The organism is Caballeronia sp. LZ024 (assembly GCF_031451455.1).
GTDB classification, from domain to species: Bacteria; Pseudomonadota; Gammaproteobacteria; order Burkholderiales; family Burkholderiaceae; genus Caballeronia; species Caballeronia telluris.
The window spans coordinates 503,105-560,237 of sequence record NZ_JARUXL010000003.1 but is presented as its reverse complement, the minus strand read 5'-3'; the positions used below and the strand labels follow the sequence as shown (position 1 = coordinate 560,237).

The window sequence follows — 57,133 nt, the reverse complement described above, 5'->3', positions numbered from 1 at the left end:
ATGACGTCCTACGCCAGGTCGCACAACTGATGGATCGGCAGCACCTGTCGCCTGCTCCACCAATCGCCGATGCCCGTCTCAAAGATGGCGACGAAGAATCGCGCGTGATCGTCCAGCGCTTGGGCGATAGCAGTCCGTCTCCTGTTGGCGTGGATGCCGGCGGACTACTACCTTTGCCCACTACGCTGGCTGATGGCCTGTATACGCTGGAGGTGAGCGGCGAGGCGTTCCGTGTGCTGGTCAAAACGACGGCCGCCGGCGAGCGCATTGTCGTGGCCCAGGAATCCGGCTTCCGCAACGAAATCGCCCGAGGCAGCGCGCTACGTACTGTGATGCCCTTTCTGGTTCTGGTGCCGGTTCTGCTACTGATCGTCGCCGACCTTGTTCGGAATATGTTCCGGCCGATTGCCACGCTTTCCCGGGAAATTGACCAGCGTGCCGAGCAGGAGCTGCATCCCGTCGATGAAAGGCACCTTCCCGTCGAGGTGCGTCCGTTTGTGGTGGCGATCAACCGCCTGCTTGCCCGCGTTGCGCAGGCGATGGACGGCCAACGCCGCTTTGTTGCGGACGCGGCGCACGAACTGCGTTCGCCGCTGACAGCCTTGTCGTTGCAAGCCGAACGACTGGCGGAAGCGCGGATGTCGGGCCAGGCGCGTGAGCGACTCATGACCCTGCGTCAAGGCATCGAGCGCGGCAGAAGCCTGCTGGATCAACTCCTGACGTTGGCCAGGGCGCAGTCGGCTGCGGAACCGCCAAACTCGCCTGTGTCTGTCCAGGGCATCTTTCGCCGCGTGCTGGAGGACCTCATACCACTGGCCGAGGCCAAGCGCATCGACATCGGGGTCGAGGGTTTACAAGACGCCCAGGTGTGGGTCAGTGAGCTGGACATGATCGCCATTGTCAAGAATCTGGTCGATAATGCCATTCGTTATACGCCAGAGGGGGGGCGGGTTGATCTTTCGGTGGGTATGGCGGAAGGGCGCGCCGTGCTGCGCATCGAAGACAACGGGCCAGGTATTCCGTTCACCGAACGGGACCGGGTTTTTGACCCCTTCTATCGCACGCCTGGCAGCGAGCGGATTGGCTCGGGCCTGGGTCTTTCCATCGTCCAGGCAATTGCCAGTCGCATCGGTGCTGAAATCCGCCTCGACTTCGCAAGCGAAGCGCGGCAAACCGGCCTGATCGTCACCGTCCAGTTATCAGTAATCGCTCCGTCCCAAGCGACCTGGTAGTCCAATCGATACCGAGATGTTTCGCCGGTAGAGGCAGCCATCACTCCAGCGCGATCGTTTGCAATACGTCTTGCTGAGACTATTTATTCGGTTTGGGGGCACGCACTTCCGCGCTGTCGTGACAAACGCTACAAGGCAACGTGATTCGGGGCGGCGCCGTATGGGCGAGAGCGGTCAACCATTCAGGCTCACCGGTGTCACAGCTCACGCATGCGCTGGACAGCAGACTCGCCCGTCTCGCGAAAAGCCGCGATCACCGCAATCACGACCGACAGCGCCGCCACGCCGGCGAGGAAAGCCAGAAAGAGCCAAGGCACAGTGAGGCGCTCGGGCGGAGGGTCGAAAGCACCGGTCAGCAGCTTGACCAGCATCCACGCCAGTGCAAAGCCCGTAAGTGTTCCGATGGCCGCTCCGCCCAACAGGAGCACGAGCGCCTCGCTCCACAGGAACGCGCCAAGCTGACGCTGCCTGGCACCGAGCGCGGTCAAAATCGCAAATGTGCGCCGCGCCGCCGATCGGCGAAACCCAGCGCAATAATGAATCCCGTTGCGCCGACGACCATGAAAGCCGCGGCCCCGAGTTCGAGTTGCGTGAGCCCGCGCAAATCGATGGCCGTGAGGCTCGAACTGATCACGCGCTGCGCCTGCCCGACGTCGGTGACCTTGACTGCCCCAAACGGCGCAACCGTGGCGCGCGCGGCCACGGCCACCTGCTCTGGCGGCGCCGTTGTCTTAAGCAACACGATTTCCGCCACGCTCGTGCCGGTTTGCCGCGCGATGTAGCCGGCATTCGCGACGAGGAATGAGTCGCGCGGCGCGGTCGGAAATTCGCGCACGACGCCAACAAAACGAAACGGCACTACATGATATTGATGGTCGTTTGCGTTCTGAAGGCGAAGGTTGATCTCGTCGCCGGGGTGCAGTTGGTAGTCCTTCACGGTCTCTTCGGACACTAGGATGCCATCCGGATATTGCGCGAGCACCTCGAGCGATCTTTGCGCATTGCCGCCTTCGAAATAAGCGTCTGCCATGCGCGTCGCCTGTCCGATGTGGCGGGCGTCGATGCCATACAGGTCTTGCAGGTCCGTACCCACGTAGGCGAAACGGTGCTGCATCTGCTGGGCGGCGCTGACTCCCGGCAACGCAGCAAGTTCGGCGAATCTGGCTGACGCGGGCGCCTGCGAAGTCCCGGTCGCCGTCACGTCGGCGCCGTTCGTGAGTTCCGCGTCCACTCGCGCCTGCGCGTTGTAGGTTGCGTTGAACACGGCCGTGGACGTCGCGAACGCGAACGCCAACGCGATCAGCGCGATGCCCTGCGCCATTCGAGCGCGCTGCCGGCTGATCGCCGCCGCAGCCACGCCGGCAAGCGAATGCGCAAGCGGACGAAGCCAGATGGCGAGCGCGCCGCGCCCGCGCCGTAATCCCGCGAGACCGAGCCTGATGGTCAACAGGCCGCATCCTGCCCAGGCAAGGACGGGTGCGAGAAAGGCGACGTAATCGATCGACGATGACGGCGTGCCTTCGGGAGCCAGCACGACCTGATACCCGGTGCTCCAGGTCCGCCAGAAGATGATGGCCGACAGTACAAGGAGGACGGAATCGAGGTAGACCCGTTGCCAGAGGCGCGGTCGAGCGGAGCCCGTCATCCTGCGGGCGCTCGTGACGGACGTCGTGCTTGCGCTGATCCATGCTGCCACGAGGATCGCCGCATTCGCCAGCACGACGCCCGCTATCGCCGCGCAGGCCACCCAGCCCATCGACGAAGCCTCAAAATAGCCCGTGCCGAGAAACAGACGCGACAAGAACGCGGCAAGGATCAGCCCAACAAGCGTACCGCCGACGCCAACGCACATCGCTTCGACCGCCGCCAGCTTCATGATCTGGGCGCGCGATGCGCCACGGATTCGCAGGAGTGCCTGGTCCCGGCGTCGCCGTCTGGAACCTGCTGCAACGACTCCGATCGTCAGGAACGCGCCGAGAAGCGCGCCGGGTGCGCCCAGGAACAGAAACAGGACCTTTGCGTAAAGTGCGTCGCTGCGGACGGCGTCGAGCCGCGCGGCAAGGTTGTCGGCAACGAGCGCATTGCCCGCCATGCGCGCCTCGAGATTTCTTGCGGCGCCCTGCACCTGCGCAGCGGCGGCTTCAGGATCCCCCGGAAGAAGGTCGTGCGCGAGTGCAACGTGAAGCTGCGTGCGCAGTCCTGGCGCTCCGGCTGCCGCCTCGGAGCCGAACAGGCGCTGCCAGGCGTCCATCGGAAGCAGCAGTACATTGTCCGGAGGTGCCTGCGGCGCTGCGCCTGGTGCTACGCCGATCGCCTGAAACATCGCATCAGCATTCGGCAGATCGACGATGCCGGCGATCCGCACATTGGCCGCGGCCACGCCTGGACCACGAATGCTCACCGTATCGCCGATGGTCACATGCAGGTTCGCGGCCGTCTGCTGCGCAATCAGAACGCCATCCAGACTGCCCAGCAGCAGCCGAACCTGAGCCGGAAAGTCTCGAAAGTACGTGCTTTCAAGACCGAGCACCTTGCCCTGGCCGGTTGTCTGTACGCCTTCGAAGCCATCGACATCGGCATAACCGACCGTTTGCTGTTTCGTCACGCGCGCGGCCTTTGCGACAGCTGCGGTCGCCTGCGGAATCGAAAGCCCGCCCGTCGTCGCCGGTCCTGGTTGCACCTGCCAATCCACGGGCAGGCTGGCGCTCGCGCGCTGTGTCATCGAAGCGGTGCTTTGCGCGATGAAAGCGCCGAGCGATGCGACCAGCGCGACTGTTACCGCGACGCCACCCGACATGCCCGCGAGCCGGCCCCCGCGTTGCCTGAGAAGTCCGATAAGCCAGAGGCCGTCATGGCTGTCTCGCTGTCGGCCCAGCTTCGGTGAGCACGCCGCGCTCCATGCGCCAGAGCGTGTTCATCCGTGCTGAAACAGCCGGATCATGAGTGGCGATGACGAGCGCCGTCGGCGTGTTGGCGACATGTGCGATGAGTGCATCGAGCAAGGCCTGACCGGTGGCCTGATCGAGCTGGCCCGTGGGTTCGTCAGCGAGAATGACGAGCGGTCGTCCGGCCGCAGCGCGCGCCATCGCCACGCGCTGCATCTGGCCGCCCGAGAGTTCCTCGGGCAATTTCTGCGCAAGCGCCTCGAGACCGAACCTGGCAAGGGCAGCGGACACCGCGCCCCCGACATCGCTTGCGCGAACGCCGGGAGCGGCGGCATCGGCCATCAGGAGCGGCAACGCAACATTTTCGCTCACCGTCAGCGGCTCAAGCAGGCTCGGCGTCTGGAACACCATCGAGATCTTTCCGGGCAGCAGCGTCTCGCGCGGACCGAGCGCGGGCCAATCGATCGTGCCGCTCGTCGGCATATCGAGCCCTGCCATCAAATGCAGCAAGGTGGTCTTGCCACTCCCCGAGCGGCCCCTCAGCGCGATGCGATCACCTCGACTAAGGACGAAGCTGGCTGCGGCGAGCGCCACGACTTGCGTCTCGCCGTGCCGGTAGGTGCGGTTGAGTGATTGGGCTTCGATGAGCACGTCACGCATCGACCAGCCTCCCATCGCGGATGACGAGCACGCGGTCGGCGCGCGCAGCCAGCGCATCGCTGTGCGTCGCGATCAGCGCCATGTCGCCGTTCCCGTGACATCGCTCGACCAGATGGCTCACGATCACGGTTTCGGTTGCCGCATCGACTTCGGCGGTGGGCTCGTCGGCAAGGAGCACCTTATGCCCGGCTGAGAGCGTCACCGCGAGCCCGGCACGCGCCGTTTCGCCGCCGGACAACTGCGACCGATACGCGCGGCGTCGCGCGGCCAGGCCTGTCACATCGAGCAGAGCATCGAGTTTGATGCGATCTTTCGTGCCAGCGAGCAACATTTGCAGGGTCACGTTGCCCTCGACGGTCAGATGCGCGAACAGGTTGGCCGACTGCATCAGCATGCCGATGTGGCGGGCCCGTAAGGCCGCACGCACGGCTTCCGGCCGGCGCGACAGGCGTTGACCCATCAGGTCGACATGGCCGCCGTCCGGTTCCTCAAGCCCCGCAAGACACGCGAGCAGCGTCGACTTGCCGCTGCCGGAGGGTCCCAGCAACGCCACGAATTCGCCTGCGCACAGTTGCAGTGAGACGCCCCTTAGCGCAGCGGTCTCGTCGTCTGCGCTGTGATAAAACCGGTAGAGTTCGAACGCTTCAAGCCGAGGCTGATCAGCGCCATTGGAACGAGTTAGCCATGAGGTTCCATTGATCGGCATTGTCGGCTCCAAGCGGTGCGGAGAGGTCGAGCGTAGCGAGTATGCCGCCGCGATGGATTAAATACCGGTGATGCTCGAGACGAAGTTGTTTGTTTGTGACGGGGTTCGGTTCGGAATTCGACGTTTAGGTAACCAGCACGGCTGCCCCGCTGCGCAGCCCTACGCTTTTTATGTCGCCGATCCTGATTGCATGACCAGTTCGGGCAAGTTCGGTGGCCTCGCGCGCAGTAACGGACGATACCGTCGGCGCGCTCGCAGCAGGTGCAACGCTGATCTCGACGACGTTGTACTTATCGGCAAAGCGCGTCCCGTCGCGCCGATCCCTGCGCGCCCAACCTTCAGGCACTTTGAGGGAAAAGCCTGCAGGGGACCGGTAGGTTATGAAGACCTGCGTGTCAGGAATGTCCCCCGGCGGATTCATTTCGGGCGTGGCAGCCTGCCGGGTTGGGGCTGGGGCGCTTTTGGCGGCTTGCAGCGTGCAGGGCGAGGCGGCGAACGCCAGCACAATCGCCGAGCTCTGCAGTAAGCGCTGAAACGTCAGGTGCGGTATCACGATCCCTCCCTCGTTCACATGCGTGCAGCGACACCTTTCCTGAAGGAACACTGGTCCGCATGCACCGAACTACCTACACGATAGTCGGCGAAACTGAGGAAACGCTTAGCCAGTTCCTCGGCTTCCGCTTGACCTGTGACGGGATCCTGCTATGTGCGTACGTTCACACGGCCCAGAGAAGCGAAAGCTTGGTTCAATCGCAACGGCACCTGGTATTCGGGGATGGAAGCGAAGGCGCACTTGCTCGCCAAGCTTCACTACCTTGAAAATCGCACCACCCTGACCAGCACTGAACAGTTCATTGAACTTGCCGCGCGCAAAAGCAGCGTCAGCGGCAAGCCGTACCTGGTACAGTGCGGCGAGACGGATCCATAGCGACTTTCTCATTGTCATGACGAGCGTCGCATCGCTTTTCGTGTCCGCTGCGCGCAAAACCAGCCGACGCGACCGCATGCCTGAATGTCCGCGTGTCCGACGACTACCAGGCCGCCTGACTGACAGTGCTGTGGTAGTTGACTGAGTGCTGGAGAGGCGTGCCGCCTACCCGAAAAGATGAACGCCCGCCCCTGACAGCCGCCATTAAGGTGCCAGGCGGTCGGGCGTCCGAAGCGGGGTCGCGAAGCGCCAAACGCCGTCAGTCAGGGAGCGCCAGATGCGGCCGCTTGCTTCGTGGGCGCGCCACGGTGGCAGTTTCGTTTCACGGTTGCCCGGGTGCTGCCGGCCTGGAAGCAGTATTCGGACTGCTTGCACGAGCCGCGCGCAGCGCTTGCAATTGAGTTGTCAGCCATAGCGCGCTCAGCTGGGCGGACGCGAGTTACCGGTTCGACACGGCGGACCGAAAAAAGAGTGCGCAGAAAGTGCATCGTTGGTCTCTGGTCTTATCTGTCTTAGTTCTTGTATAGCGAGCGGGAGGAAGCAAAGCGCAACGAACGAATCGTGGCTATGGGTCGCTCCAACGCTCAATATGCGCGACGCAAACGATTGGTGCGGTGGTGTCTTCCAAACGACAGCTCATGAAGACCATGAGCGAGTGAGCCTGGCAAGGATAGACAGCGCCGATCACGTTCACCGCTGAAGGCAGGTTACAAACCAAAGGGCGAATCAAAACGACTGCGCGCAACAAGCTTGCAGTGTCAGCGGAAGCACAAACAAGAGGCTACAGATACAAGCCCGATGAGGTGTGCAGGAAGTACACGGGATAGAGTTGTCCGCCCCAGTGCAGCTCATAGCAACATGCGTGGCCACGCGCGTGCGCTTGAAATACTGTTAGCGCAGCAGCGTCCGAGGTCGCCGCCACCAGCACCTTGTCGTGAGACGTTATATTTGGGCCGGTTCCTACGGTTGCGCTCCGATTGAGGTCGAAGAGGGCGAGATCATAGTAGTTGCTGACGGCAGGTTGAAGCACATCGCCAGATTGTGGGGACGACAACCGGCTCATGCCTCCCTCTGCTGCGAGCGCCAACGCGAGTACTTGCGTGGTGGGCTGCGATATGCGCTCACCTGCGACCGCCGACCGTACAAGGAGAAATCTGCGAACGGGAAAGTGGCTGAAAAAATAGCTTAAGAATCGCGCACAAATGCGCGGTTCGGTTGGCAAAGCAAGATTTGCAGCACCCATTCTCCGCTCCGTATTTTTTTCTTATCAATTGGCGGATTGTAATCAGCCGCTTACAACGCGCCCGCCAAAAAACATCCCTAAGCCGCCAGTTTTCGACGCAAACGTTTATTCGGCGCTTATTTGGCAATTGCGTAAATACCTATAGATTCGCTGGCCGCGCCGGCTGCCTTCAAGGACGTCAACGTCTCTGCAAGTGAAATGGATTCGATGCTTCTTCGCTGGAGGCGATGGGCCCAGATCGGCGTTCTGCACACAAGCAACATTTACGAGAAGTGATGCCCGGTAAGCCGCTCGTTTCGCTGCGCAATCGTTCTTCTATGCGTGTCGCGCCTGGGCGAACAACAGAACAGCATCTCGTGGGTTCGCGAGAGAATAGGCAACCAGCCAGAATGCACGGCTCGCGGCGAGCTTCGTATTGGCGAGCTCTATCCGTCGCCTGAGCTTACCAATGAAGACATACTTAAAACTTCAGTCGAACTGGATTGGTTCGCCCACTCGAACGCGAGCGGCACGAAGGCACCGCGCTGCGCGCCAGCATCGCACGGCCACTCGAAGCTTCTGGCTTTCCTGAATTTATGTGGGACGTACAACATAACGGTTACAAGTTATTACGCAAAATTCGTCCCGTCATACAAATAGAACAAGCGCCCAAAGGCAGTACCAAAGCGCCACGGGCATACGGGGAAGTCATGCAGCGGAAAAAAAACAATCAGCCCTTCAGAGGGCAGGCCATCGCAGTGTGCATCGCAGTATTGACCATCACGAGTGCATGGGCGCAGGACGCGGAGACGCCGCCAGCCATTCACGTCGATGCCGCCAACCAGGCTCAACCGCTCATCTCGCTGCCGAGCACGCCGACCCCGAGCCCGGTCAATAAGACCCGACCGCTGCCCGCCGCCAATGGCGCACCGCTCACGCCGCGCGGCACGGTGAACGCGGCGTCTTCGCTCGACAAGAGCGAAACGCTCGCCGGTACGCCGCGCGCCCGTGGCGCGGACGTCAACAACCAGCAGCCGCTCGACGCCACGCTGGGCGGTGTCGTCACCACGGACACCGTCACGCTCGCGGGCCAGGATTTCTATAACTGGTTCGCGCAGGCCTGGAGCGCGATTCCACTCTCGGAGCGCTACATCGTCTCGGTGCACGAGCGGCCTTCCGCGCGTTACGGCAGTCTGGTCTGGGTGGAATACGGCCAACGCCGCGTGTTTCAGGCGTTCCTGCCGATCGCCCGTTCCAATGTGCGGCCCGTCGCAGAAGGCGCGGCGCAGGTGGCGTTCCAGAACGTCATGCAGGCGGACCTGACGCGCCTGCTGTTCCGCGACGCCGACATGGCGACGGACGAACTCTAATAAAACGCAACACGGCCAGCTACGGGGAATCACGATGAAAACGAATGCGCTTGTCAAACGCGCGGCGCTCGCCTGCGCGCTCTCGATTCAAATTGTCGCCGCTCACGCCACTGCGCTCGTCTACGAGCCGATCAATCCGAACTTCGGCGGCAATCCGCTGAACGGGCCGAATCTGCTTAACGAAGCGAACGCGCAGAACAAGTACAGGGACCCGGCGACGAGCGATCTCGGCACGAGCGGCCAGTCCACGCTCGACCAGTTCAACACGCAATTGCAGCAGGCGATTCTCTCGCGCGTCGCGTCGTCGATTTCGAGCTCGATCGTCGGCACCGACGGCACGCTGCATCCGGGCACGATCAACACGGGCAACTTCTCGATTTCGATCACGCAGGTCTCCGGTAACAACCTGCAAGTGACGACGACCGACAAGACCACGGGCGCATCGACCACTTTCATCGTCGGCAACGGCCAGTAACGCGAGAGCAATACGAAATGAACAAGATTGCCGCAACAAGCACCGCCATGCGTACGACTCTGGCCGCAATGGTCTTCTCGACGATGCTGCTCACAGGTTGCGTGACCCAGCCGATGGCCTCGGCCGGCAACGCGACGCTCACACCGCCGACGCGCGTCACGCGCGACCTCACGCACCTGCCGCCGCCCAAGGGCAGGATCACCGCCGCCGTGTACGGCTTTCGGGACCTGACCGGCCAGTACAAGCCGTCGCCGGACAGTTCGTTCTCGTCGCAGGTGACGCAGGGCGGCGCCTCGTTCCTCGTCAAGGCGATGCGTGATTCCGGCTGGTTTACGCCGGTCGAGCGCGAGAACCTTCAGGACCTGCTGACCGAACGCAAGATCATGCGCGCGCTGGAGACGCCCGACGACAAGAATCGCGTGATCCCGCAGATCGGCGCGCTGGCGCCCGCGAGCATCGTGCTCGAAGGCGGCATCGTCGGGTACGACTCGAACATTCGCACGGGTGGAGCGGGCATCGCGTATCTGGGGATCTCGGCGTCGCAGCAGTATCGCGTCGATCAGGTGACGGTGAACCTGCGTGCCGTGGACATCCGCAACGGCACGATCCTCAACAGCGTCTCGACGACCAAGACCATCTATTCGATCCAGGTCGACACCGGCGTGTACCGCTTCATCGGCTTCAAGGATTTGCTGCAGGCCGAGATCGGGATGACGCGCAACGAACCGCAACAGTTGTGCGTGAACGAGGCGATCGAATCGGCGCTCGTGCACCTGATCGTGCAGGGTGTGGCGAACCAGACCTGGTCGCTCAAGGACATGAAGGACTGGTACGACCCGACGATGCAGCGCTATCTGCAGGAAAACCAGGGCTACGCACAGACGATGGAAGCGGTGAATCCGCCCTACGACCCGTCCAAGGTCGATCCGCCCAAGGCCGTCGGCAGCGGCGTGAGCGGCTGAGCCACTCGAACAGGAGGAGACCAGCATGAAAACTCCGCGTATCCCTAAGCTTGCGCTTGGCGCGGCGCTCGGCGCGGTCGTGAGCGTGTCGCTCGCGGTGTTCGCTGCGGACCTGTCGCCGGTTTCAGACTTCGGTCCGTCGGAGCCGGGCTTCGGCGGGGCGACGCAGGTCGGGAGAGTCACGCAGGCCGGCGCGGACAACCGCCTGACCGGCGTGCAATCCGGGCACAACGGGCTGATGGCGAATCAGGCGGGAGTCGCCAACGCGGCCGTGATGGCGCAGGCAGGAACGGACAACTGGATGGCGCTTTCGCAAAGCGGCAGCGGCAACCAGTACGGCGGCTACCAGGCGGGCACGAACAACCGCTCGGTCACCGTGCAGAGCGGCAGCGGCAACGCAGCAGCGGTCACGCAGATCGGTTCATCGATGTCGTCGCAGGTGACGCAGTTCGGTACCAACGACTCGGTCACCATCCTGCAGAGCCGCAACGGCGCCGGCCTGTCGGTCACGCAGACCGGCAACGGCGCGCGAGCTTCGGTATTGATGAAGTAGGTGGGAGGAGACCAGGGCAGCAAAGTTTCGAGACCGCAGGTGCGGGGCAGTTCGCAGTGGAGTGGGCCGGCATGGCAGCGGGGGCTGTCATCCGTGGGGGTAATTAATCGAAGTATTCCAATATCAAATCAACGAGGCATACAAAAATGAAAGTCAAGGCAATCATCATCGCTATGGGTCTGGCAGCACTGGCATCGACGTCGGCATTCGCAGCGGACAGCTACTCGGTGGGCGAGCGCGCGAGCGTCGCGCAGTTCGGCAACGGCAACACGGCGAAGGTCGACCAGCAAGCGTCCAGCTATGACGACGTGAAGGTGCAGCAAACGGCCAATGGCGCGACCGCCACGGTCACGTCGACGACCGGCGCGTTCAACAAGACCGACATCAAGCAGAACGGCGTCGGCAACAGTTCGAACCTGAACGCGACGGTGACGCAAGACGGCGCCTATGCCGAGCAAACCCGCATCTCGCAGTCGGGCAGCAATTCGACGGCCAGCGTGTCGCAAACCACATCCTCGTTCGACAACGACTCGATCAACCAGAACGGTTCGAACAGCAAGGCGAAGATCACCCAGACCGGCGCGTCGAGCAACATCGTCAACATCGACCAGGGCATGAACAAGGCCTACGGCAAGATCAACGGCGGCGACGCCACGGTGACGCAGACCAGCACGATCGGCAACAACGTGCAGATCTCGCAAGACCGCGGCAACGACAAGGCAGTCGTCAATACCAACGGCGGCGGCTTCAACAAGACGACCATCACGCAGACGGGCGGCGGCACGGACGCTTCGGTGCAGCAAAGCAGCGAACTCGCCGACACGGTGTCGATCAAGCAGGACGGCGCCGAAATCGCGAACGTCTCGTCGACCAACGGCGGCGGCAACCAGACGAGCATCGACCAGAGCGGCGCGAACCTGCCGAACCTCGTGAGCGTGCATCAGATCAACGCGCAAAACGAAACGACCAACGTCGTTCAGAGCGGTGCGGCGTTCAACAAGGTCTATGTCGACCAACTGTATGAAGCCAACGACCACACGACGGTGATCCAGAGCGGCAGCGAAAACACCGCATCGGTCGCGCAACGCTTCGGTGGCTACAACACCGTGAACGCACTGCAGATCGGCAACAACAACAACGCAGACCTGTCGCAACAGGCCGCAGTGGAGTCATCGCTGCTGTCGACGCAGATCGGCGACCTGAACTCGGTGAGCGCATCGCAGACGGGTTCGCGTGAAGAGCTGACGCTGGTTCAGGGCGGCCTCGGCAACATCGCCACCGCTTCGCAAAGCGGCGCGGGCAATGTCGGGCTGATCGCACAAGCCGGCCTCGGCAACAACGCATCGCTGACGCAAGCCGGCTACGGCAACTCGGCAGCCGTGACGCAAGTCGGCGTCGCGAACAAGGCAACAATCGCACAGCACTAACTTCGACGGCGCGACTGTCATAAGGGCGGTGAACGGTCTTTCAGGCCGCCCACCGCCCGTTTGCTCATCGTCAGTTGCGTCGAACGGTCTCTCTCGTAAGGCTGCGTTCACCATACCGTTTCTTCGGCTATGAGCGGTGACCCATCAACGCTGCCAAGCAAATCTCCGATTTCGGGCTTGACAAACAGAGTAAGTCCAGAAGGCACCATGCGAAGCACTTGGTTGAACCTTCTAGGATTGACTTACGGCTGCGCCGCCTCAACCGCCAGCCGATTCGCCATATTACGCCAGCGCTTAATTCAATGAGCGCTGACGCACATTATCTAAGCCTTTCGTTCCTTACGCTCGCGCTCATTACCACGGACACGAGGACAGCGAGTGCGTTCGTTCGACACTTTGACCTTTTGCAAGTCATGTCTTAGCCTTGCGGCCGCAGCTATCCTGGCACCGGGAGTCGCTGCCGACCTCTCTACCATTTCCGACTTTGGTCCGGGCGAACCAGGCTTGCACCCGAGCTACAGTCAGAGTGCCTACGTCTCGCAGATAGGCGAGGCCAACTCGCTTGATGCACGGCAAAGCGGGCGCGCCCGACTTCTCGTCGAACAGGCCGTCCGGAACAACGACGCCCAGATCCGCCAGGCCGGCGGGGCGAATCGCGTTCGGCTCCTTCAGATTGGTGACGGGAACCTGGCTAGTGTCGATCAACGCGGGACGGCGCAGAGCGCAAACATTACTCAGCGCGGCAACGCGAACGCCGCGAATGTCGTTCAAACGGGCAACGCGTCTGCCATCCAAATCATTCAAACCGGGAACGGTATGCGCGCGCTCGCCATCGCCCGCTGAGCGAATCGAGCACGCAAGCAGCGGTCTTTCCGGAGATTAGTTCAATAGGGTAGCGGGTTGGCTGTGCAATCGCATCGACACTTAAAACTACAGGACCATCAGACCATGAAGATCAAGATCATCGTTTCGGCATTGGGCTTTCTCGCGCTCGCATCGACCAGCGCGTTCGCCGGAAGCAACAACAGCGTAGACGTCAGCCAGACGGGCAGCACCAATACCGTGAATGTGGACCAAGCAGGTACGATCGCCGACGCGGTCACGATTAACCAATCCACGGGCGGAAACAGGGCGACGGTCACCGAGTTCACGTCGAACACCAACAAGGTCTACATCGAGCAGAAGTACAACGATCGTGCGACCGTCAGCACGACGGGCGGCGCGCTAAACGACACGACCATCAAGCAGTCTCCCATCGACGTCGGATCCGTCGCGACGGTGAATCAGACGGACGAAGTGCGCAACAAAGTGTCCATCTCCCAAGCGGGCGGTTGGGGCAACAGCTCGACTACGATCGACTCGAAAGCCGGCCACGGCAACACCACGACGATCTATCAGGAAGGTCCCAACACGATCTCCGTGATGCAGAACGTTGCGAGCGACAACACAACCTCGATCTACCAGGCGCGGTCTGGCACGCTCTTCAGCGCATCGGCGGATGTCGACCAAAATGGCTCCAACCGTAACACGCTGGATCTCACGCAGAAGTCCGACGGCTCGCGCGCGTACGTGACGCAGACGGGCTCGAACGACAACTTCACGACGATCGACCAGGCGGCTCAGGGCACGGCGACCGTTCTTCAAACGAACAGCGACCGCAACACGATAGATCTGCAGCAAAAGTTCGGCGCGCCGGGGCAGTCCGTCTCGGTCTCGCAGGTCGGATCGGCGGACAACACGACGAAAGTGCTTCAGAGTGCAGGGCTCGACAAGGCCACTGTGACGGCTTTCAACGCGCACAACGGTAAGGTCTCCATCCAGCAGTCCGGCGCTCAGACAACCGCGTCGGTTGCGCAGACGAACGAGACCAGCTCTACTGCGACTGTCTGGCAAGGTGGTGGATTCATAGGCAACGTCGCCACGCTTCGGCAAAGCAGCGGCTCGGCCAACTCGATCAATCTCACGCAGACCTTGGTCGGTTCGGGCAAGCAAAACCAGGCGAGCCTTACGCAAGAAGCTTCGGTAGGTTCGAAAATGGATGTGACGCAATCGGGCGCAAGCAGTCAGATCACGGCGTACCAAACTGGCGTTGAAGAAAGTCTGCTCGCGTCGCAGAACGACATCGGAAACACCTTGACCGCCTCGCAGTCGGGCTACCACAACTACGCTCAGTCGATGCAATACGGCAGCGCGAACGTGGCGACCATCACGCAGGCAGGCAGCAGCAACAGCGCCGTTGTCTACCAGAAGGGCAACGGCAACGTCGCTTCGATCGCGCAGCGCTAAACGCAGCGGTGCAAAGCAGAGAACCGGGCTACGAACCCGGTTTTCTGTTGGAGACCTCGAACACATCGCGTTCGATGACCCGGGCCGGGTCAGCGGGCGCTTGCCGGCCATGCAGATAGCCGCGCAAGTGCCGCGTAAGCGCCAGCAGAAAATCGCGGTATGCGTTCTGGTCGCCATCGAGTCCGGCGACGAAGAGCACTCTCAGTGCGGTTTTCCGCTTCGTGCAAGATGGTTCCCGTATTGGCGAGACGGCCGGACGGCGATTCATACACGGCGCCTGGCGTACGCGTACGGGGCGCAGACGCGTCGTGTGTCACATCGGGCGCTTCAGAAAGACGAAGCCGTGATGCGCCGCAATAGCGCTCACGAGGATCGAAAACGCGCCGTCGCGGTCCATCTGTTTCACTGCGCAAGCGTGTTGAAAGCCGTGCCAATCCGCATGACGAACTCCTTGCATGTGTTGTCAGCTAGTTCGTCTTTGCGCGTCGATTGGTTACACGACGGGAAACAGAAAAAGAAAACCCGTCTGTAACCGAACGCGGACTCGCGACGAATTCACCCGTATCCGACGCTTCATCACGGTGATCGACATGCAAACGACACTCACGCCGACGCGCGAAACTGCGCAACGCATTCCGCCCATCCATCCGATTTGGCTGCGCATCACGCATTGGCTCAACGCGTTTGCCGCGCTGATCATGATGCTTTCGGGCTGGCGCATCTACGACGCTTCGCTGGTGTTTCCAGGCATCGTCATTCCGACGTCGATCACGCTCGGCGGATGGCTGGGCGGGGCATTGCAATGGCATTTCGCCGCGATGTGGCTGCTGGTCTTCAACGGCATGTGTATCTCGCGCTCAATCTCGCGAGCGGCCGCTTTCTTGCAAAGTTCTTTTCGCTCTCGCCGCGCGCCGTCCTGCACGATCTGATCGCGGCGCTCACCGGCAAGCTTTCGCACGCGGACCCTCGTCAATACAACGCTGTGCAGAAGCTCGCTTATCTCTTCGTCGTGATCGATCTAATCGTGCTCGTCCTGTCCGGTCTCGCGATCTGGAAGTCGGTGCAGTTTCCGTTGCTGCGCGAAATGATGGGCGGTTATGACCGTGCGCGCGTCGTGCATTTCTGCGCGATGGCCTTGATAGCTGCGTTCGTGGTCGCGCATGTCGCGATGATCGCGCTCGTGCCGCGTTCGCTGCTCACCATGCTGCGCGGCCGCTGATCCGGAGACTCGCGATGAACACGAACGACAGAAAGATCATGAAGCTCGACCGCGCCTCGATACTCACGGCCGCGCGCCGCGAACTCGGCATGCCTTCGCGGCGTCTCTTCGGCAAGCGCATGCTGACGCTCGGCGGCCTGTCGCTGTTGACCGGCTGCTCGATCACCGATGAAGACTCGGTCAACAAATTCCTGACCGCCGTCTCGCGCCTGAACGATCGCGCGCAGGCGCTGCTGTTCGACCCGAAGCGTCTCGCGCCCACTTATACCGAAGCGCAGCTCACGCGACCGTTTCCGTTCAACGCGTATTACGGCATCGACGACGTGCCTCATGTCGATGGCGGCGACTATCGGCTGAAGGTGAGCGGCGTCTTCACGGGCCAGCGTGTGTGGACGTTGCCTGAGCTGTATGCGCTGCCTCACGCGGAGCAGATCACGCGGAGCAGATCACGCGGCACATCTGCGTCGAAGGCTGGAGCGCGATAGGGCGATGGGGCGGCACGCCGTTCTCCGAGTTTCTGCGTCGCGTGGGGGCGGACACGACCGCGACATACGTCGGCTTTCGCTGCGCGGATGACTACTACGAAAGCATCGACATGCCGACCGCGCTGCATCCGCAGACCTTGCTTACGTTCGAATACGACGGTGAGCGTCTGCCTGCGAAATACGGTTATCCGATGAAGCTGCGCATGCCGACCAAGCTCGGCTACAAGAACCCGAAGCACATCCTCGAGATGTTCGTCACCAATACGTATCCGGGCGGCTACTGGGTCGACCAGGGCTACAACTGGTTCGGCGGTTCCTGATCGCCGCACCGCATTTTGCTTTTCAACCCCACGAAGGAGATGCACCATGAAGCGACTGATGACCGCAGTGTTTGCAACCATGATGGCGCTCGGCGCTTCGTCCGCGTTCGCGCAGGCGAGCGGCGCGATGTCCAACGACGCCATGTCTCACGATGCCATGAGCAAGAACAGCATGTCTCACGACTCGATGAGCAAGGACGCGATGTCGCACGACTCGATGAAGAAGAGCGACAACATGAAGAAGAACAACTCGATGGGCATGGACCATCCTGCTTCGGGCGCGATGTCGCAGTAAAGACGAAGGCCGGGTGCGCGCCCGGCCTTGCTTACCGGCGTTAATCGTTGAGGAATTCCTTGATCGCCGCCGCGATCTGCGCCGCATGCGTTTCGAGCGCGAAGTGGCCCGTATCGAAGAAGCGTACGTCCGCATTCTGGATGTCGCGCTTGAATGCTTCCGCGCCCGGCGGCAGGAAGAACGGATCGTTCTTGCCCCACACCGCGAGAAACTTTGGCTGATGCTCGCGGAAGTACGCCTGAAACGCCGGATAAAGCGCGACGTTGCTGCGATAGTCGCCGAACAGATCGAGCTGCACTTCGTGCGCGCCGGGACGGTTCAGATAGTAGTCGTCGAGCGAGTAACCATCGGGCGAAACCGCCGACGCATCGGGCACGCCGTGCGTGTATTGCCACTTCGTCGTGTCCTTCGTGAGCATCGCGCGCAACGCATCGCGATTCGTCTGCGTCGGCGTCTGCCAGTACGCGCGGATCGGACTCCAGCCTTCGCTCAGTCCTTCCTCATAGGCATTGCCGTTCTGCGAAACGATCGCAGCGATGCGTTCCGGATGCTTCAGCGCGAGGCGGAAACCGGTCGGCGCACCGTAATCGAAGACGTAGACCGCATAGCGATCGAAGCCGACCCGTTCCGTAAAGCGGTCGATCACGCCGGCGATGTTATCGAACGTGTATGCGAAGCTGTCGCGGCTCGGCATGTCGGAGAGGCCGAAGCCGGGAAGATCGGGCGCGACGATATGAAAGCGGTCGGCCAGGAGCGGAATCAGGTCGCGAAACATGTGGCTGGAACTGGGAAAGCCGTGCAGCAAGAGCAGCTTCGGCGCGTCTGCCTGACCGGCTTCGCGATAGAACACGTTGAAACCGTCGACGTCGATATGGCGATGAGCAATGGTGGACATGGTTGTTTCTCCGCGAGTGAGGGCGTTCGTTCGTGTAACCGTTAAACGTCTTAGATGAAGGTTACTGATCAACTAAGTAACTTGTCAAGCGCGTTGTTAGCGGTTACGATGAAGTCATCGCAGAAACACCGCTGGATCGAAGAAATGGAATACCGCTCACTTCCCGCACTCTTCGTGGCTGACGCGCCCGGCCTCGACTTTCTCAACTCGGTTGCCACGCCGGTCGATGAACCCGTCGACTGGCTCGCCGACGGCGAAGGCCTTTTGTCATGGCTCGAACAGGCGAGCCTCGTGCCCGCGGACGTGCTTGCGCACATGCGTTCGCAAATCGCACCCGCCGAACTCGACGAGGTCGCGGCGAAGGCGCGCGGCTTGCGCGAATGGTTCAGATCGTTCGTGCAAAAGAACAAGGGGCGGCCGCTTGCGGCTAAAGACCTGCGCGAACTGGAAGCGCTGAACAGCGTGCTGAAGCGCGATGAACAACACGGCATGATCGTCGCGGATGCGAGCGCTCCGAGCGGGCTTGCATTCACGATACAGCGCCGCTATCCGACGGCAGAGTCGCTGCTGATGCCTATCGTCGAGGCGCTCGCGAAACTCGTCTGCGAAGAGGATTTCACCTACGTCAAAGCGTGCGAAGGTCCGACATGCACGCTGCTATTCGCCGATCACACGCGCGGTCACGCTCGCCGCTGGTGCAGCATGGCCAGCTGCGGGAATCGCGCGAAAGTCGCCGCGCATCGCGCGCGGCTCAGGGAAGGAAAGGGCGGTTGAGTTTTCATGGCGTGATGCGACATCGAAGGTCCGGCTCCCGCTCGAGGTTGCCGGACGCCCGGATCAGATCGCGCACTCAATATTCGCCGCAGATCTGGAAGTCTGGTGTTGCGTGCGCCCGCCGCCACGGTTCATTGGATCGGCGGCACCACGCCGAGCTTTTCGGCCAGCATTCTCTCGTAGACACCGAAGTGCAGATCGACCTCTTCCTGCGTGACCACCGTCACGGAAATATTGATCTGCGTGGGCTGCAGGCCGAGGACCGTCGCGATCGCCACCTCCAGTTGCGGCGCACATAATCGGTCGTCGGCGAACGTGGTGCCGACAGCAATCTCTTAAGTGGATTCCTGCTGGAATACGACTTCAACGAGCCGCGCACCCGCGCTCATGTTGCTGTCGATCGCCAGCCGGATGACCTCGACCGCGGTACGCATCGTCTCGGTCGGAAAACCCTTTGTTGAGCGCAACCGGATTCGGTGCCGGCCCAGGGTCAGCCAATCGTATTCGAATTCCATGGTGTCCTCGCATGGTCCGTCGGGAGCGTCGTGAAGATAGGGTGCGGGCATCCCAATTTCAAGAGCAGAAAGTCGCAAAAATCCCCTTGAAATTTCCGCTCGGGATCCTATCTTGAATTCCGCTCAGGCAGTCGCGCCAGCAGTCCGGCGCGCTGCGTGTTTCGATTTGTTTGCCCGCAGCATGGCAGACGAACTGGAGCGCGTAGGCCGGTTCGTCTTCCTGCTGGTTTCAAGGAGAAAATGACCATGAGCGGTCTCTACTTCGGGACCGACCTTTTCAGCGAGTTCGACCGTCTGCAACAGCAGATGGCGAGCCTCTTCGGCGGTTTTCCCTCCAGCATCCGTTCCGGGCGCTCAGGCGCCTTCCCGCAGGTCAACATCGGTTCGACCGACGACTCGATCGAGATCGTCGCGTTCGCGCCGGGTGTCGACCCGGCCAGCCTCGATGTATCGATCGACAAGGGGCTGCTGACCATCAGCGGCGAGCGCGGGAGCGCACAGCCGGAAGACGGCGACGACACGCGTACCTATGCGCAGGAGCGGTTCATCGGCGCTTTCCGGCGCGTCATCGAATGCCGCAGCACGCGGACCCGGACAAGGTCACGGCGCAGTACACCAATGGCTGCCTGACCGTGAGCATCGGCAAGCGGGAGACGTCGAAGCCGCGCGCCATCACCGTTCAATGAAACGCGTCGCAGAACGTAGGAGGACATCATGAACGACACGACAAAACTTGCCAGGAACGACGACACGACGGTGGCTCGGCGCGGCGACGAGCAGTCGCCACGCCGGATCAAGCTGGCGCCGCCCGTGGACGTCTTCGAGAATAGCCAGGGCGTCACCCTGTGGGCGGATCTGCCCGGCGTGACGAAGGACCGGCTCGATGTGAAGGTCCACGACGGCAACCTATACATCGAGGCCGAGGCGGTGGTGCCCACGCCGGCAGGACTGCGCCTGCAGCACGCGGAGATTCGCCAGCCTCATTTCGCGCGGGCGTTTTCGCTGGGGGCTGACTTCGACGCATCGAAAATCGATGCTAACCTGAAGGACGGCGTGCTGAAGCTGACGATACCGCGCCGCGACGAAGCCCGGCCGCGCCGAATCGAAGTGCGTACGAACTGAGGCCGGCGGGCGGGCAGCAACGACAGGAGAAAGTGGGTGGCGGCCGTCTGCCGCCACCCTCCGACTGCGCAGACCCGGATGCGCACCGTCATCAAGGAGTCTCGCGCGGACATCCAGCGCGATTGCCGGCCATCGGCCAGGGCAGGCACTCAAGGAGCGCCGTGGTGGCGGGCGGATATCGGGCGAGCCGGGCCGTTAGCGCAGTTGGTAGACCAGCGGACTTTTAATCCGTTGGTCACTGGTTCGAATCCAGTACGGCCCATATCGGCATTGCGCGTCGGAGCTTTCCCGCGGGCGGGGCACATTCTTTGCGCCACATCGGGCATTGCAAGGAGATCCCAGCATGACCCAGAAATCCGCCGATCCGCAGGACAACCCCAAATCGCACCCGCCTCGAACGCAGAAAAAGACCCCGCCGACTGGACCACAGGCGATGAGCCGATGACCGGCGCGCAGGCGTCTTACCTCAAAACGCTCTGCGAAGAAGCCAAGGAACCTTTCGACGAAACCCTGACGAAAGCCGACGCGTCCCGCCGCATCGACGAACTTCAGCAAAAGACGGGGCGCGGTAAATCAGGCTGACGGCACGCGTCCGAATCCGGCACGCGTGCCTAAATTTTCCGATTCTGCCGCCGTAAACGAGTCATGTCAGATCGTCTTCGGCTGGAAGAAGGCTCAACGAGCGCATGCGTGTCGACCTCATCACCCTTTACCTGTTAGCGATAGGAACGCTCCTCGCCAGCAGCGCGCTGACGCTCTGGGAGCGCCGGTCGTATCCGCGGCGCAGGCGCGAACTCGGCGTGCTCGCGGCCGGTTACGCCGCGCTCGCGCTCGGCTGCGCGGCCGCGTCGATGCGGCACGGCGTGCCCGGCCTTCCCGGCGTCGTGGGCGCCGCGGTGTCGAATCTCATCATCGTCGGCGGATATCTGCTGAATCTGCAAGGCGTCGCGCTGCTGAACGGACGCCGCTACGGCCGGTTCGCCCTCGGCATCCTGTCGGTGCTCGCACTCGCCTGGGCCATCGCGGGCAAGCGCGGCGAAGCGGTCATGTGGGCGTACATCAGCGCCATTCCCATTGCCGTGGTGTGCGGCCTGACTGCGCGCGAACTCCTCGGCACGCGCGATTCGAAATGGAAGCAGTCGCGCAACATCGCCGTGGCCGTCACGGGCGGTCACGCGCTCTTCTACGCATTCAGGGCCGCGATTCTGCCGTGGCTGGCGGCATCGTTCGGACCGCAGTTGCTGGCGATCGCCGGTCAGGCGACGATGTACGAAGGCGTGCTCTATTCCGTCGTTCTGCCGATGACGCTCCTGCGACTCGCGCGCGACGAAGCCCACGCCGATCTGCGACGCGAATCGCAGACCGATTACCTCACCGGTCTCGGCAACCGCCGATGGTTCTTCGAAGAAGGCGCACGCGCCATCCGCGAAAGCGACGCCTTTCCGCCGGCGTCGTGTCTCGCGCTCGACCTCGACCGCTTCAAGGCGATCAATGACCGCTTCGGCCACGAAGCCGGCGATGACGTGCTGAAGTCGTTCGCGAAGATTCTGCGCAGCGTGCTTGGACGCGATGTGATCCTGGCGCGCATCGGCGGCGAAGAGTTTGCCGCGCTGTTGCCGGGGCACGAAAGCGCCCGCGCGAAAGACCTGGCCGAAGCCGTCGTTCGCCGCTTCGGACAGACCGTCACGCGCACGGCGGGCGGCGTGGAGATCGAGGCGACGGTGAGTATCGGCATGGCGCGCATCGGCACCGATGAAGACACGCTGGAAAAAGTGCTCGCTGCCGCGGATCGCGCGCTCTACAGCGCAAAATCGCGCGGCGGCAACCGGCTTGAAATCGCGCGAGCCGCGACGGCCCGCGCGAATCTCGACGATGCGCCGGACCGCCGTCTGACGGCACTCTGAGCGTTCATTCGCCTGGGTGCGTGTCGGCTTCGATCATCATGTCGAGAAGCCCGTTGCAACACCCGTACGATCACCGACTGCTCAACAGCTTGTCGAACTCACGATCGAGCCCGGCCAACGATGAATCGATCTTCTTGCGCTTCTCGGTCACCCATGTGTCCTGCTGCGCGATCTTCGCTCTTGCCGCAGTCAGCATGCGTTCCATCTCGGCCGGTTGAGGCCCGCCGATGGTACGCCGGTTATCGACGATAGCCGCGGGATTCAGCGTCGAGCGAAATTCCTCTTCGCTCATCGGCAGCACGCCGTTGCCGTAGCCTTTGGTCGTCTCGGTAGATGCGCTGCGCCTGATCGTAGGGGAAATCGCTGGGCTTGATATCGTTCGCTCTCGCGTATTCCACAACCTCCGACGCGAAGTGGTGGCCCATTCGGAAAGGCAGCTTGTATTTGCGCATCAGCACGTCGGCGACTTCCTGCGATGCGGTCCAGTCGCTGTTCAGTTCCTCTAGCGCCCGGCCCTGATCGATCACCAAAGCCTTGAGAATGTCGTCCCATTTGCGCAGGACGGTGACAGCGCTGTTCACCATTTCCTTGTTGTCCCTGACTTCCTTCGCGTCCGGCCTGCCGGGCGGCAGATTGTGCGCGCGAATGACCGGTCCCATCGCGAGTGTGATGGCAGTCGATGCATCCGCGCGTGTCGAATTCAGCAGGCCCGGATTGCGCTTCTGAGGCATCGCGCTGGAAACGTAGGTGTTGTTGCCGCCTTCCTGAAGCAGAATCCACGGACGCGGCTGCGCATATTGCGTCATGACGTCCTCGATGAAACTGCCCGCATGAAGCGCGATGCTCGTCACGATCGAGCCGACTTCCACCGGATGATCGACCGCGGCGATCTGATGCGCGTCGTAGGCGTTGTCGACGATGTCGGCGAAGCCAAGATATTGCGCCATGCGAACGCGGTTCAGCGGCCAGCTCGTGCCGTTCAGTACCGTGGTTCCCATCGGGCACAGATCAATGCATGCGTACGCAACGCTCGGTGACCTGGTCGCATTCTGCAACCGGCGAGGGCCCAGCTGGTGGCGCTCGATTCCGCGCATCGGGCGAGGTCGGGCGCGGGCGATCGTCAGCTGGCTGCGTAAGCAGCAGGCGAAGCTGCAACTGACGGTCGACATCGATGTCGACTCGACAGAGCACGATGGCGTGCCGTTGGTCGCGGACGAGCTCGTCGAGGTGGTGCCGAATTTTGCAGCGGAGCGCAGTGAGGGCAGGCAACCCGGCCGACTCACCCTGGCGCCGCTGGAACGGCTTGCAGTGCCGCACTCCCTCTCCGGCGCGAAGGGCGAAAATCGCTCGACCGCGTTCTGCTACATTCAGGCCAATACGACCTCGATGCGGTGCGCGCGTATTTGAATCGCTTCGTGACCAGCCGAAGACGCTGCGCGCCTACACCAAGGAGCTCGAACGTTTTCTGTTGTGGGCGGTGGTGCTGCGAGGGCAAGGCGCTCAGTGATCTGCGCGTCGATGACTGCGAGGCGTACAAAGATTTCCTGAAAAGTCCGGACCCGCGCTTTGTCGGTGAGCGCTTCGCGCGGCACTCGCCGCGGTGGCGACCTTTCGCTTTATGCAACTCCGCGCCGGGCGCCGATGAGAAGGGATCGCTGTCCGCCGGTTCTCAGCGCTATGCCGTTCGGGCACTTCGTACGGCTTTCACCTGGTGGGTCGATGTACGGTATCTGGCCGCCAACCCGTGGAAAGCGGTCAACGATCCGGTCGAACTAGGGCCTTGTCCAAGATCATGACGATTTGGCCGTTGAAGATCCGAGACACAAGCCGGAGATACAACTAGGCGCACACTGTACATAAACACAGCATTCTACCAGCTCATCAAGGCCAAGCCCTCACTGTTGCAATCGCCACGACGCCGCCGTCGTTGACATCCTTCAGCGCGAAGTAGAATTTGTTGCGAGCCTCGCGTAGTACCCAGCCACCTCCTCAAGGACGCGCTGTTTTTCGGCCTGCACGTAAATGGTCGTGGTCTGCAGCGACGCGTGGCCCAGCACCTTTTGCACGACGTCCACTGGTACCTCCTCGGCAACCGACTGCGTGCCGAAGGTGTGCCGGAACGCGTGCGCGTTTGCCTGCCCGAGCCGCATCCGTTCGTCGAGGCTCAACGCCTCCATCGTCTCGACGAGTTCGTTCAGCATCCGGCCGATCAGCCGGTTCAGCCCGTCGGCCGTATAGCCCGCCTCGCTCACACGAAGCACAGGACCGCCTTGCCCGGCTCGATGGCGCCGCCGTGAGGCGTCGGTCCATGGAACGATGACCGGTGCAAGCAGCGGTCCGCTCTGATTGTCTTCTTAGGTTGCGCCGTCGAAATCTTTAGCCCGATCGATCCAGTGCGCGCGCAAGGCGCCAAGGGTCGACGCACTTACTGGCACCGTCCGCTCGCGCTGCCCCTTGCCGACCACAGTCAACTCCCAAACCGGGACATTCAGCGTCCCGTAATTCGACGGCCGCAGATTTTCTCGGCACGCGGACGCGGCCTCTTCACGCCGCAGCCCCGAGTCGCCCATCAGCAAGATCGCTGCACGTGCGGCGCGCCACTGCACGCCGCTCCGAGCGTCGCGCCACTGCCTCGCGTCGTCCGCCGCCGAGCGCGCGTCCAGTTCGTGACGCAACTTTCGCCACAACTCGGCGGGCAAGGCACGCTCGATCTTCATCGGCCTCGCGCGCTTGACCACCCGGTGCGCCCGAGCCAACTTGCCAAATCGCGTTGATTGCTGGCTAAAAATGAAGAAAAACACCTTTCGTTTTATCGATTTGTTCGCGGGCCTGGGCGGGTTTCACCTCGCGCTTTCCCGTTTGGGTGGCACCTGTGTCTTCGCGGCGGAATGGAAAGATCATCTTTGCGATCTATATGAGACGAACTTTGGCACTCGCCCCGCGGGAGATATCACTAGGGTCGATCTAAAGTCCGTTCCTGAGCACGATGTGTTGACCGCCGGGTTCCTTTTTCCACAGGACGGGAACCACGCCGTCACCTTGGGCCATAACCCCAGGTGCTACGTACGGGACAACAGTCAGCACACTGGGCGACTGATAATCAAGCACTTCATTATTGAACTTCAGCACAAGTCGGCCATCGCGAATGAAAACGCGCTAGATGCTCGCCAGATGATCCTTTATCTTGCCGATCGTACGCCCTTGCGGAACGTGATGAAGGACCCGCAATGACACGACCGTGTAGTGTTGGGAGGGATCTTCCGCTCGGACCTCTGGGCTCAAGCTCTCAATCTTGTTCTCGACGATGGTCCTTGACATCGAACCGGATGGTCCGCTCCCCCGGCTCTCCGAGGGCCTTAGTTCGAACGCTCCACGTCTCGGCAAACCAACACGCTGCGCTTTTCATCCCCATGCCGAATTCAGACAGCCCATTGCGATCGGAGGGAACCTGCGCAGGCTTAAACGCACGAGCGAACTCGTGGGCCGGAATCCCGGCTGCGTTGTCAGTGATAGTGATTAGGCCGGGAAGCGTCGCGTCAAACCGAATATGAATTTGGAGTTGATACTGAGGGCCATCGCTTTGCCTGAGAATCGCTTCGTTGGCGATATAACTCTGGACTGCGTTGTCGATGAATTCGGCGATCGCGAAACCGAGCAGATCGAGTTCTACGGGAGGACGCTGTCGACGCACCTCGGACTGTTCGCAAGACCGCCGGAGGACGCGGCATGCAATAGGTCACGTGGGACCAGTCATCAACGAGCACCAGGTGTTGAACAAGATGTACTAGCACGTGCCTCGACGGAAGGCCCTATAACTTGGGGTGCTGAGCATCGAGCTTAGCAGAACCCTATTACAACTGTACGCTCGGGCAAACGCGGAGCCACCCGACGTCAAGTTCGCGTGCCAATCGCATAAGAGATCCTCGAATACATTGTGAGTCTGCCCTCTCGTCGTTCTGGGATGGAAGGCTATCGTCGAGTGGACTGCCGTGCTCGACGACGGGGCATTGTGTGCAGTTCTCGCGCTAGCCAGAAGAGGTTATAGACGAACATTGAACGGTTAACTTAGCCGAGGTCTTTCTCGAGTTTTCCAAAGAGTAGTACGTTTCATTTGGGCTTGCGCGGAAGCCGTGCGCCCAGACTGCCGAGGCGCGGGGCTGGCCTGCTCAGCCGATCGCGCTCCTCGTCGGTGAGGAGCGTTTCGGCTTGCGCGGCGATCGTGTCCGCGCGCGCGGAACCGATGTGCGCGTCGAACGCTTCGGTAGACGCGCGGCGCATCGAGAGCAAGGCAAACGGTGTCGACACGCCGAGTGCCTTCAGCTTTCCACGTTCTTCATCGGACAAGGCCATGTCATCGAGAGAGGCGGCCATTTCATTTCAGGCGCCGATCGAATACGCTTCGACGCAATATGCGTTGATGTAACTATACGGGATGGTCCCATAGCCGGTCACGCCGACCACCGACTGCGTCGCCCAATATCCGTTCCAACTGTTGCGAAGAATGAAATGGCCGCCGCCGCTCGCCGTGTCGCCAGGCGCGTCCTCGTAACCGACGAAGCACATCGCATGACCTTCGTTGGTTTTCTCGCCGGGGATCGGATTGGTGATCGCGCCGGTTCTCTGGACTTCCGCATTCTGGTTGTACCAAGAATCGTAGACCGGGATGGTGAACGCGACACATCGCCCCGCCGCGAGCTCGGCTTTAATGTCGGGTAACGATGTGGGTGGCAGTTGCCGATAGCTCGGAATCCTAAAATCCGCGGCCTGGTTTCTTGCTCCCGCAGCGGGCGGATCCTGGCTCTCGTTGCCGGCGATAATGTCGGGATTGTACTTCCAAACCTCCTCAGGGCAGCAGCCGTCCGCGGCGAGGCATTTCATTGCGACCGAAATCCAGGTGCCCGGAGTCGTCGGATCGTTGTCGTTCTGTTTGCAATCCCAGTAGAGGAACTGTCTCGACAGATCGACCGATACCTGGCGCTGAGTCAGAAAGTAGTGCTCAGCGGCGGCGGTCGCCGCATGCGCGACGCACGTTCCCCGTTGCCCCTGGTTTCGGATCGCCCGCATCTGATCGATCATGCTCACCTTCGGCGGCAGCGCGGCGGCGAGGCCGGGCGCGCGCATCATCGCGAAGGGCGGCGGTTTGATGCCGTGAAGTCGCGCGCCCAAGGGAAGCACTCTCGGCGGCTGGAATCCCGCGGGCTTCGGCGCGGGCGGCGCAACCTGCGACATAAGCGTAGCGAGACTCTGACTTGTGATGCCGAGATATGCCGCCAGTGCCTGCGGCGCCGCACGAAAAACGCCTTCCAACTGATCGAGATCTTCATACCCCAGGCTCGTCAGCTGTCCGACATGCGGTGCGAGTTCGGAAAGCTGATCGATCTTCTTGATGTTTGGCATGGCCGTTCTCCCTTTTTATCGGCGAGTCGTGCGCGAATGAACTTCGTTCGAATCGACTTGCCGATTCGCGAAGGCATGATGGTCGGATCGATTGGAATGTAGACGACGCGACGATGGGGCGGCCGGAAATGTTGCGAGAAATGTGGCTCATCACACTAAGGAATTCTTATTTTTATGGACGGGAGCGGCGAGCGCCGGGAAGCGCGCTGGCGGCGGCTGTGCGCGCCTGTGCCCCGCCTGGCCGTATACGCTGGCGGCGACGAGCTTTCACGATGCATCTCGTCGTGCTTGATCGGCATCGAAGCATCGTCTAAAACATAGATACGCCTTTCATTTCTGTTTCGACATCGCGAGATGCGACGCGCCTTGGCGCAGTTGCGTGCTTGTTCGTCCCGGGAGACGCTCATGAAGGAAGGTCATATCATTCCGCGCGCGTCCAGGCCGCAACGCCGGGGTGGCATCGCCTACGAAACAGCCGGCGCCATACCGGCCGCCGCAACGGTTGAGGTTGAAGCTGATCGAGCCGACAGCGGGCCTGAGCGCAGCCAAGAGTGCAGGCGAGGTCGCGTGGGGCGTCAAGACGGTGGGCGCTGATCAATCGCCTTACACCGGAGAGGGCATCGTGGTCGCAGTGCTTGATACGGGCATCGACGCCGGGCATCCGGCATTCAAGGGCGTGTCCATCCAGGAAAGAAACTTCACCACCGAGGCTGCGGGCGATGAGCACGGCCATGGCACACATTGCGCGGGCACTATCTCCGGACAGGACCTCGACGGCATGCGGATCGGCATCGCACGCGGCGTCAAGGGAGCGCTCATCGGCAAGGCGCTGGGAGCGGGAGGTGGCTCCAGCGAAAAGATCGTGAGCGCCGTGCAGTGGGAGGTCGAAATTGGCGCGCAAATCATCTCGGTGTCGCTCGGCATCGACCTTCTCGGCTATCACGCCCGGTTCGTCAAGCAGGGTTTGCCGCACGTGGCCGCGACCTCGCGCGCGCACGAAGCCTATCGTCAGAACGTTCTGTTGTTCGAGCGGCTCGCATTGCTTTACAGCATGAAACCGCAGGCGGCGTTGTTCGTCGCGGCCGCGGGACACGAAAGTGATCGGGATCATACACCGCCGTACGAGATTGCCGCGTCACCGCCCGCCGTCTCCGATGGCTTTCTTTCGGGCGGAGCGCTGGGGCAGGTCGACGACAAGCTGAAGATCGCGTCGTTTTCGAATTCAGGACCGGTGCTCTGCGTACCCGGCGTGGAGATCGTGTCGGCGGCGCGGGGCAGCGAGCTAGTGGCGATGAGCGGTACCAGCATGGCGACGCTTCACGTGGCGGGCGTCGCGGCGCTATGGGCGCAGAAGCCGATCAGCCAGAAGAAGTTCTCTGTGGAAACGTTGCGCGCACAACTGACCGCGCAGGCATCGACGGATAACTTCGAGGAAGGCTTCGACACATCCAATGTGGGTAGCGGGCTCGTCACGGCCCCGAAGTGATCAGCCGCGCGGGCGATCGCAATGCGCCGCCTCTTTGCCCGAAGGTCCCTGGTCATGAGCGATGCACCGAAACCAGCAGGCACGATGACGGACGTCGGCGGCGCGAAGCGCCTGCTAAAGCTGATTGGCGCAAGGCGTCGATGCGCCGCGCAGGGCAAGGCAGTAGAAACAGCCGCGCTGCTTTTCGATTCGCCGTTGCCTTCCCCGGACGACGTGCTTCACGACTTCGACACCGCGCTCAACAAGATGGAGCCCTATCGCGACCGTCCCATCGAGGATGCCCGAGAGCATCGCGATGCGAGAAGCGTGGTGCATGTCCTGATCGAAAGCGCCATCGACAAGCTGAAGGGGACGCAGCCGACGGTGACCCGTAGTGAACTGAGCGCACTCGAAGCCGTAGTTCGCGCAGACGGCTCTCGGCCGAGCGTGCTACTGCTGCGCAATAATCTGCCTGACCTCAAACATCCGTGTGCGCTGGCCTGGGAGGAGCGGTTGATATCCGCGTCTTCGCGCCTGGAGGCCGCGTCGAAGGCGACGGGGCGCATACAACCGGTCGGAGGATCGTCCGAGCATTACTTCGGATCGGGGTATTTGTGCAGCGGTGCGGGCGATGTCGTCACCAATCGGCATGTCGCAATCGCAGCCTTGACGTCGGAAGAGATTACGGTCGACGAGCAGCCTCAATGGAGAGACGGTATTTCCCGCTATGTCGTGCTGGGTGGCTGGAGATCGAGTTCGAGGGAAGGTTCGATATTGATCGCAGCCAGCGCCGGCGGGTACGGGAGATCATCATGCCGGCCACGGAAGGCGATGCGTTCTCGTACATAGATATCGCCATCATGAAGGTCGACCCAGAAAAGATTATGCCGGTGGAGGTTGCGGGCAATTCGGACTTCGAGAAAGTCGCCACGCTGCAGTCGGTGTGCATCGTGGGGTTTCCGGGGCCGCCGTACGAGCGCACTGGCATCGTCGACGGCGTGGATTGGGAATGGGTCGACCAGCATCTCTTTGGTCAGGCTTATGGATTCAAGCGTGTGGCGCCGGGCGTGGTGCATCGTTCATCGGGCACGATTGGGGGAGATGAGATCGGCTGGGTGTTCGGCCACGACGCGACGACGCTCGGCGGGAACTCAGGCTCCGGCGTGTTCGCGTGGCACGACGGCGGCGGAGCGTTCGGCCTGCACTTTGCAGGGAACAGCCTCGACACGAACTGCGCACACGGCTTCTCATCACCGCTCGCCCGCACGCTGCTGCGCGCGCTCGGCATTTTGTGCGAAGGCAGGGCGGGGCCGCGCGGGAACGAAGTGGACGAAGCATGAACGACGCCAGTCAGACCGATTTCGCCAAGCTCGCACCTGTTTTGCAAACGGCCACCATATACAGCGTCGCGATCAAAGACCTTTCGACGTTTGCCGGGACATTCGACGAGCACGTGGTCCGGCGTCTTAAGGATGCCGGAAAGAATGCGCCACCACCGTTCGAGGCGATACGCGCGAGCTACGGTGATGACGGCGCCGCCCTGATGCTTGCGATCCAGTTGACGATACAGGAACAACTGCAGATCGAACTCGCGAATGCCCTCGCGCTGGCGCCGGGTAGTCTCGAACCGTCGCGGCGGCTCGGACTGTCGAGCGGGGCTGCCCGGAGCATCGCCGAGGGCGTGTTGAGCGAAGGCGCGAGCCTGGAAGACGTACTGCATCTGGTGCGTATCGTGCGCGTCGCGCGAGCCGTGTGTCTTGTGAAAAAGGGCGTTGAATCAATTGGTACGGGTTTTCTGGCCGCACGAAACCTCATTCTGACAGCTGCGCATGTGCTGCTGGACCACCGCCTGATGGACAAGAACGGTCCCTTGGACGGCTTCGCGGATCTGCACTTCGTGTTTCACAATGAATTGGAGAGCGTGAGTGGAACCTGGCCTTACCAAGTGCGGCCCGCGAAGCACTGGCGGGTTTCGTGGAGTCCTGCCTGCATCTCTGATCCCAACGGTCACAACCTATCGCCGCGCTCGGCCGAACGTCTCGACTACGTCCTGATCCGCATCGCGGATGCGGTGCCAGAGCATATTGCCCCGATCGACATTCGCAAGGACCGGCACTTACCCGACGCTATGGAGGAAGGCAAGCTCGATCACGGACGACGGTATTTCATCATCGGCCATCCAGGTGGAAGCGACTGTAAATTTTCCGTCGCGAATCTCACGGGCATCAATCTTAAGGCTGCGCGGCTGCTGCACTCGCTGACGACGGTCGCGGGCATGTCTGGTTCACCGCTCATCGACAAGCGCGCGACGCCGCTCGGCCTGCACGAAGGCAAGATCATGGACGGGCAGGGCCATACGAAGCACAACCGCGCGACAATGATCCACTCCATCCTCGCGCACATCGAGGCGTCGCCGGATGAACCGTTCGGCGAAAAACCGCGGGTCAGCACTCACTTCGACACATTCTCGATCCGCGGTGACTGGGTGCGCTATGGCGCGCGACTCGCCGCCATCAAGGGCGTAACCGCAGAATGGACGGACATGCTGTCCGTCGCCGGCATGACGGACGCGGGCGCCGGGGTGATCTTCCCCGACAATTTCTACTATCCCGTCTTCCCCGCGCCGGATCTCGACCGGTGGCTGGCCGCCGATGCGGCCAGCCTGACCTCGACGCTCGACGAAAATATCAGCGCGCAGTTGCGAGTGATGGCGGTGGTGGGCGGCCACGGCACGGGCAAGTCGTTTGCGCTCCAGGTCGCGCGCGCGCGATGTGCGCCGGAGCAGCTTTGCGTCATTCCTTCATCGGTCGCAACTCAGCTTCCGCTTAAGGAGATGGCACAGCAGGTTGCTCCGGAATTGCCTTTCGATGAGCGGAGGCGTCCGTCGGACGGCATTGTCCGCAGCGTATACGTTGAGCCCATCCTCGACCATTTCGACGAAATGGCGGCTGGCGAGAGCATCAGGCAGTTCACCATCGCCGTCGAGTTCGGCGACGGCGCTTACTGGCGAGAAGTACAGCCGTTCTGGGTGCAGTTTGCCATCCTGTGCTCGCAACGCAGCCAACTGAGGTTGCTCATCTGTGACCCGCCAGAAGCGTTCTGCAACGAAATGCTTTTGCAGGAAGTGGTCGAGCTAAGCGAGCCGAAAACGCTCATGTTCCGCCATCTCCTGCCGCACGTGCAGGCACTAAGTGCGCTTCACGGCTTGGATCCCAGAGCCGCTGCCGAGCGGGCACAGGAGCTTTGGGTTGAGGCCAACCGGCTCGGCGTGCGCTTCGTTGAATTCGCCCGGATCGACGCCGCGCGCATCGTGTTTCAGGTCGTCCACGAATTGGCACGGAGCAAAGAGACATGAGCTTTGAATCGGCTGATTTCGAGGACAACGGGCTGCTGGTCCGCTTGCGCCGCGCGATGGCATTGCGCGGCTGGTTCAAGCCGCACGATCTGCTGGCTGCCGATCTTCCGACCGAGCGAGCGCTCGACGTCGTCGGCCGATTGTATGCTGACTGCGAAGTGGGGCGCGGCCCGCGGGATGGAATGTGGCGCATGCTCGACGCGCCGAGACGGAAAGTGTTGTCGGACTGGGAACACGGCGATGCCGGTGAAGCCGTGCAGGAGGCGCTCGAGCATGACGCACGGGGCGATCCGGTCACGCTCGCGATTGGCCGCGCGCTCGGCGCGATAGGAATGGAGTCCGCGTCCGCGAGTGCGCGCGAGATCAAGGACTTCATCGGCCAGCAGTTGGCTCGGCGGAGCTGAGCCCGCCGCCGCGGCGACCAGCGCAGATGCCGGTTCCACGCTCGAAGCGACACTCGACGCGGCAACGCGCCGAGATGATCTCAGACGCATGGAGGAATTCGGCTTCTACGACAGATCGAGCCACGTGCGGCGCGTAAAGCAGTTCATCGACCGGGACAACGCGGGCGACGGCAAGCTCGACGCACTCGGTGTCAGTGGCAAAGGCGGCGCCGGAAAATCGACGCTGCTTCCGCACGTGCGGTTGGATCTGGCGAAAATGGAAGGCGTGGTTTGCGTGCATATCGATTTCGACCGCGCGGACTTCGACGCTCAGACCACGGCGGTCCTGGACCGAGAACTGGTCGTGCAGATCGGGCGCAGTCTTCCGCCGCTCGCGGAACTATGCAGGCTCTCGGCTGAGTGGATGCAGCGCACATCCGCCGAAACCGCGCGGGACAGGCTGCGCAGCCTGCGCGGAGCGAAGGGCGGCGAGAGTGCGATGCTCGCGTCGCACCCGAGTGAGACGGATCGCGCCAGCTCGCGTTCGTCGCTTCTCAGGGTCCTGGAAATCGCCCACGAACGCATGAGTCATCTGGTGATCATCACCGATACCTTCGAGCGCGTCGAGAGCGGCGGCGAAACCGCCGTCAAGAGTCTGATCGGCTGGATCAGGAACGTGCAGGGCGTGCTCAGCCAAACGAAATGCTCGTGGATCATCGCCAGCCGCTCGAAATCGGTTTATCTCGAGACTCTGGACAGCGACATGCGATGTCGCCACCTGGGCGTCAACGACCTGTCCCGGCGCGGGGCGCGCAGCTTGCTGCGCCGGCTCGGATGCGGCGACGAGGTCGCCGTGGGACTTAGCGACGCGCTGCCGCACCGGACACCCCTGATTGTCCATCTCGCCGCCGAGGCGTTCGCTAACCGGCCGCCGAAGGAGCAGGCGGATTTCATCGGATCGTTGAAGTCGGGGCGTATCCCGGCGGAACTCGTAGCCGGCTATCTCTATGACCGCATTCTCAGGCACGTAAGCGATCCGCTCGCGCGACTCTACGCGCATCCTTCGCTGGTTCTGCCGGAACTGACTTCACACCTGATCCACCATGTCCTCATTCCGGTGATCGAGCCGGACTATCACCCGGATACGGACGCCCGGTACGATCACGCGAACGACATTTTCGAGGCGCTCCAGTGCGTGCACTGGCTCGTGGAATCGCCACGGGCGGGGATCATCCGTCTGCGTCCGGATCTGCGCGAACTGATGCTCCAACTGATCGAGAGCGACAGCACGGCTTCCGAACTCGCGGCGCGCAACCGGGACCGGGCAGGCAAGTACCACGAGAGCCAGGGCGGCGACTGGGACCAGGCGATGGCCCTGTATCACCGTGTCACCGCGGCGGTGAAAAACATTGACGTGGCGACGGTTGCCGAGCAGGTTCTGCGTGTCGGCGGCTTTCTTTTGCCGTTCGCAAATGACTTGCCCAATGTGGTACGCGGGCTGTTGTCCCGCGGCGCCGATTCGATCGCCACGGAAGACGCAATCGGCAGCCTGTCGCCCGAAAGCTGGCGCGATCTGCTCGAAGGAGTCGGCGGGAAGTCGGGCAGAGGGCAGCAGACGATGGACAAGTCGGACCCCCTCGTCGCGCTCACGTGGTACCGGAACCGGCCGACGCGCAATGAGGGCGTGCCGCCCGCGTTCGCTTTGCAAGCCGCGTGCGACAGCGCCCGATGGAATGAACTTCCGGTGTCCGCCAGCGGTATCTGCGATGAAATACGCGATGATCTGTTTGGCCCGAGACCCGATGACGAGTCCGACCAGCCGGGCCGGCGGCGCTGGCGTCCCGCGCTGCTTCGCCTGCAATATCTGACACGGTTGCGCCTGTTTCAACGGCGAGTTCCGCTCGAGCCGGCATTGCCGGCGCTGTTCGAGTCGACGACGGCGAGATGCAAGCCTTACGGCGCCGGTTTGCTGATCGCGGACACCATCGCGATGGCGGAGGCCTTCGAGAACCGTGCATTCCTGAGCCCCGATTTCCGGATGGTCGGGCGGCCGACGGACCAGATGGTGCGCGTCGCAGCGATGCATATGTGGCTGTTCAACGATCCGATTCTCATTCCCTTGCCGATCGCCGGTCTCATCCGATTCCAGAGCCGAACAACGCTCGATGGGCGATTCCCGGATGCAAATTCCGAGTTGCTGAGCGCGCAAGGGCGAGAAATGGAATTCGACCACTTGAACGGTCGGCCGTGGGCTAACTTCCAGGCCTGGTTTCACCAACTGCAAAAAATGTCGCCCCTGCCCGCGGAAGACGGTGAGCGCTTCCTCGGCAGAGAGGTCGATCCGCTCGACGTGGTCGGCTTGTGGCCCGAATTCCATCGGCCACTTCGGCAGGTGTTGAGCGAGGCCTTCGCGTCATACGATGACCTGCGCGAACTAGGTTTCGCCATCCAACCTCTCTTCTCGTTGCAGCCTAGTGAGTTTTCGCGAGATAACTTCGCGAAGATCGTTTCGTCGGACCCGCATACGTGGCTATTTGCTCTGTGCCAGCATGCCGACCGTGCGAAGGTTTTGTCTGACATGGCCGACGTCGCGTGCCGTCTCAAGCCGAAGCATCAGCGACTCGAGATGGTTTCGTCCTGCTTGAGAATGTGGCAGGCAAGGGTGCGTGAGATTGCCGGGCGAGCGGTAGATTGAACGTGCATGGCGTTATTCGGGCAGGCGGATCATGCGGCGCGTGTGGCTTCCTCGCATGTCTCCGTGAACGTATGAGTCACGTCGATGAACGGACATTGGCCTAGTCTTTTACGTTCGGCTACGCGTTCGTGTTGCCGGTGGACGCATTCTCGAGATTCGGAGTTTGATGGCCCGCGCCGTAATTATGTTGTTATAGACTCCTTCTCACTTTCCGCGGGCTTGGCGCCTCCAAGCTTGAGAGGCCCGAATGCTTCGCTGCAAAGCATGATGAGGGGAGTTGCGGCGGATTGCTTCAGGCAGTTTCCTGCAGCCTCAGTACGGAGGAGACCGACGCGCACGGTGCCGCACAGCGGGCCCCTAGCAAATCGTCGGTCAGCCTTGATGCGCACCGACCTCATAAGGGCAATCGATCTTTGCAAACACGGCACCCATCCGATGCATAGACTGCCGCAGGGGTACGGCCCAAAACCATTTCAGAGAACCTGCAACGCACGCCTAATGGCAAAGCAAAATTGAAATGGCGTACCGCCGGCTAAATACAGATGTCGTGTTGCGATGTGTGATTGCCTCTGTTTTCAACGGTTTGAATCCACGTAGTCTTGAAGGACGCCCTTGATCGGGCCGGGGCGTCTCAGACCGTTCAGCGAGTGCGAGCAGACTGTTGGGCCGGTTTTGAAGGCGTCTTAGAAGCTGTTGCGAAATTAGTTAAATCAAGGCTTGAGACGCGTCCAGCAAATCAAGGCGCAAGCTAATGAGAGGAAAGCTTCGTGGATATGAGCGTAGCGTTCATAGCGAATCTTCAGGCGTCGAAACGAGTGGAGCCAGGCAATCGAGCGCTCGACTTGCCAACTCGTTTTGCCGAGTCTGCTGCCATGCAGCGAGCCGATTTTTGCGAGGAACGGCGTGAGCCACGTTCGCGCAAGCGCTGCCGATGTGGCTCGGAGCTGTAGCCCCGGTCACCCTGAACGATTTGCGGTTTGTGCAGGGGACCTCCCCGTTTCCCCGGCTAGGTGGAATGGCCTGAACCAGGGCATCGAGGTGCGTAATGTCGTGGCGGCTTGCGCCGGTCAGGATGACCGCGAGCGGGATATCTTGCGCGTCGACGATGAGGTGGTGCTTGCTGCCGAGCTTGCGCCGGTCTGTGGGATTCGGGCCGGTTTTTTCCCGCCAGCATGGCGCGAACTGACGAACTGTCGACGATGGCACGCGTTAAATCGATTTCGCCGCGGTGGCGCAGTTCGGCCAGCAGCGTTTCGTGGATGCGTTGCCAGACTCCGGCCTTCTGCCATACGACAAGCCGTCGCCGGCAGGCTGTGCCTGAGCCACAACCCATTTCCTGCGGCAGCAGGTTTCACGCAATGCCCGAGCGCAGTCGAACACGATGCCAGTCAGCACTTCTCGGTCCGGCGTCGGTTCGCGGCCCGCATACTGGCAATTGCGCGGTGCTTGCCTGGGCATAAGCGGTTCGATGACTGACCACAATTCGTCGTCGATGAGTTCTTTAGGCATAGCTTCCCGCGAGGCAAAACAATATAGGAAGTCAACACCAAGTCGGAAAAGTTTACAGACCCAAAACGTAACTTCGCAATAGGTTCTTAGACTGCTGCGCGACCTGCACGATTGCTTGGTCCAGATCGGCTCGGGTGAATGCGCGCGACTTCTTCGTGCCGGGCAAGGGCTTGTAAGTGCGCACCGCAGCACCTCGGTTTGTGCGAGACGGCGAGCCTGAGATCCGACGGCTATCGCGCTGCGCTCGTAACGCTCGCGCGACCTGCAACGCATGACCAAGACGCTTGTTCTCGATTATCGCGCCTAGGTCGATGTCTGCGAGCTTGTCATACGGCACAGCATGCAGCACACTGCCGTCAGCGCGGATTCCGAGCCGCCCATTCGGGTATTCCCACACGTCGATGTGGCGGCCGATCAGCCTGCGGTTCGCTGCCGTGTCATCGAGCAGCCAGAGTACGCGATCGTTCAGCAACGTCAGCGCATCCGACACCTTACGTTGTACCCGCCAAGTCAAAACTGCGTCGAGATTCTCGTCATCGCGCAGCGGCCGGTGGGCGTCGTACGCGCTTCTTGGCGGCTTTGCGAAGCGTGCGTTATAGGCCGCCATGAAAACGCAGGCAAACGCGTTTGCAGTTGCAATGGTGCTGATATCATGCAGCCGCAGCTCCTTCACCAGGCGATCCTGTAGCGTAAGATGAGCCCGTTCAACGCGTCCTTTGGCGGCGCTGGTGTTGGCGCAGAACGTGTCGATGTTCAGTTCATACATCGCGCGGCCGAACTGCGTGACGCCTTTGCCTCCCGTTTCCTCGCGCTTGTGAACGTAGAACACGCTCGCGCGGTCGCTATAGAATGCGACGGGCTTGCCGTGGCGCTCGAGATAAGCGCGCGTGGCCTCGAAATAGCTGAATGTCGATTCGGTCGGCGCAAGTGCAAGCGCAATAGCCGACTTGTCGCGTCGTCGACAAACACCAGCAGTGTGCACGCGAGCCCTCGGTCTTCAAGCCAGTGGTGATCACTGCCGTCGATTTGTACCAACTGACCGAAACAGCCCGTCGGACACGCGGTTGGTAGACCTTCGGAGGACGCTGCTTGCGTGGCACCCGCAGGTCGGCATGCGTCATTAGGTGCCGCACGGTTTTCTTCGACAGCACGAGGCCATGGCATTCACGCAGTTTTCGCACGCCAGCGTCGGACCAGAATCCGCATAGCGCTCGCGAATGATGGTCAGCGCACGCAGGCCAGGCCTTCGTCGAGCTTCCGGTTGCCCGGCGTGTCGCGTTTGCGTGAGGCCAGCCCCGACGCGCCCGATCGCGATATCGTGCCGCCAGCCGCTCGATCGGGCGCACCGTCACGCCGAGGCGCTCCGTGGCGCGAACGGGCTGAGTCCCTTGTCCAACACGGCCTGGATTACCTTCAGACGGTCGAGTTCGCGCATATTCAGTGTCACAAGTGTCGCTGGCTTCATCGGCGGCTCCGCCAATGCTGCAGTAAATTGCTAGCTTGTCAGTGGGTACAAAACCCGACGTTTGTATATTGCTCGAACACGACATTCTCACGTTCCTGCTGATGTCGCGCTTCTACAACCTCTGGCCGAACAGAAGCGCTGCGACAAGCGCAACGCTGGCTCAGAGGGTGCAGGAACGGTGCGATACCCGAGCATCTGGGGCAGGTCATGCCGCGCGCACGACCCGGTCGCTCGAAGCGGCCACGCCGCCGTATCGATGCTGGTGCACTTCGATAGGGCCGACCCGGATGCATGCGCGTTCGAGCATCCGCGTTTCTCCGCCGCGTTCACGTCTTCGGGAGCGTGACGCGCATATCGCTTCGGGCGCGCGGGCGGTCGGTCGTCCCAGCCGACGCCGACTCAGGCCAGGGTTTTGGCGAGTATCGGCTTGGAAATGTCCCGCACGCGTTCGAGGCCGAACTGGCCGAAGAATCCCCAAACGAAAGCCGCAAGGAAGTCGCTCAAGGTGCCGAACCACGAGGCAGCGAATAGTTGGTACCCGGCGAACGCCGTCAGCATGGCGATGAATAGGGCCAATGCATGGCGCAGCCAGCGCGACTGGCGCGCGAGCTTCCGATAGTCGGGCTGCTGCATCACGTTGCCCACGAAGACGCACGCACTCGCTCCCGTCCTCAGGTTGGATGAGCCGACCTTGATCGTCAGGAACCCGATGCGCTCGGGCGTGAGCACGCACTTCTGCCAGGTGCCGGCGATCGCGCCTCCGCCCTGCGGCTCGCAACTCCAGGCCACGTCCAGCGGGTCGGCTGTCAGGCCAAGCAATTCGATGTCCACCGCTTTGCCCGGCGCCATTCTCGGCGGAACGTTCATGCGCAGCAAAGGCGGGGCCGCTGCCGGATTTTGCAGTCCGGCGTAGGGGCGCACGAGCGGCGGGAGCATCGGAGCATGCGCCATCGCGACGGTGAGCGCGGCGGCCGGCGGCACGATGATTCGCGCAGCGCCCGGAAAGTCGCCCTGCGTCAGCGACGGTTCGATCGCCTGTGGCTGACCGACGGCGCTCCGCAAGAGAGTTTCGATCCGCGTCCGGCTCTTCGCGAACCCGTCGAGCGTCACCAGCATGCCGGCATCGCTCGCGCGCGGCAGCAGCATGTTGTCCGTCTGCGCCCTGACCGATTGCGACAGATCGATCTTTCCGCCCGCATCCAGAATGACCGCCGCAGCGCGAAACGCCGCCGCCATGCCTTCCGGGATCGTGAATGCGAGGTGCGGCCGCAACTGGAGCGCGATGTCGTTCACCTGCGATATCAGTTGCGCCGGGTCCCCTACGCCATACGCGGCGCCGATCTTCCTATCGATATCTCCGCACACGCTCTGCACCGTCTGCGCCGGGCTCGACCACTCGCCCAGTTCGCCGAGCGTGCCATGGAGTTGAACGAGCCACGGATGCAGCGCCGCCAGCACGGCTGGCTGAAATCCTTGTAGCTGGAAGTTCTGAAGTTGCGCTTGCGCATCCTCGACCTGCCCGCTTGCTGCGATTACCTCAATGTGATTCACGGTTTTGTTGACCGGCTCGAGACACCGGGCGATGTCAGGGTCGGGCTGAAGACCGTTGGGCTGAAGCTTGGCGCGCAGACTGACCAGCTTGGTCTCGAAAGTCTGCAACGCGGCGGTCGCCCGAGCTTCGATCGCGGCGGCTTCGGCCTGCGCATTCTGGAGCGCCGTCTGCACATCCTCTAGGACCGCCGCAGCCTGGATATCGTTTTGTGTTTTCGCCGCGAGCGACACGAGGGCCTGCTGCACGACCGGGTCCTTTTGCGCCGCCGCGCTGCGCACGAACCCTTCGTTTGCGCGCAGGGCGTCCAGCTTGGCCGCATCGAGTGCGGAACGTTGCTGCATCCGCACGTTGACGGCCTGGCCGAGTATGATGCCGACGAAGATCATCCCCCAAAGATAGCCCGAGTAGATTTTGACCCACACGGTCAGATCGACGTTTTGGTCCTGCTTGAGCGACGGGCTGCGCAAGGTCGTGCGCGTGGTGTAGGCGCCCGGAGGCAGCGCAGTGGTGGAGTTGAACTTGAGGGGGACGATCGCGCCGGGGGCGATGTCGTATACGGACTGAGCGGACGATAACTCCGACGCCGTGAACTTGCCTGCGCTGTCTTTCAACTGGCCGAGGGAAGCAGTCAATTTCGCGATCGACGCGACTCCGGACGCTTCGCGCACGACGAACGTCATGTCTTTCTCGCCGTGGCCGTGGCCATCGTCATTCTTGTTGTCGTTGTCGTTGTCATCGGATCTGAGCCGCGGATGCCGCATGGTCAACAGCGTCGCCGTGGACGGGGCGTCGAGGATCGGGTCGGGTATGCGGTCGATCCAGATGGTGAGCGGTGAGGGTGCGCCGCCAGCGTCCTTCAGATACACATCAAGTTCGACTTTGAACGATCCCCAGCGTGGGCAGGCCTGTTGCGACGTTCCGTTGCTCAGATACTCCGAGATCTTGCTGTCGGAAGCCACCGGCGTGTCCCAGTTGATCGTCCAGCCGCGCTGGCTCGAAGCCGGAACATCCTTGTCCGAACTGGTTATTTCGCGCGTCCGGATGGCCACTGGCGGCCCTTTCGATATCACCCGCAAGACGATCTTCGACGTGGTGCAATCGGCCAGGGCGAAGCGCGTCTGTCGCGCGGCCGGCGCATCCTGCGCGTGCGCGGGCGGCGTGAACGCCACGTTGCCGATCACGAGAAGAACGGCGAAAAGCAGTGATTTCGATCGTGCGTACATGAGCGCTCACGCATGAACAATGGCGATGTCGACGGAGTTCACGCGGCATGCCGCTGAACAGCAAGGCTCGGCTAGACTTCAATCGAATGTAGACGAGGGATCCGGGGTGTCAAGGAATTTGACAGAAACGGCGCCGACATCAGGCGGCGATGCCGGCGACATCGCTACTTCGGGGCCGCACGTTGCCCCGGGGAAGCGGCGGACTGCTTCTCGAGCGCCGCGACGGTGTCGTCGTGGCACGCGGCGAGCAGTTTCGCGCCGACTTTCGCCTGGATGCTGGGCATCGCTGTGGCGATCGCCCAAAGGATTATGTCCTGATCGAGCGAACTGAAGCCGAGCGCGGACGTCCACTGGAGAACGCTCTTGCAAATCTGCGCACTCGCCAGCGATCCGGTCGCAGGCGTGCCCGCGCCCGCGTCTTTCTCGGCCATGATGCTGGCGATTCCGGTGGAGAAGCCGTCGTGCTGCGATATATACGTGGCTATCGTGCCGAGTGCAGCGTTTGGCGGAGTCAGCGGAATGATTGGAAACGAGAGCACATCCGAAGCGCGGACGCTCCCGATGACCTTCTCTTTCGCTTTGCCCGGCTCTTCGACGCACGAGCTGCCTTCTTTCGGCGGACAGATTCGCACGTCCGCGAAGATGGACGGACGGGGGCCCTCTAAGGACAGCGTCCAAATCCCGACCGGCTTCACGTTCCCGTTGATGTCTGGGCCAGAAGGCACGCTTACGCCGAGAGTCAAAGCGTCGTTCCGGCTCCATTTGCGAACATCCAGATCCACGGCGTGAACTTCCGCGATCTGCATCGCAAATAGATTCGATATCGTCTTGTCGAGTGCGTCGGCGCGCGTCTTTGCCGAGTTGGCAGTCAGTTCCGTGAGCAGCGTGCCCTGAGGTGCAAGTTGCCGCGCCAGCGCCACCGCGACGTTGAGCCCCGTGACGGCGCCTTGAAACTGAATGGACTTCGTCGCGCTCAACGTGAACCTGGCTGACAGGACAGAGTTGCTTCCGTCCCTGCGCACCAGAAACCATTGGAAGTCCTCGATGCGCGAGTAAACGGTTCTGTTCCACACGTCGCCTGTTCGCCCTCCGGCATGCGACAGCGACAGGAGCGGCACGGTCGCGACGAACGCACCAGCCGACAGATTCGCCGAAACAGTGACCGACCGTTGCGGCTGGACGAAATAACGGCTGAATATGCCGGTGGGCGGATATCCCATGCTGTCGTTCGTTTGATCGTCCCCTTGCGCGTTCTGATCGATCGGTTTCCCGCCAGGCTGTCTGCACTTCGGCGATGGATTGAGATCGACGCATCCCTCACGGGCTTGCAGCCTGATTCGAACGTACATGTCGGAGTAGTCGCTCGACGTCGTGCGGTCCGTGATTTCGGACAGCCTGGTCATGGGCGTCAGATTCAAGTATTTCGTTGCTTCAGGCGGAGAGGGGGGCGCCGGCGCTCCGGCGGCTGGCGGAGCCGGACTCGGGGTGGGCGACGGCGTTGGACTAGGAGTGGGCAAAGCAGCCGGCGCTCCTCCGGACGGCGGTGGCGCTGGTGTTCCAGCGGGCGACGAAGGCGGACTGGGGACGGGCGATGGCGTAGGAGTAGGGCGCGCTCCTGTCGTGCCCGTCGAGCCAGTAGCACCGCTGAACTCGGCGCCGGTCTGCGAATTCGGAACGCCTGTAGCGCAACCTGCCAGAACTACGATGACAGGTAGGGCGCATGCTGCTTGTTGTGTCCGGCTCCTCATACACGCTCCCTAGAAAAATTTCTTCTTCGCGTCTTATGGATTCGCTGCGGCAGCACCGCGGCACTCCGAATGCTCATCTAATTGGAGAAGGATCTGCTATTCGAATGTTGTCTGGTATCCAATTCTTACGCATTCCTAGAATATTGATCAATTAGCATCTCATTCATAAAGATTCCTTCACTTGAGGCGAACACGACGGTAATCCGAGAGATGCATTCTGGATATGCCTGGCGCAGACGATTCATCGCGAATGAGCAGACATGTATTTGGGCGTCCTATGAAGTTATTCCGCGCCGGAATACTTGTCATACATTCGCCCGGCGCCATGCTCTCACGGGAGTCTTCAGGCATCGCTACCTTCGTTATAGGCGCTTTCCCGGACTATTTCTACGAGCGCAAGCAAAGCTGCGTCGGACGAGAACGCGCCCGCGCGACTGCGCTGGCTTGCCGAATCGGCGTTGCGTGTCACCCGTCGCACGGCGGGCGATCTCGCTGCGTTAGTCGAGCTTCGCGGCGTCGTCGGACGAAAGTGCGGTGATGTCCATTGGCAACGCATCCGCGCTGCGACTCAACCGCACCGGCCGGGGGTCAAAGAGGTGATCGAAGGAGCGATTCTCCATCACGAGGACGAAGATGTGCTGAACGTCTGCCATGTCAATACTCGGCAAGGCCGTTAGCGCTCACAGCGAGTACCGCGTTTCAGCCCGGCTTGCGCGGAAGTCGAGCGCCCAGGCCGCCGAGGCGCGGGCTTGGGCCGCTCAGCCGACCCCGTTCCTCGTCGGTGAGGAGCGTTTCAGCTTGCGCCGCCATCGCCCGGGCGCGATCGAGTCCGAGGTGCGTGTCGAATGCGCCGGTCGAGGCGTGGCACATGGCAGCAAGGGGAACGGCGTCTTGACGCCGAGCGCATTGAGCTTCGCGCGCTCCTCGTCCGACAAGGTCATGTCATCGAGCGTTCGAGCCATAGGGATTCATGCGCCGATCGAGAAGGCCTCAACGCAATATGCGTTGATGTAGCTTTAGGGTATCGTGCCGTAGCCCGTTTTGCCGACTGCCGACTGCGTCGCCCAATAGCCGTTCCAACTGCTGTGCAGGATAAAGTGGCCGCCGCCGCTTGCGGCGTCGCCGGGCACGTCTTCGTAGCCGACGAAGCACATGGCATGCCCCTCGTCGCTCTTCTCGCCGGGGATCGGATTGGTAATCGCGCCAGTGAGTTGAATTCCCCGGTTGTCGCGATACCACGAGTCGAACACCGGGATGCTGAACGCGACGCATCGTCCGGCCGCGAGTTCGGCCTTGATGTCGGGAAGCGAGGTGGGCGGAAATTGTCGATAGCTCGCAATCCTGAAGTCTGCTGCCTGCTGAGTGGCGCCGACGGGCTGCGGGTCCTGGCTTTCGTTGCCGGGAATGACCGCCGGACTGTAGTGCCAGACGTCTTCGGTGCAACAACCGTCCGTCTACACACACTTCATCGCGACCGAAATCCAGGTGCCGCGATTCGTCGGATCATTGTCATTTTGTTTGCGATCCCAGATAAAGGAATTGCTGTGAGAGATCGACGCCAAGGTTGCGCTAATCACAAGGTAGTGCTCGGCGGCGGCGGTGGCCGCATGCGCGACACAGGTTCCGCGTTGCGCATGATCGCGGATTTCCTTCAGTGCGAAATCATGTTCACGCTTGGTGGTAGCGCAGCCGCGAGGCCCGGCGCGCGCATCGTGGCGAAAGGCGGCGACAAGACACCCCGGAGCCGGGCTCCGAGCGGGTGCATCTTCGGCAGGTCCAATGATGCAGGCCGAGGCACGGGCGGTGACACTTTGGCCATGAGAGCCGCGAGTTCCTAATCCTGTAGTCCCAGATAAGCGGCGAGGGCATGCGGTGCCGAGTTGAAAACGCTTTCGAGTTGGCCGAGGTTCTTGTAGCCGAGATTCGTCAGATTGGTGACATGAGGAGCGAGTTCGGCGATCAGATCAATCTGCGTGCCATTTGGCATTGCTGTTCCTCCCGAATCGTCAAGTGGGGCGCGCCGAGGAGCCTGGTTCGAATCGCGCGCCGCGGATTCTCGCGCGCCCTTCGGGTGAATCGCTTGGAATGTAGATGGCGCAACGAAGCGCCATCTGAAAATGTTGCCAGAAATGTGTCTTGCCACACTAAGGCATTCTTATTTTTCGTATCGGGCTGATCCAGGCGCTCGCACCCCGGAACGTCCGATCGAATTTCGAACGTCGATGGCCCAGGTTCGCCTTCGCCCGCATCTGCGGCGGCATGGCGTCCTGCGCGACCGATATGTATGGGCGTACTGCATCGCCCGTGCAGCCTGCGCGTCGCACTTGAACGCTTTCGAAGCATCGACTAAAACTTCCATATGAGATCCTGACAATCTCGTGTCAGTGTCCACGTAAGGCAGCGCGCGCCTGGTTTGTTTCGCAGTTCTTTCGTCCGTGGAGACGATTATGAAAGAAGCTCATATCATCCTGCGCGCGAAGGCGCCCGCCGCGTTGGCGTACGGCCTTGAGGTCGCGGCGGCCGGGGGCGCCTCTCCGGCCGTGAAGTTGAGCATCGAGGAACTCGACCGGTCCGATGTGGCCAAGGTCGCAAAGGAGGCGGACGTCAGGGCGGTTGCGCCTTTCGTCCCGATGAAGCTGATCGAACCCAAAACAGGACTGGACGACGGCGTGTACACGCCCAAAGGCCCCGACGATATCGCGTGGGGCATCCAGGCCGTCGGCGCGGACAACTCGCCCTTCACGGGAGAGGGCGTGGTCGTCGCCGTGCTGGACACGGGCATCGATGTCGACCAGGCAGCCGGCAAGCGTCATGCGGCCTTCGTGGGCGTGCATATCGAGCAGAAGAACTTCACCACGGAGTCCGACATCGACACGCACGGTCACGGCACGCATTGCGCCGGCACGATCTTCGGGCAGGACGTGGGCGGCATGCGCATCGGCGTCGCGCGCGGCGTCAAGAGCGCATTGATCGCCAAGGTGCTCGGCGCCGGCGGCGGCTCCAGCGAGACGATCGTGAGCGCCGTGCAATGGGCGATCGAACGCGGTGCGCACATCATCTCGATGTCGCTCGGCATCGACTTCCCCGGCTATCAGGCGCAGCTCGTCGCGCAAGGGCTGCCCGCCCCGGCCGCGACCTCGCGCGCGCTCGAAGGCTATCGGCAGAACGTGCTGTTATTCGCGCGGCTCGCCGCGCTCTATAGCACGAAACCGCAGGCTGCATTGTTCATCGCCGCGGCGGGCAACGAGAGCGATCGGGACCATGTGCCTCCCTACGAGATCGCCGCGTCGCCGCCCGCCGTGTCCGACGGATTCCTCCCGGTCGGCGCCCTTGGGCAGGACGGCGGCAAGCTGAAGATCGCGTCGTTCTCCAACTCGGAGCCGGTGCTGTGCGGGCCGGGCGTCAACATCGTCTCGGCCGCGCGGGGCGACGGCCTCGTCACGATGAGCGGCACCAGCATGGCGACGCCTCATGTCGCCGGCGTCGCGGCGCTCTGGGCACAGAAGCTGATGAGCCAGAACATGTTCTCTCCCGCGACGGTCCGTGCGAGCCTCACCGCGCTCGCCTCGATGAAGCAACTCGCTCCGGGCTTCGACACGCTGGATGTCGGAAGCGGACTAGTCGTCGCGCCGGTCTGATCCGGCGAAACCGGCGCGCCGATGCGTTCGTTCAGGTCTGACGGACCTGCAGGGGTGAAACATGCCTGTGAGCTATTGCGAACTCGAGTTGCGAATCGAGTGGCGCGACATGGAGCGCTATGAGGTGACAGTGCGCTTCAACGACCCCACGCGAGATCTGGAGTCCGATCTCATTCCGGCCACCGAAGTGAATATCAATTGCGCGGAACTGTCGCTTCAAGAGTCCGATTCCGACGCCTACGGCGCATGTCTGACGAGGATGCTGTTCGGCGGACCCGATTCGCGGGTTCGCCGTGCCTTCGAACGCGCGCGCAACACAGTCCAGGGAGGTGGAGGCGGGCTGCGCGTGCGCCTGGCCATTCAGCGCAGTGCAAAGGACCTGCACGCGCTTCGCTGGGAGACGCTGCGCGACCCAAGTGACGGCACCAGGCTGCTCATGCACGATCAGTTATGGTTCTCGCGATTCCTAAGCTCGCAGGATTTCCGCTTTCGGCCTGCTCCCGAGCGCTCGCGCCTGCAGGCGCTCATCGTCATCGCGGACCCCACAGATCAGGTTACGCGATGGGGCCTCGCATCGATCGATCGACAAGTGGAAAAGCGTCGCGCCAATCTCGCGTTCGAGAGCGCGCAAACGCAAAACGGCTTCAGAGTCAACCGCACGACGCTCGCCGAGCCGGCGACGGTGGTCAATATCGTGCGCAAGCTGCGGGAGCTGAAGCCCGACATTCTCTACATCGTCTGCCACGGCATGCTGACCCGCGAAGGCGATCCGCGCCTGCTGCTCGAGGACGATGAGCAGCGCGGGCGGCTCGCGGACGGCGAGGATCTGGTTCAGCGCCTGAAGGGCATGACGGAGCGCCCGCGCGTGATCATCATGGCCTCGTGCGAGAGTGCGGGCGACGCCGCTGGCGGCATGCTCGCGGCCATTGGCCCACGGCTCGTCTTCTCGGGCGTGCCCGCCGTCATCGCGATGCAGGGCAAGATTTCGGTCGAGTCGCTCGGGGTCTTCATGCCGGCGTTCCTGGTCGAGTTGGCCGCGACGGGACAGATCGACCAGGCGATGGCGGTCGCGCGCAGCGCCATCGCGGACCGACCCGACTGGTGGATGCCGACGCTTTTCATGAGGCTCAAGATCGGGCGCATCTGGCAGTCGAGCGCGCCGGTCACACAGGACTTCCAGAAGTGGCGGGCGCTCGCGCTGGATATTCAGTATGGCGAATGTGTGCCGGTGCTGGGGCCGGGATTGATCGAAGGACTGCTCGGCTCGACACGCGACGTCGCCCGACAATGGGCGGAGCGCTACGAATTTCCGCTCGCGCCGCGCGACCGGGACGATCTCGCGCAGGTGGCGCAGTATCTCGCGTACCACCAGAGCAAGCGCTTCGCGATCGAAGAGTTGCGCCGCGAACTCGTCGCGCTCATCCGCGACAGTTACCAGGACGAGTTGCAGCACATCGCCGAGACGACATCGGTCGACTGGAGGACCGGGGATGTCAACGTGGGCCAGTTGGATAAACTGATTTCGGCGTTGGGAAAAGAGATGCGCCAGAAAGATCCACGGGATCCGCACAAGCTCCTTGCCACGCTGCCGTTCAAGATTTTCATCAACGCCAACCGGGACAACCTGCTTCGCGACGCGCTGATCGAGCAGGGCAAGACACCGCAGGTCTGTCTGTGCACCTGGATCGTCTCCAACGGCGTGCCGCACGTATTCGGCGACCCGCTGCCACAGATCTTCACACCGAGCGACATGCAGCCGCTCATCTTTCAGGTATTCGGCAATCTGGAGTATCCAGCGAGCCTGGTGTTGACCGAAGACGATTATTTTGAATTCCTTATTGCTGTGACGCGCAACGAAAAAGATCGTGAAGTCAGCGTTCCGCCGGTGGTGTGGCAAGAGTTGACGCTGTCGGGTTTGCTGCTGCTCGGCTTTCAGCCGGACGACTGGGATTTTCGCGTGCTGTTGCGCGGCATCCTCAAGCAGAATGGCGCGGCGCTCGCGCGCGACCGAACTCGTGTCGCCGTGCAGTTGAGTCCCATCGAAGGCAGGATCCTTCATCCGGACCGCGCAATTCGCTACATCCAGAAGTACTTCAACTGGCACTTCCAGCCGCAGGGTGAGATCGAGACCTTTTGGGCGTCGCCGCGCGAGTTCATCGAAAAGCTCGTCCAGCACTATCCCGACGATGGCAATGGGGGCGGAGCATGAACTCGTCGATGAGCACGCAGCCGGATGCGGATTCCGGTCGGGATTCGCCCCGCTCCGACGGGCAGACGTCGGCCTCGCCGACCGGCGAGGAGAATCCCTACGTCGGGCCGGTTCCGTTCGATACGCACCATACGCTGTACGGCCGTCGGCGGGAAATCGACGAGGTGTTGCAACTGCTGTTGAGCAAGCGCGTGATGTTGCTCATATCGCCATCGGGCGCGGGCAAGACGTCACTGATTCAAGCCGGTCTGGTGAGGCAGGTTCGCGCGATGCAGCGCGGGCGCGGCGACGCGAGGCGCGAAGGTGTCGTCGCGCTGGAGTCGCGGCGCGAAGGGCTCGTCACGTTGCCGGTCGCGCGCGTCGGCTTGCCGGATGAAACGAAGAAGGGCGCGAATGCCTATGTGATGTCGGTGCTGCACTCGCTGGAAGCCGAACACGGAAAATTGGCGCAGTTCGAACCGGAAGTGCTCGCCGCGCACACCTTGCGGAGCTATTTTGCCTTCAGATACTGCGCCAGCGGACCGAAAGCCGGCAGGCGCCGTTGCCTGCTCGTGCTGGATCAGTTCGAAGAGCTGTTCACGCTGAATTCCGCGGACGGCGACAAGAAGCGCCAGTTCTTCGAGCAACTCGGTGAACTGCTGTCCATTTCCGGCGACGGCACGGCGGCGGATGAAGCGGGCGCGGACGATCCGACGGCGCCCATTGTCTGGCTGCTGCTTTCGATGCGCGAGGACTTCATAGCGGAACTGGAACCGTATTGCCATCTGGTGCCCACCGGCCTCACGTTCAGCTACCGGCTGCTCGCGCTAGAACGCGAGCCGGCCATCGACGCGATCATCGGTCCGTCGAAAGGGCTGTTCGAGCGCGAGGCGGCGGAGCGGCTGGTCGACGAGCTTCGGGTCATCCGCCGCACGAGCCCCGCCGACGCCACGCCGCCGGAAGTGACGAAGGGGCCGTTCGTCGAGCCGATGCTGTTGCAGCTCAGTTGCAGAAGGCTGTGGGATCGCATCGTCATCCGCAAGCAGCGGCCGATCACCGCGAGACACGTTCTCCTGGGCAAGGGCAAAAGCGAAGTAGACAGGGCCTTGTCCGAGTATTTCGCCAGTGCGGTGAGGGACGTCTGCAAGTCGACCGACACGAACGAGCGCGCCTTGCGCGACTGGATGGAGCAGAGTTTCATCACCAAAGGCCAGATACGCTCGCGGGTCCTGAAGGATGAGGAAGTCCCAACCGAATTCACCGATGCCGTCGAGGGGCTCGTCCGGAATCACATCATCAGGACGGAGTTCGCCAGCGACCGCGCCTGGCTCGAACTGTCGCACGACCGGCTGGTGCGCCCGGTGCTGCAAAACAACGAGGACTGGCGCGCGGCTAATCTGTCGCTCCTGCAGAAGCAGGCCGATCTGTGGAAGAAATCCGGCGAAAAGATGGATCTTCTGTTTTCCAGCGAGCAGTTGGACGAGAGCATCGCGTTCGCCGACAGACATCCTGAAGAACTCTCGCCGACCGACTGGAGCTTTCTCGAGAAGTCGAATGAGGAGCGCGCGCGAGTGGAGCGGGAGCGCGAGCAGATCAGACGGGAGCGGCGGATGTTCTTGCGCATGAAGGTTATCACCGCCGTGGCCGTTGTCTGTTGCATGCTGGCGATCGTCATGGCATGGCGCACTCATCGGAGCGAACAAGAAACGCTGTCGGCGAAGAATCAGGCGAAGCAGATGCAATACCACGAACAGGAGTTGAAAATCATCACAGCGGTGCTGAATTCGCACGAGACGGCCGACCCCCGTATCTTCGGCTCGCTTCTCGAAGTGGTTCGAGACAGCGAGCGCCCGGACATGCAGGCCATCAAGCCCGCCGTCGACATGGGCCTGATGCAAGTGCTCGGCACCCAGCCGGCCATCCAAAAGATGCTCGGCAGTCACGTGGAGAAAGTCGCCGCCGTTGCCTTTTCGCCCGATGGGAAGTTCGTGCTCTCGGGCTCGTGGGACAAGACGATCAAATCGTGGCCGCTGTCCGGCGCGAGCGCGGAAACGCGCAGCTACAGCGATCACGACGACGCCGTCGTGAGCGTCGTCGTCCACCCCGGCAGGCGCCTCGTCGCTTCCGCCGGCAGGAACGGCGAGATCAGGCTGTGGCGCATCGAGAACGGCGCGCTCAGCGAAGCCGCGATGTTCGACGCCTTAAGGCGGGTCAGGCGGATGGCGTTCAACGCTTCCGGTACCCGGCTCGTAACCACCGGTTACGACGGCAAAGCCACGATCTGGTCGATTCCCGAGCCGCCCGCCCCGCCGGTGGAGATCGGCGCTTACGGCAGCGGCTTTCATGACTGGTTCATCGACGCGGTTGCCTTCATCGATGCACCGGGCGGGCCGGAACGGCTCGTGACGGCGGACTGGCGGGGCAAAATCGGCATCTGGCGAATCGACGAGCGCAAGCCGCCGGCCCAGCCTGAAAGGGTGCTCATCGTGGAGCCGAAGGGCGATGACTCGCCTCCCGACTTTCGCGACGCCATCATGTCGCTCGTGCTCAGCCCCAACAATCGCTGGCTCATGGTGGGCGACGCAAGCGGCAGGATCAGCGCATGGGACCTCGCCGATCACCACCAGACCGCGGGCGTGCGTCTCGCCGACAGAGAAACCTATGCCGGCGCGGTCGCCTCCCTCGCCATATCGAACGACGGCGACACGATGGTTTCGACCAACAACGACTACTTGACCATCTGGACGCTGAATTCAAACGCCAGGACGCTCACCGAACTGCGCAACTCGTTAAAGACACGAACGCTCTACGGCTGGGGCGAGAAGCTCTACGGGGTGGCGTTCCAGTCTAACTCGACGCAGTTCGTGGCGGTTGGCGGCAGCCGGAACGTACGTCTGGTCGATTTGAACCGGCCGTCGGCCCTGTCGACGAGACTCGCCGCCGAGCCTGCGCATCCGCAGTTGATACCCGGCAGTCTCGCGACGTCCGACGACATGACGAAGCTTGTCGCGCTGTCCGCCAATGGCGACTCGATCGTGCTCTGGCAGCGTGAAGGCGACCAGCTGACCCATCAACAAGTCGTTCCGCTGAGGCGCGGGGCGGCGCGGCGCGTCGCCGTGTCCGCCGACGGCGCTCGCGTTGCGGTCCTATATTGCGACGGCGGTCTGACGCTTCATGATCTGAACACGGGCGCGACCAGCCAGCCGGTCCTCCTGCCGCTCACGCTGAACGGAAGACAGATGTGCTTCAGAGCGAGCGTGCTGGCCTTCGACTCGAGCGGGAAAAAGCTGGCCGCGGCGATGTACGGGAGCCTCGTGCTGTACGAACCCGGCGACAAGGACGGCAAGGGCGGCAAGGCGCGGCTGCTTGAATACGGCACGCGCCTGGTCGAAGCCGTGGCGTTCAGTTCCGACGGCAAGATGATCGCGGAAGCGGGTGCCCCGGAAAACGCGCGTGTCTGGTTTCTCAATGACAGCAGCCCGGACTCGAAAGCGTCCGACAGGAGCATCGAGTCGAGCATCACGGCCATGACGTTCAGCCCGGACGACAAGACCTTGCTGATCGCCGGCCAGGACGGCCGAATCACGGAATGGAACATGCCGAGATTCACGTGGAATGCTGTCAACGCGTTCCATCGTCACGCGATCACCGGGCTGAGCTATCGGATTCGCCAGGGTTCGCCGTTTCTGCTTTCCTCCGACCCGGACGGTCAGATCGTGGTCTGCCAGGGCGGCATCGCAGTGCAGAATTGCGGTGTGATGGCGCGCGTCGGCTCGCCTGTGCGGGTGCTGCTCGGTGGCCCCGAGCTGAACCGGGTCATCATCGATGCGGACGAGTTGTACTGGTTCAATCTCGACCGGCAGAACATGATCGACCTGGCGCGCGAGCATGTGAAGTCCACTCACTGACATCATGAACGACTGCACCTTCAACGGCATCTACGCGCGGAACGGCGCCTACCTTCTTCCGTCGCTGCCATTGCGGCAGATGAGCGCGCTCGCGCAAGGCTACCCGCTCGACGCGGACACCCTTGACGTGTCGAAGGCACGCACCGACTCGGAGCAGCCTAACTACGGGCTGATGCACGGAGTCGACGGGGAGGACCTGGCGGCGGCGGGCTGGGGCGTCATCTTCGCCGCGAACGCCGGCGAGGACCTGCGCGGGGCGCTCGAACCTCTGCTCAAAGTGCGCAAGGACCAGGCTGGCAAGCTCTATCGGGAGTACGGCGGCGCACAGGGCTATCTGCCGGGCGACACGATGCGCGCCTGGCTGGGCCGAGCGCCGCGCTTGAAGGGGCTCGGACCGGTCGACCCGAGACGCGTGCCGTTCTACCTTCTGATGGTCGGCGATCCCGAGGAGATTCCGTTCCGGTTCCAGTACGAACTGGACGTGAATTATGCGGTGGGCCGGATCTGTTTCGACGTTATCGACGACTATCGCGCCTATGCCGAATCTGTGGTCCGCGCCGAATCCACGAAGCGTGCGGACGGCGTGATGCGCCACGCGATGTTCTTCGGCGCGCGCAATCCGGACGACACGGCCACCGCGCTGAGCGCCGATCATCTCATCGCGCCGCTTTCGCAGACGATCTCCGACCAGTACGCGGACGTCTGGCACATGGACACGTTTATCGGCGAAGCGGCGACCCGGCAGCGGCTGAGCAGCGCGTTCACATCCGGACACCCGCCGTCGCTACTGTTTTCTGCGAGCCACGGCATGGGCTTTGCGTGCGGTGATCCACTGCAGACGAGGCAGCAGGGCGCGCTGCTGTGCCAGGACTGGCCGGGACCGTTGAACCACACGGGCCCCGTGCCGCGCGAGTTCTTCTTCGGCGCCGACGACCTGCCCGACGGAGCCAGCGCGGCGGGCATGATCCATTTCGCGTTCGCCTGCTATGGCGCCGGCACGCCGCAGTGGGACGAATACATCCATACGAATGGCGGGCGCACGGCGATCGCACCGCGCGCGTTCGTCGCCGGCTTGCCGCGACGCTTGCTGAGCCTGCGCGACGGCGGCGCGCTCGCCTTCGTCGGACACGTCGAGCGGGTGTGGAGTCATTCGTTCGTCTCGGAGGAAGCGGGCGTGGAGACTCTCACGTTTTCCAGCACCATCGAAGCATTGATGTGCGGCAAGCGACTGGGCAATGCGATGGATGTCTTCGGCATGAAATACGCCGATTCCGCTGTGGGGCTGACCAGCGAACTGAGAGACATGAAAGAGGGCGGCGCGTTGCGCAGGGACTCGTGGCTGGCGACGCTTTGGACAATCCTGTGTGACGCCCGCAGCTTCGTCGTGATTGGTGACCCGGCGGTGCGTATCGGCTGATGCAATGCCGCGCCGTACTTCCGTCTGCAACTGCCTTCGAAGCAAATGCCGCTTTCGATGGGGAATGCGAATGACTGAGCGCGAAGCGAGCTCCGCCCGCGACCTAGGCAGTCCGTTCTCAAGCTCTTCCTGTCGCTTCTCCTTATTTTGTACGGAAGGGAGTGAAAAACAGCACCTCAGTCGAGAGCAAATCCACGCACTAGCGCGCCGAGCGCGCGGGCGGCGGCGGCATCCGTTGAGCGACTCGACTTTCGCCAGACTTGGCGCTACCCCCGGGGAAATGTTGATTTTAGCGATTCGTGAGCGATTGCAGGTTCGCGTAACGGCACGGCGCGTCAGGAGTCTGTTTCTCTTCGCCAGTCAGCACCGCCCGGATCGGCGATGCCAAAACCGAAGCGGTCAAGAAAGGCCGGAAGAGTTGGGTGCTCGATCAGCGGAACGGAATTTCCCTTTCGAACGAGACTTGCAGGATCGCTGAACAGGGCAACCGACACAGAATTTGCGAAGCGTGAGTGAAAGTAGATGCCGTCCACGCTTGCCTCATTGTCGTGGAGCGCGGCGCTCTATCGATTCGGCGCAAAATATTTCGGCGTTGAAAGAAATTGCGTGTCGAATCCCAATCGCCAAAGAGGTTGCGTCAGATCTGCAAGGCGCAGCGGACGTGCGTTTTCCATTTCCAGCAAGGCGACACAGCGATCCGTGATGGCTTTCTCATCAATCACGTGCGGCATTCCGGCGTCAACGCCACGGAAGCGTCCGCGCATCAATGTTTCGGCCACGCACGCCTCGAAGGACGACGCGGCATAGAGAACGCCGTACTCATCATTGGGTGCATCGTGTTTAGGCCGACTGAAAATTGAGCCGGGCAATCAATCTACCCTGCTGGTTTTTCAGGCAGGGTGTTTTGGGGATGATCCCGATGACAATGATTGGAAAGGTGCGGCGGATTCCACCGTCAAAATAAGTCGGTCCGCGAGATCGCGCGTCTCACAAGCCTGTCGCGCAACACGATTTGCAAATACCTGAACATGGAGGTTCAGGAAGAACCGAAGTATCAGCGGCGCACCGCCTGGATGCTGTTCCAGGAGATCAAGGCGAACGGCTACGATGGTTGCTATTCGCGGGTGACGGACTTCATCCGGGTCTGGCGGCAAGGCGAAGGCAAGGCGGTTTCGAAGTCAGCGTTTGTGCCGTTGCAATTCGAGTTAGGCGAAGCGTTTCAGTTTTACTGGTCCGAGGAAGGACTGGTTGTAGGCGGCGTTTACCGCAAGCTACAGGTGTCGCACATGAAGCTGTGCGCGTCGTGGGCGTTCTGGTTAGTGGCCTACCCGAGCCAGGGTCACGAGATGCTGTTCGACGCCCATACACGCTCGTTCATGGCCTTTGGCGGTGTGGCCCGTCGTGGCATCTACGACAATATGAATACGGCGGTCCACAAGGTCAACAAAGGCAAGGGCCGCACCGTCAATTCGCGCTTTGCGATGATGTGCGCGCACTCCTGTTTGACGCGGACTTCTGCAACGTGGCTAGCGGCTGGGAGAAAGGCGTCGTCTGTTGATTTCCACCGGAAACTGACCCACTGGGGATGCGGACAAAATCTTGGACTACCTGGAGGTAGTCCATGTATTCATACGAAGACCGCGTTCGGGCGGTCGAGCTGTACCTAAAGCTCGGGAAGCGCATCAAGGCGACCATCCGCCAGTTGGGTTACCCGACGAAGAATTCTTTGAAGGCGTGGTGCGAAGAATTCGAGAAGAGGGGTGAGTTGCAGAAGGAGTATGTTCGCGGAAAGCCGAAGTACTCAGAAGAGCAGAAGAACGTGGCGCTCGAGCACTACGTCAACCACGGGCGCTGCTTCGCCCTCACTCTCAGGGCATTAGGCTATCCCTGTCGCCAGATACTAACGGCGTGGGTTCGCGAGCGCTATCCGGAAACCAGGAGATTCGTGGTTGGCAAGGCAGGTAGACCAGCCGCGTCATTGGCGTCCAGACAGGCCGCCGTGTACAAACTCTGCACACGCGAAGGAAGTGCGCAGGCGTTAGCGCGAAAGCTGGACGTTGACAGGGTGACGCTGTACAACTGGAAGAACCAGTTACTCGGCCGAGAGGCCCCTGCATCCATGAAACGCGACAAGCGAACACCTGCAGAGACGGATCGGGACGAACTGGCGCGGCAGGTCGAAGGGCTCCGGCGCGACATTCGCAATCTGCAGCTTGAACACGACTTGTTGAAGAAGGCGAATGAACTCCTAAAAAAAGACCTGGGCGTCGACCTGCCGCTCCTGAGCAACCGGGAGAAGACGACGCTGGTTGACGCCCTGAGAGACGAATACAGCTTGGCTGAGCTGCTTGCGCGGTTGGACCTGGCGCGCAGCTCCTATTTCTACCATCGGTCGTCCATACGGGTGGCCGACAAATATGCAGAAGTCCGTCGTACCGTTGCAGAGATCTTCGAGGACAATCACCGATCCTACGGCTATCGTCGGGTGCAGGCAGCGCTCGGCCGACAACGTGTGTTCCTATCGGAAAAGGTCGTGCGTCGCCTCATGAAACAAGGCGGCCTCCATGTAGCCAGGCCCAGGCGGCGCCGATACCGTTCTTATATTGGGGCGGCCTCAAATCTGAAGTGCAACACCATTTCGTATAAGGTGTTGCGATGCATGAAAGAACTCCGTACCGGCAACTTCAACCTGAAGAGCGCCTAACCATTGCAAGCCTGCATCTGCAGGGTTCGAGTATCCGGGCCATGGCCCGGATACTTCGGCGCTCGCCGGCAACCGTTAGCCGTGAACTGAAGCGAAACAGCTCTCCCGCAGGCTACGCATCGGTACCGGCTGAAGCGCTCCGCGCCTCACGCCGCGGCGCCGGGCGCCGTGCCACAAAGCTTTGCCTACAAGGCGTCTGCTGGCGTATCGTTCTCACCCTGCTCGAGTGGAGATGGTCACCCCAGCAGATA

The 57,133-nt window shown here is 62.0% G+C and carries 49 protein-coding genes, 1 tRNA gene and 9 pseudogenes (1 of these 59 only partly in view); 34 read left to right on the top strand and 25 right to left on the bottom strand.

The genetic code is table 11. The features are described from left to right. A protein-coding gene (locus QCE48_RS20080) for an ATP-binding protein (protein ID WP_309788402.1) crosses the window boundary here: on the top strand, positions 1-1,232 show its 3' portion. 142 nt of this gene lie to the left of the window's left edge; only the last 1,232 of its 1,374 coding nucleotides appear in the window; its start codon lies beyond the left edge, outside the window; its stop codon occupies positions 1,230-1,232. A 197-nt stretch (positions 1,233-1,429) separates the two neighbouring features. Here QCE48_RS20080 and QCE48_RS20075 read toward each other — a convergent pair whose 3' ends face one another. The 5 genes from QCE48_RS20075 to QCE48_RS20055 form a co-directional block, all read right to left on the bottom strand. Continuing rightward, the gene (locus tag QCE48_RS20075) at positions 1,430-1,720 is read right to left on the bottom strand and encodes an ABC transporter permease (RefSeq protein ID WP_309788404.1); all 291 of its coding nucleotides are present in this window, start codon (positions 1,718-1,720) and stop codon (positions 1,430-1,432) included. Further along, positions 1,717-3,954, bottom strand: coding sequence for an FtsX-like permease family protein (locus QCE48_RS20070; RefSeq protein WP_309788405.1), 2,238 nt, complete (start codon positions 3,952-3,954; stop codon positions 1,717-1,719). The genes QCE48_RS20075 and QCE48_RS20070 overlap by 4 nt, the downstream gene beginning before the upstream one ends. Positions 3,955-4,081: 127 nt before the next feature. Further along, positions 4,082-4,777 (bottom strand): ATP-binding cassette domain-containing protein, encoded by a 696-nt coding sequence (locus QCE48_RS20065; protein WP_309788407.1) that lies wholly within the window; start codon positions 4,775-4,777, stop codon positions 4,082-4,084. Continuing rightward, positions 4,770-5,483, bottom strand: a complete 714-nt coding sequence (locus tag QCE48_RS20060; protein WP_309788408.1) for an ABC transporter ATP-binding protein — start codon at positions 5,481-5,483, stop codon at positions 4,770-4,772. The genes QCE48_RS20065 and QCE48_RS20060 overlap by 8 nt, the downstream gene beginning before the upstream one ends. Positions 5,484-5,607: 124 nt before the next feature. After that, entirely contained in the window at positions 5,608-6,036 is a 429-nt protein-coding gene (locus QCE48_RS20055) for a hypothetical protein (RefSeq protein WP_309788409.1), read from the bottom strand. A 153-nt stretch (positions 6,037-6,189) separates the two neighbouring features. Here QCE48_RS20055 and QCE48_RS20050 point away from each other — a divergent pair, with 153 nt between their 5' ends. After that, on the top strand, positions 6,190-6,411 hold the full coding sequence (locus QCE48_RS20050) for a DUF5329 family protein (RefSeq protein ID WP_309788410.1): 222 nt from the start codon (positions 6,190-6,192) through the stop codon (positions 6,409-6,411). Positions 6,412-7,192: 781 nt separating this feature from the next. On the opposite strand, the gene QCE48_RS20045 is transcribed toward QCE48_RS20050, so the two are convergent. Beyond that, positions 7,193-7,654, bottom strand: a complete 462-nt coding sequence (locus tag QCE48_RS20045) for a hypothetical protein (protein WP_309788411.1) — start codon at positions 7,652-7,654, stop codon at positions 7,193-7,195. Between the two features lie 302 nt (positions 7,655-7,956). Beyond that, positions 7,957-8,178 (bottom strand): annotated as a pseudogene (locus QCE48_RS20040) (IS21 family transposase); the annotation flags it as partial. A gap of 165 nt (positions 8,179-8,343) precedes the next feature. On the opposite strand from QCE48_RS20040, the gene QCE48_RS20035 reads away from it, so the two are divergent. From QCE48_RS20035 to QCE48_RS20005, 7 genes are all read left to right on the top strand, one after another. Beyond that, positions 8,344-9,003, top strand: a complete 660-nt coding sequence (locus tag QCE48_RS20035) for a CsgE family curli-type amyloid fiber assembly protein (RefSeq protein WP_309788412.1) — start codon at positions 8,344-8,346, stop codon at positions 9,001-9,003. A 34-nt stretch (positions 9,004-9,037) separates the two neighbouring features. Continuing rightward, positions 9,038-9,478: a curli assembly protein CsgF gene (locus QCE48_RS20030; RefSeq protein WP_309788414.1), complete on the top strand. Its 441-nt coding sequence runs from the start codon at positions 9,038-9,040 to the stop codon at positions 9,476-9,478. 47 nt (positions 9,479-9,525) lie between these two features. Further along, on the top strand, positions 9,526-10,440 hold the full coding sequence (locus QCE48_RS20025) for a CsgG/HfaB family protein (RefSeq protein WP_309788415.1): 915 nt from the start codon (positions 9,526-9,528) through the stop codon (positions 10,438-10,440). 25 nt (positions 10,441-10,465) lie between these two features. Beyond that, entirely contained in the window at positions 10,466-10,993 is a 528-nt protein-coding gene (locus QCE48_RS20020; protein ID WP_309788416.1) for a hypothetical protein, read from the top strand. Positions 10,994-11,139: 146 nt separating this feature from the next. Next, positions 11,140-12,420 carry a hypothetical protein gene (locus tag QCE48_RS20015; RefSeq protein ID WP_309788417.1) on the top strand — a complete coding sequence of 427 codons (1,281 nt, stop codon included), beginning with the start codon at positions 11,140-11,142 and terminating at the stop codon, positions 12,418-12,420. 378 nt (positions 12,421-12,798) lie between these two features. Then, positions 12,799-13,263, top strand: coding sequence for a hypothetical protein (locus tag QCE48_RS20010; RefSeq protein ID WP_309788419.1), 465 nt, complete (start codon positions 12,799-12,801; stop codon positions 13,261-13,263). Between the two features lie 105 nt (positions 13,264-13,368). After that, complete coding sequence (locus tag QCE48_RS20005; RefSeq protein WP_309788420.1) at positions 13,369-14,706, top strand: hypothetical protein; 1,338 nt, start codon at positions 13,369-13,371, stop codon at positions 14,704-14,706. Positions 14,707-14,734: 28 nt separating this feature from the next. Here the strand turns inward: QCE48_RS20005 and QCE48_RS31965 are convergent, their stop codons facing one another. After that, positions 14,735-14,905: a hypothetical protein gene (locus tag QCE48_RS31965; RefSeq protein WP_404983378.1), complete on the bottom strand. Its 171-nt coding sequence runs from the start codon at positions 14,903-14,905 to the stop codon at positions 14,735-14,737. 391 nt (positions 14,906-15,296) lie between these two features. On the opposite strand from QCE48_RS31965, the pseudogene QCE48_RS19995 reads away from it, so the two are divergent. The 3 genes and pseudogenes from QCE48_RS19995 to QCE48_RS19985 all read left to right on the top strand — a co-directional run bounded on the left by QCE48_RS19995 (position 15,297) and on the right by QCE48_RS19985 (position 17,025). Beyond that, positions 15,297-15,925: pseudogene (locus tag QCE48_RS19995) on the top strand (cytochrome b/b6 domain-containing protein). Positions 15,926-15,939: 14 nt separating this feature from the next. Continuing rightward, positions 15,940-16,730: pseudogene (locus tag QCE48_RS19990) on the top strand (molybdopterin-dependent oxidoreductase). Positions 16,731-16,776: 46 nt separating this feature from the next. Then, positions 16,777-17,025 (top strand): pentapeptide MXKDX repeat protein, encoded by a 249-nt coding sequence (locus QCE48_RS19985; RefSeq protein WP_309788421.1) that lies wholly within the window; start codon positions 16,777-16,779, stop codon positions 17,023-17,025. A gap of 40 nt (positions 17,026-17,065) precedes the next feature. On the opposite strand, the gene QCE48_RS19980 is transcribed toward QCE48_RS19985, so the two are convergent. After that, a complete protein-coding gene (locus QCE48_RS19980; protein ID WP_309788422.1) occupies positions 17,066-17,920 on the bottom strand; it encodes an alpha/beta hydrolase in 855 nt (284 codons plus the stop codon). 144 nt (positions 17,921-18,064) lie between these two features. Here QCE48_RS19980 and QCE48_RS19975 point away from each other — a divergent pair, with 144 nt between their 5' ends. Further along, a complete protein-coding gene (locus tag QCE48_RS19975; protein ID WP_309788423.1) occupies positions 18,065-18,694 on the top strand; it encodes an ABATE domain-containing protein in 630 nt (209 codons plus the stop codon). Between the two features lie 131 nt (positions 18,695-18,825). Here the strand turns inward: QCE48_RS19975 and QCE48_RS19970 are convergent. After that, positions 18,826-19,209: pseudogene (locus QCE48_RS19970) on the bottom strand (hypothetical protein). Between the two features lie 449 nt (positions 19,210-19,658). On the opposite strand from QCE48_RS19970, the gene QCE48_RS31960 reads away from it, so the two are divergent. The 5 genes from QCE48_RS31960 (at position 19,659) to QCE48_RS19945 (ending at position 22,235) form a co-directional block, all read left to right on the top strand. Continuing rightward, complete coding sequence (locus QCE48_RS31960) at positions 19,659-19,895, top strand: Hsp20/alpha crystallin family protein (RefSeq protein WP_404983506.1); 237 nt, start codon at positions 19,659-19,661, stop codon at positions 19,893-19,895. Positions 19,896-19,923: 28 nt separating this feature from the next. Then, on the top strand, positions 19,924-20,331 hold the full coding sequence (locus tag QCE48_RS19960; RefSeq protein WP_309788425.1) for an Hsp20/alpha crystallin family protein: 408 nt from the start codon (positions 19,924-19,926) through the stop codon (positions 20,329-20,331). A 189-nt stretch (positions 20,332-20,520) separates the two neighbouring features. Next, positions 20,521-20,593, top strand: a tRNA-Lys gene (locus tag QCE48_RS19955). A 179-nt stretch (positions 20,594-20,772) separates the two neighbouring features. Next, positions 20,773-20,913, top strand: a complete 141-nt coding sequence (locus QCE48_RS19950; protein ID WP_309788426.1) for a DUF3072 domain-containing protein — start codon at positions 20,773-20,775, stop codon at positions 20,911-20,913. Positions 20,914-21,017: 104 nt separating this feature from the next. Next, positions 21,018-22,235 (top strand): GGDEF domain-containing protein, encoded by a 1,218-nt coding sequence (locus QCE48_RS19945; protein WP_309788427.1) that lies wholly within the window; start codon positions 21,018-21,020, stop codon positions 22,233-22,235. 70 nt (positions 22,236-22,305) lie between these two features. Here the strand turns inward: QCE48_RS19945 and QCE48_RS19940 are convergent. Beyond that, positions 22,306-23,260, bottom strand: a pseudogene (locus tag QCE48_RS19940) (argininosuccinate lyase); the annotation flags it as partial. On the opposite strand from QCE48_RS19940, the gene QCE48_RS19935 reads away from it, so the two are divergent. Further along, positions 23,154-23,642: a phage integrase family protein gene (locus QCE48_RS19935; protein ID WP_309794287.1), complete on the top strand. Its 489-nt coding sequence runs from the start codon at positions 23,154-23,156 to the stop codon at positions 23,640-23,642. The pseudogene QCE48_RS19940 and the gene QCE48_RS19935 sit on opposite strands and share 107 nt — an antisense overlap. A 530-nt stretch (positions 23,643-24,172) precedes the next feature. Here the strand turns inward: QCE48_RS19935 and QCE48_RS19930 are convergent. Together QCE48_RS19930 and QCE48_RS19925 are read right to left on the bottom strand one after the other, a co-directional pair. Then, the gene (locus QCE48_RS19930) at positions 24,173-24,496 is read right to left on the bottom strand and encodes a site-specific integrase (RefSeq protein ID WP_309788429.1); all 324 of its coding nucleotides are present in this window, start codon (positions 24,494-24,496) and stop codon (positions 24,173-24,175) included. A 93-nt stretch (positions 24,497-24,589) separates the two neighbouring features. Beyond that, complete coding sequence (locus QCE48_RS19925) at positions 24,590-24,952, bottom strand: hypothetical protein (RefSeq protein ID WP_309788430.1); 363 nt, start codon at positions 24,950-24,952, stop codon at positions 24,590-24,592. Positions 24,953-25,022: 70 nt separating this feature from the next. Here QCE48_RS19925 and QCE48_RS19920 point away from each other — a divergent pair, with 70 nt between their 5' ends. After that, complete coding sequence (locus QCE48_RS19920) at positions 25,023-25,466, top strand: DNA cytosine methyltransferase (protein ID WP_309788431.1); 444 nt, start codon at positions 25,023-25,025, stop codon at positions 25,464-25,466. 55 nt (positions 25,467-25,521) lie between these two features. On the opposite strand, the gene QCE48_RS19915 is transcribed toward QCE48_RS19920, so the two are convergent. The 3 genes from QCE48_RS19915 to QCE48_RS19905 all read right to left on the bottom strand — a co-directional run bounded on the left by QCE48_RS19915 (position 25,522) and on the right by QCE48_RS19905 (position 27,632). Further along, positions 25,522-25,926 carry an ATP-binding protein gene (locus QCE48_RS19915; RefSeq protein WP_309788432.1) on the bottom strand — a complete coding sequence of 135 codons (405 nt, stop codon included), beginning with the start codon at positions 25,924-25,926 and terminating at the stop codon, positions 25,522-25,524. A 416-nt stretch (positions 25,927-26,342) separates the two neighbouring features. After that, positions 26,343-26,606, bottom strand: a complete 264-nt coding sequence (locus QCE48_RS19910) for a hypothetical protein (protein WP_309788433.1) — start codon at positions 26,604-26,606, stop codon at positions 26,343-26,345. Between the two features lie 6 nt (positions 26,607-26,612). Then, complete coding sequence (locus tag QCE48_RS19905) at positions 26,613-27,632, bottom strand: C1 family peptidase (RefSeq protein ID WP_309788434.1); 1,020 nt, start codon at positions 27,630-27,632, stop codon at positions 26,613-26,615. Positions 27,633-28,140: 508 nt separating this feature from the next. On the opposite strand from QCE48_RS19905, the gene QCE48_RS19900 reads away from it, so the two are divergent. From QCE48_RS19900 to QCE48_RS19875, 6 genes are all read left to right on the top strand, one after another. Then, positions 28,141-29,118: a S8 family serine peptidase gene (locus QCE48_RS19900; RefSeq protein ID WP_309788435.1), complete on the top strand. Its 978-nt coding sequence runs from the start codon at positions 28,141-28,143 to the stop codon at positions 29,116-29,118. A gap of 54 nt (positions 29,119-29,172) precedes the next feature. Beyond that, the gene (locus QCE48_RS19895; RefSeq protein ID WP_309788436.1) at positions 29,173-29,946 is read left to right on the top strand and encodes a hypothetical protein; all 774 of its coding nucleotides are present in this window, start codon (positions 29,173-29,175) and stop codon (positions 29,944-29,946) included. Continuing rightward, positions 29,910-30,437 (top strand): trypsin-like peptidase domain-containing protein, encoded by a 528-nt coding sequence (locus QCE48_RS19890; protein ID WP_309788438.1) that lies wholly within the window; start codon positions 29,910-29,912, stop codon positions 30,435-30,437. The genes QCE48_RS19895 and QCE48_RS19890 overlap by 37 nt, the downstream gene beginning before the upstream one ends. Further along, positions 30,434-32,452 (top strand): serine protease, encoded by a 2,019-nt coding sequence (locus QCE48_RS19885; RefSeq protein ID WP_309788439.1) that lies wholly within the window; start codon positions 30,434-30,436, stop codon positions 32,450-32,452. The genes QCE48_RS19890 and QCE48_RS19885 overlap by 4 nt, the downstream gene beginning before the upstream one ends. Further along, complete coding sequence (locus QCE48_RS19880; protein ID WP_309788441.1) at positions 32,449-32,856, top strand: hypothetical protein; 408 nt, start codon at positions 32,449-32,451, stop codon at positions 32,854-32,856. The genes QCE48_RS19885 and QCE48_RS19880 overlap by 4 nt, the downstream gene beginning before the upstream one ends. Before the next feature lie 88 nt (positions 32,857-32,944). Next, complete coding sequence (locus QCE48_RS19875) at positions 32,945-35,530, top strand: AAA family ATPase (RefSeq protein WP_309788444.1); 2,586 nt, start codon at positions 32,945-32,947, stop codon at positions 35,528-35,530. A gap of 710 nt (positions 35,531-36,240) precedes the next feature. Here the strand turns inward: QCE48_RS19875 and QCE48_RS19870 are convergent. The 5 genes and pseudogenes from QCE48_RS19870 to QCE48_RS19850 all read right to left on the bottom strand — a co-directional run bounded on the left by QCE48_RS19870 (position 36,241) and on the right by QCE48_RS19850 (position 43,680). Beyond that, a pseudogene (locus QCE48_RS19870) lies at positions 36,241-37,039 on the bottom strand (IS5 family transposase). Positions 37,040-37,091: 52 nt separating this feature from the next. Further along, positions 37,092-38,504: pseudogene (locus QCE48_RS19865) on the bottom strand (ISNCY family transposase). A 399-nt stretch (positions 38,505-38,903) separates the two neighbouring features. Further along, positions 38,904-41,279 (bottom strand): hypothetical protein, encoded by a 2,376-nt coding sequence (locus QCE48_RS19860; RefSeq protein WP_309788445.1) that lies wholly within the window; start codon positions 41,277-41,279, stop codon positions 38,904-38,906. Positions 41,280-41,443: 164 nt separating this feature from the next. Continuing rightward, a complete protein-coding gene (locus tag QCE48_RS19855; protein WP_309788446.1) occupies positions 41,444-42,697 on the bottom strand; it encodes a hypothetical protein in 1,254 nt (417 codons plus the stop codon). Positions 42,698-43,524: 827 nt separating this feature from the next. After that, positions 43,525-43,680: a hypothetical protein gene (locus QCE48_RS19850; protein WP_309788448.1), complete on the bottom strand. Its 156-nt coding sequence runs from the start codon at positions 43,678-43,680 to the stop codon at positions 43,525-43,527. Between QCE48_RS19850 and QCE48_RS19845 the strand changes: the two genes are divergently transcribed. Continuing rightward, complete coding sequence (locus QCE48_RS19845; RefSeq protein ID WP_309788449.1) at positions 43,679-44,041, top strand: hypothetical protein; 363 nt, start codon at positions 43,679-43,681, stop codon at positions 44,039-44,041. The genes QCE48_RS19850 and QCE48_RS19845 overlap by 2 nt on opposite strands. A gap of 2 nt (positions 44,042-44,043) precedes the next feature. On the opposite strand, the gene QCE48_RS19840 is transcribed toward QCE48_RS19845, so the two are convergent. After that, positions 44,044-44,277 (bottom strand): hypothetical protein, encoded by a 234-nt coding sequence (locus QCE48_RS19840; protein WP_309788450.1) that lies wholly within the window; start codon positions 44,275-44,277, stop codon positions 44,044-44,046. Between the two features lie 584 nt (positions 44,278-44,861). Beyond that, positions 44,862-45,014: a hypothetical protein gene (locus QCE48_RS19835; protein WP_309788452.1), complete on the bottom strand. Its 153-nt coding sequence runs from the start codon at positions 45,012-45,014 to the stop codon at positions 44,862-44,864. 460 nt (positions 45,015-45,474) lie between these two features. Between QCE48_RS19835 and QCE48_RS19830 the strand changes: the two genes are divergently transcribed. From QCE48_RS19830 to QCE48_RS19815, 4 genes are all read left to right on the top strand, one after another. Next, positions 45,475-46,665 (top strand): S8 family serine peptidase, encoded by a 1,191-nt coding sequence (locus tag QCE48_RS19830; protein ID WP_309788454.1) that lies wholly within the window; start codon positions 45,475-45,477, stop codon positions 46,663-46,665. A 61-nt stretch (positions 46,666-46,726) separates the two neighbouring features. Further along, positions 46,727-48,874 (top strand): CHAT domain-containing protein, encoded by a 2,148-nt coding sequence (locus QCE48_RS19825; protein ID WP_309788455.1) that lies wholly within the window; start codon positions 46,727-46,729, stop codon positions 48,872-48,874. Further along, entirely contained in the window at positions 48,799-52,761 is a 3,963-nt protein-coding gene (locus QCE48_RS19820; RefSeq protein WP_309794285.1) for a hypothetical protein, read from the top strand. Before QCE48_RS19825 ends, QCE48_RS19820 begins: the two co-directional genes overlap by 76 nt. A gap of 79 nt (positions 52,762-52,840) precedes the next feature. Continuing rightward, positions 52,841-54,178 (top strand): hypothetical protein, encoded by a 1,338-nt coding sequence (locus QCE48_RS19815; RefSeq protein ID WP_309788458.1) that lies wholly within the window; start codon positions 52,841-52,843, stop codon positions 54,176-54,178. Positions 54,179-54,513: 335 nt separating this feature from the next. Here QCE48_RS19815 and QCE48_RS19810 read toward each other — a convergent pair whose 3' ends face one another. Both QCE48_RS19810 and QCE48_RS19805 read right to left on the bottom strand, forming a co-directional pair. Continuing rightward, positions 54,514-54,711, bottom strand: coding sequence for a hypothetical protein (locus QCE48_RS19810; protein ID WP_309788459.1), 198 nt, complete (start codon positions 54,709-54,711; stop codon positions 54,514-54,516). A 30-nt stretch (positions 54,712-54,741) separates the two neighbouring features. Then, positions 54,742-55,047, bottom strand: coding sequence for an RES domain-containing protein (locus QCE48_RS19805; protein ID WP_309788460.1), 306 nt, complete (start codon positions 55,045-55,047; stop codon positions 54,742-54,744). A gap of 50 nt (positions 55,048-55,097) precedes the next feature. On the opposite strand from QCE48_RS19805, the pseudogene istA reads away from it, so the two are divergent. From istA to QCE48_RS19790, 3 genes and pseudogenes are all read left to right on the top strand, one after another. Then, positions 55,098-55,730, top strand: a pseudogene (gene istA / locus QCE48_RS19800) (IS21 family transposase); the annotation flags it as partial. 69 nt (positions 55,731-55,799) lie between these two features. After that, a pseudogene (locus QCE48_RS19795) lies at positions 55,800-56,819 on the top strand (IS3 family transposase); the annotation flags it as partial. Positions 56,820-56,833: 14 nt separating this feature from the next. Next, on the top strand, positions 56,834-57,133 hold a 300-nt coding region (locus QCE48_RS19790), incomplete at its 3' end, for a helix-turn-helix domain-containing protein (RefSeq protein ID WP_309794306.1).

What these genes read in the sequence shown, in the direction of transcription:
- QCE48_RS20070 (WP_309788405.1), bottom strand. Translation starts at nt 3,954, where the DNA reads ATGACACAGCGCGCGAGCGCCAGCCTGCCCGTGGATTGGCAGGTGCAA.
- QCE48_RS19875 (WP_309788444.1), top strand. Translation starts at nt 32,945, where the DNA reads ATGGAGGAATTCGGCTTCTACGACAGATCGAGCCACGTGCGGCGCGTA.
- QCE48_RS19920 (WP_309788431.1), top strand. Translation starts at nt 25,023, where the DNA reads ATGAAGAAAAACACCTTTCGTTTTATCGATTTGTTCGCGGGCCTGGGC.
- QCE48_RS19980 (WP_309788422.1), bottom strand. Translation starts at nt 17,920, where the DNA reads ATGTCCACCATTGCTCATCGCCATATCGACGTCGACGGTTTCAACGTG.
- QCE48_RS19925 (WP_309788430.1), bottom strand. Translation starts at nt 24,952, where the DNA reads ATGAAGATCGAGCGTGCCTTGCCCGCCGAGTTGTGGCGAAAGTTGCGT.
- QCE48_RS19950 (WP_309788426.1), top strand. Translation starts at nt 20,773, where the DNA reads ATGACCGGCGCGCAGGCGTCTTACCTCAAAACGCTCTGCGAAGAAGCC.
- QCE48_RS20025 (WP_309788415.1), top strand. Translation starts at nt 9,526, where the DNA reads ATGCGTACGACTCTGGCCGCAATGGTCTTCTCGACGATGCTGCTCACA.
- QCE48_RS20015 (WP_309788417.1), top strand. Translation starts at nt 11,140, where the DNA reads ATGAAAGTCAAGGCAATCATCATCGCTATGGGTCTGGCAGCACTGGCA.
- QCE48_RS19945 (WP_309788427.1), top strand. Translation starts at nt 21,018, where the DNA reads ATGCGTGTCGACCTCATCACCCTTTACCTGTTAGCGATAGGAACGCTC.
- QCE48_RS20060 (WP_309788408.1), bottom strand. Translation starts at nt 5,483, where the DNA reads ATGCCGATCAATGGAACCTCATGGCTAACTCGTTCCAATGGCGCTGAT.
- QCE48_RS20045 (WP_309788411.1), bottom strand. Translation starts at nt 7,654, where the DNA reads ATGGGTGCTGCAAATCTTGCTTTGCCAACCGAACCGCGCATTTGTGCG.
- QCE48_RS19935 (WP_309794287.1), top strand. Translation starts at nt 23,154, where the DNA reads ATGTCGGCGAAGCCAAGATATTGCGCCATGCGAACGCGGTTCAGCGGC.
- QCE48_RS20065 (WP_309788407.1), bottom strand. Translation starts at nt 4,777, where the DNA reads ATGCGTGACGTGCTCATCGAAGCCCAATCACTCAACCGCACCTACCGG.
- QCE48_RS19850 (WP_309788448.1), bottom strand. Translation starts at nt 43,680, where the DNA reads ATGGCAGACGTTCAGCACATCTTCGTCCTCGTGATGGAGAATCGCTCC.
- QCE48_RS19885 (WP_309788439.1), top strand. Translation starts at nt 30,434, where the DNA reads ATGAACGACGCCAGTCAGACCGATTTCGCCAAGCTCGCACCTGTTTTG.
- QCE48_RS19815 (WP_309788458.1), top strand. Translation starts at nt 52,841, where the DNA reads ATGAGCGCGCTCGCGCAAGGCTACCCGCTCGACGCGGACACCCTTGAC.
- QCE48_RS19835 (WP_309788452.1), bottom strand. Translation starts at nt 45,014, where the DNA reads ATGCCAAATGGCACGCAGATTGATCTGATCGCCGAACTCGCTCCTCAT.
- QCE48_RS19825 (WP_309788455.1), top strand. Translation starts at nt 46,727, where the DNA reads ATGCCTGTGAGCTATTGCGAACTCGAGTTGCGAATCGAGTGGCGCGAC.
- QCE48_RS19910 (WP_309788433.1), bottom strand. Translation starts at nt 26,606, where the DNA reads ATGGCCGCCTCTCTCGATGACATGGCCTTGTCCGATGAAGAACGTGGA.
- QCE48_RS19880 (WP_309788441.1), top strand. Translation starts at nt 32,449, where the DNA reads ATGAGCTTTGAATCGGCTGATTTCGAGGACAACGGGCTGCTGGTCCGC.
- QCE48_RS19975 (WP_309788423.1), top strand. Translation starts at nt 18,065, where the DNA reads ATGGAATACCGCTCACTTCCCGCACTCTTCGTGGCTGACGCGCCCGGC.
- QCE48_RS19905 (WP_309788434.1), bottom strand. Translation starts at nt 27,632, where the DNA reads ATGCCAAACATCAAGAAGATCGATCAGCTTTCCGAACTCGCACCGCAT.
- QCE48_RS19985 (WP_309788421.1), top strand. Translation starts at nt 16,777, where the DNA reads ATGAAGCGACTGATGACCGCAGTGTTTGCAACCATGATGGCGCTCGGC.
- QCE48_RS19845 (WP_309788449.1), top strand. Translation starts at nt 43,679, where the DNA reads ATGTCAATACTCGGCAAGGCCGTTAGCGCTCACAGCGAGTACCGCGTT.
- QCE48_RS19895 (WP_309788436.1), top strand. Translation starts at nt 29,173, where the DNA reads ATGAGCGATGCACCGAAACCAGCAGGCACGATGACGGACGTCGGCGGC.
- QCE48_RS20035 (WP_309788412.1), top strand. Translation starts at nt 8,344, where the DNA reads ATGCAGCGGAAAAAAAACAATCAGCCCTTCAGAGGGCAGGCCATCGCA.
- QCE48_RS20020 (WP_309788416.1), top strand. Translation starts at nt 10,466, where the DNA reads ATGAAAACTCCGCGTATCCCTAAGCTTGCGCTTGGCGCGGCGCTCGGC.
- QCE48_RS19860 (WP_309788445.1), bottom strand. Translation starts at nt 41,279, where the DNA reads ATGTACGCACGATCGAAATCACTGCTTTTCGCCGTTCTTCTCGTGATC.
- QCE48_RS19960 (WP_309788425.1), top strand. Translation starts at nt 19,924, where the DNA reads ATGAACGACACGACAAAACTTGCCAGGAACGACGACACGACGGTGGCT.
- QCE48_RS19890 (WP_309788438.1), top strand. Translation starts at nt 29,910, where the DNA reads ATGCCGGCCACGGAAGGCGATGCGTTCTCGTACATAGATATCGCCATC.
- QCE48_RS20005 (WP_309788420.1), top strand. Translation starts at nt 13,369, where the DNA reads ATGAAGATCAAGATCATCGTTTCGGCATTGGGCTTTCTCGCGCTCGCA.
- QCE48_RS19830 (WP_309788454.1), top strand. Translation starts at nt 45,475, where the DNA reads ATGAAAGAAGCTCATATCATCCTGCGCGCGAAGGCGCCCGCCGCGTTG.
- QCE48_RS20030 (WP_309788414.1), top strand. Translation starts at nt 9,038, where the DNA reads ATGAAAACGAATGCGCTTGTCAAACGCGCGGCGCTCGCCTGCGCGCTC.